This is a genomic window from Arthrobacter sp. P1_B9, assembly GCF_056406495.1.
The window spans coordinates 281920-337270 of sequence record NZ_JBFUAA010000004.1 but is presented as its reverse complement, the minus strand read 5'-3'; the positions used below and the strand labels follow the sequence as shown (position 1 = coordinate 337270).

The 55351-nt window shown below is 66.2% G+C and carries 56 protein-coding genes (2 of these 56 running past the window's edge); 27 read left to right on the top strand and 29 right to left on the bottom strand.

Annotated elements, in window-relative coordinates; genetic code table 11:
* The 7 genes from AC1D1A_RS08790 to AC1D1A_RS08760 form a co-directional block, all read right to left on the bottom strand.
* Window positions 1-231, bottom strand: the 5' portion of a protein-coding gene (locus tag AC1D1A_RS08790) for a cation diffusion facilitator family transporter (RefSeq protein WP_476947540.1). The gene continues 846 nt to the left of window position 1, outside the view; 231 of the gene's 1077 nt are visible here — the first part of the coding sequence; its start codon is at window positions 229-231; its stop codon lies beyond the left edge, outside the window.
* Window positions 228-605 (bottom strand): ArsR/SmtB family transcription factor, encoded by a 378-nt coding sequence (locus AC1D1A_RS08785; RefSeq protein WP_223914797.1) that lies wholly within the window; start codon window positions 603-605, stop codon window positions 228-230. The genes AC1D1A_RS08790 and AC1D1A_RS08785 overlap by 4 nt, the downstream gene beginning before the upstream one ends.
* A gap of 69 nt (window positions 606-674) precedes the next feature.
* The gene (locus AC1D1A_RS08780; RefSeq protein ID WP_476947548.1) at window positions 675-1217 is read right to left on the bottom strand and encodes a DinB family protein; all 543 of its coding nucleotides are present in this window, start codon (window positions 1215-1217) and stop codon (window positions 675-677) included.
* Window positions 1218-1245: 28 nt separating this feature from the next.
* Window positions 1246-1668 (bottom strand): arsenate-mycothiol transferase ArsC, encoded by a 423-nt coding sequence (locus tag AC1D1A_RS08775; protein WP_476856052.1) that lies wholly within the window; start codon window positions 1666-1668, stop codon window positions 1246-1248.
* Complete coding sequence (locus AC1D1A_RS08770; RefSeq protein WP_476849995.1) at window positions 1665-3095, bottom strand: FAD-dependent oxidoreductase; 1431 nt, start codon at window positions 3093-3095, stop codon at window positions 1665-1667. Before AC1D1A_RS08770 ends, AC1D1A_RS08775 begins: the two co-directional genes overlap by 4 nt.
* A 195-nt stretch (window positions 3096-3290) precedes the next feature.
* Window positions 3291-3713, bottom strand: coding sequence for an arsenate reductase ArsC (locus AC1D1A_RS08765; RefSeq protein WP_476849994.1), 423 nt, complete (start codon window positions 3711-3713; stop codon window positions 3291-3293).
* Between the two features lie 163 nt (window positions 3714-3876).
* A complete protein-coding gene (locus tag AC1D1A_RS08760) occupies window positions 3877-4551 on the bottom strand; it encodes an arsenate reductase/protein-tyrosine-phosphatase family protein (protein ID WP_476947539.1) in 675 nt (224 codons plus the stop codon).
* 45 nt (window positions 4552-4596) lie between these two features.
* Between AC1D1A_RS08760 and AC1D1A_RS08755 the strand changes: the two genes are divergently transcribed.
* The 3 genes from AC1D1A_RS08755 to AC1D1A_RS08745 all read left to right on the top strand — a co-directional run bounded on the left by AC1D1A_RS08755 (window position 4597) and on the right by AC1D1A_RS08745 (window position 6324).
* Window positions 4597-5337, top strand: coding sequence for an aquaporin (locus AC1D1A_RS08755; RefSeq protein ID WP_476947538.1), 741 nt, complete (start codon window positions 4597-4599; stop codon window positions 5335-5337).
* A gap of 118 nt (window positions 5338-5455) precedes the next feature.
* Complete coding sequence (locus tag AC1D1A_RS08750; RefSeq protein ID WP_459383543.1) at window positions 5456-5806, top strand: ArsR/SmtB family transcription factor; 351 nt, start codon at window positions 5456-5458, stop codon at window positions 5804-5806.
* Window positions 5807-5838: 32 nt separating this feature from the next.
* Window positions 5839-6324, top strand: a complete 486-nt coding sequence (locus AC1D1A_RS08745; RefSeq protein ID WP_476932389.1) for an N-acetyltransferase family protein — start codon at window positions 5839-5841, stop codon at window positions 6322-6324.
* Here AC1D1A_RS08745 and AC1D1A_RS08740 read toward each other — a convergent pair.
* On the bottom strand, window positions 6321-6938 hold the full coding sequence (locus AC1D1A_RS08740; RefSeq protein WP_476947537.1) for a MerR family transcriptional regulator: 618 nt from the start codon (window positions 6936-6938) through the stop codon (window positions 6321-6323). The two genes, AC1D1A_RS08745 and AC1D1A_RS08740, sit on opposite strands and share 4 nt — an antisense overlap.
* A 71-nt stretch (window positions 6939-7009) precedes the next feature.
* On the opposite strand from AC1D1A_RS08740, the gene AC1D1A_RS08735 reads away from it, so the two are divergent.
* Window positions 7010-7486 (top strand): DUF4188 domain-containing protein, encoded by a 477-nt coding sequence (locus AC1D1A_RS08735; RefSeq protein WP_476947536.1) that lies wholly within the window; start codon window positions 7010-7012, stop codon window positions 7484-7486.
* Window positions 7487-7507: 21 nt separating this feature from the next.
* Here the strand turns inward: AC1D1A_RS08735 and AC1D1A_RS08730 are convergent, their stop codons facing one another.
* Entirely contained in the window at window positions 7508-8221 is a 714-nt protein-coding gene (locus tag AC1D1A_RS08730) for a TetR/AcrR family transcriptional regulator C-terminal domain-containing protein (RefSeq protein WP_476849988.1), read from the bottom strand.
* 274 nt (window positions 8222-8495) lie between these two features.
* Between AC1D1A_RS08730 and AC1D1A_RS08725 the strand changes: the two genes are divergently transcribed.
* The 5 genes from AC1D1A_RS08725 to AC1D1A_RS08705 all read left to right on the top strand — a co-directional run bounded on the left by AC1D1A_RS08725 (window position 8496) and on the right by AC1D1A_RS08705 (window position 14712).
* A complete protein-coding gene (locus AC1D1A_RS08725; RefSeq protein ID WP_230010808.1) occupies window positions 8496-8753 on the top strand; it encodes a hypothetical protein in 258 nt (85 codons plus the stop codon).
* A gap of 744 nt (window positions 8754-9497) precedes the next feature.
* Window positions 9498-10562 (top strand): iron-containing redox enzyme family protein, encoded by a 1065-nt coding sequence (locus tag AC1D1A_RS08720; RefSeq protein ID WP_476859570.1) that lies wholly within the window; start codon window positions 9498-9500, stop codon window positions 10560-10562.
* Between the two features lie 30 nt (window positions 10563-10592).
* Window positions 10593-10841 carry a CDGSH iron-sulfur domain-containing protein gene (locus tag AC1D1A_RS08715; protein ID WP_476849986.1) on the top strand — a complete coding sequence of 83 codons (249 nt, stop codon included), beginning with the start codon at window positions 10593-10595 and terminating at the stop codon, window positions 10839-10841.
* 519 nt (window positions 10842-11360) lie between these two features.
* Entirely contained in the window at window positions 11361-12959 is a 1599-nt protein-coding gene (locus AC1D1A_RS08710; protein WP_476856058.1) for a glycoside hydrolase family 68 protein, read from the top strand.
* A gap of 139 nt (window positions 12960-13098) precedes the next feature.
* Entirely contained in the window at window positions 13099-14712 is a 1614-nt protein-coding gene (locus tag AC1D1A_RS08705; protein WP_476947535.1) for a glycoside hydrolase family 32 protein, read from the top strand.
* On the opposite strand, the gene AC1D1A_RS08700 is transcribed toward AC1D1A_RS08705, so the two are convergent.
* Window positions 14713-15588 carry a PhzF family phenazine biosynthesis protein gene (locus tag AC1D1A_RS08700; RefSeq protein WP_476947534.1) on the bottom strand — a complete coding sequence of 292 codons (876 nt, stop codon included), beginning with the start codon at window positions 15586-15588 and terminating at the stop codon, window positions 14713-14715.
* A gap of 147 nt (window positions 15589-15735) precedes the next feature.
* Between AC1D1A_RS08700 and AC1D1A_RS08695 the strand changes: the two genes are divergently transcribed.
* A complete protein-coding gene (locus tag AC1D1A_RS08695) occupies window positions 15736-16536 on the top strand; it encodes a glycoside hydrolase family 25 domain-containing protein (RefSeq protein WP_476856060.1) in 801 nt (266 codons plus the stop codon).
* 41 nt (window positions 16537-16577) lie between these two features.
* Here AC1D1A_RS08695 and AC1D1A_RS08690 read toward each other — a convergent pair whose 3' ends face one another.
* A complete protein-coding gene (locus AC1D1A_RS08690; protein ID WP_476947533.1) occupies window positions 16578-17039 on the bottom strand; it encodes a hypothetical protein in 462 nt (153 codons plus the stop codon).
* A gap of 489 nt (window positions 17040-17528) precedes the next feature.
* Here AC1D1A_RS08690 and AC1D1A_RS08685 point away from each other — a divergent pair, with 489 nt between their 5' ends.
* Complete coding sequence (locus AC1D1A_RS08685) at window positions 17529-18347, top strand: GAF domain-containing protein (protein WP_476947532.1); 819 nt, start codon at window positions 17529-17531, stop codon at window positions 18345-18347.
* A gap of 56 nt (window positions 18348-18403) precedes the next feature.
* Here AC1D1A_RS08685 and AC1D1A_RS08680 read toward each other — a convergent pair whose 3' ends face one another.
* The 9 genes from AC1D1A_RS08680 to glyA form a co-directional block, all read right to left on the bottom strand.
* The gene (locus AC1D1A_RS08680; protein ID WP_476947531.1) at window positions 18404-18997 is read right to left on the bottom strand and encodes an NADPH-dependent FMN reductase; all 594 of its coding nucleotides are present in this window, start codon (window positions 18995-18997) and stop codon (window positions 18404-18406) included.
* A 100-nt stretch (window positions 18998-19097) separates the two neighbouring features.
* Entirely contained in the window at window positions 19098-20363 is a 1266-nt protein-coding gene (locus tag AC1D1A_RS08675) for an N-acetylglucosamine-6-phosphate deacetylase (RefSeq protein ID WP_476947530.1), read from the bottom strand.
* Window positions 20364-20373: 10 nt separating this feature from the next.
* The gene (gene purU / locus AC1D1A_RS08670; RefSeq protein WP_223914772.1) at window positions 20374-21249 is read right to left on the bottom strand and encodes a formyltetrahydrofolate deformylase; all 876 of its coding nucleotides are present in this window, start codon (window positions 21247-21249) and stop codon (window positions 20374-20376) included.
* Between the two features lie 2 nt (window positions 21250-21251).
* Complete coding sequence (locus tag AC1D1A_RS08665; RefSeq protein ID WP_476932379.1) at window positions 21252-22667, bottom strand: L-serine ammonia-lyase; 1416 nt, start codon at window positions 22665-22667, stop codon at window positions 21252-21254.
* The gene (locus AC1D1A_RS08660; protein WP_476947529.1) at window positions 22667-23302 is read right to left on the bottom strand and encodes a sarcosine oxidase subunit gamma; all 636 of its coding nucleotides are present in this window, start codon (window positions 23300-23302) and stop codon (window positions 22667-22669) included. The genes AC1D1A_RS08665 and AC1D1A_RS08660 overlap by 1 nt, the downstream gene beginning before the upstream one ends.
* A complete protein-coding gene (locus tag AC1D1A_RS08655; RefSeq protein WP_476947528.1) occupies window positions 23295-26249 on the bottom strand; it encodes a sarcosine oxidase subunit alpha family protein in 2955 nt (984 codons plus the stop codon). Before AC1D1A_RS08655 ends, AC1D1A_RS08660 begins: the two co-directional genes overlap by 8 nt.
* The gene (locus AC1D1A_RS08650; RefSeq protein WP_476947527.1) at window positions 26246-26590 is read right to left on the bottom strand and encodes a sarcosine oxidase subunit delta; all 345 of its coding nucleotides are present in this window, start codon (window positions 26588-26590) and stop codon (window positions 26246-26248) included. Before AC1D1A_RS08650 ends, AC1D1A_RS08655 begins: the two co-directional genes overlap by 4 nt.
* A gap of 14 nt (window positions 26591-26604) precedes the next feature.
* The gene (locus AC1D1A_RS08645; protein ID WP_026539064.1) at window positions 26605-27825 is read right to left on the bottom strand and encodes a sarcosine oxidase subunit beta family protein; all 1221 of its coding nucleotides are present in this window, start codon (window positions 27823-27825) and stop codon (window positions 26605-26607) included.
* Entirely contained in the window at window positions 27822-29162 is a 1341-nt protein-coding gene (glyA, locus tag AC1D1A_RS08640) for a serine hydroxymethyltransferase (RefSeq protein WP_476859559.1), read from the bottom strand. The genes AC1D1A_RS08645 and glyA overlap by 4 nt, the downstream gene beginning before the upstream one ends.
* 143 nt (window positions 29163-29305) lie before the next feature.
* Between glyA and AC1D1A_RS08635 the strand changes: the two genes are divergently transcribed.
* Window positions 29306-29977, top strand: coding sequence for a GntR family transcriptional regulator (locus AC1D1A_RS08635; RefSeq protein ID WP_476870245.1), 672 nt, complete (start codon window positions 29306-29308; stop codon window positions 29975-29977).
* A 142-nt stretch (window positions 29978-30119) separates the two neighbouring features.
* Here AC1D1A_RS08635 and AC1D1A_RS08630 read toward each other — a convergent pair whose 3' ends face one another.
* Window positions 30120-30266: a hypothetical protein gene (locus AC1D1A_RS08630; RefSeq protein ID WP_476947526.1), complete on the bottom strand. Its 147-nt coding sequence runs from the start codon at window positions 30264-30266 to the stop codon at window positions 30120-30122.
* Window positions 30267-30607: 341 nt separating this feature from the next.
* Here AC1D1A_RS08630 and AC1D1A_RS08625 point away from each other — a divergent pair, with 341 nt between their 5' ends.
* The 3 genes from AC1D1A_RS08625 (at window position 30608) to AC1D1A_RS08615 (ending at window position 34241) form a co-directional block, all read left to right on the top strand.
* Window positions 30608-32017 carry an MFS transporter gene (locus AC1D1A_RS08625; RefSeq protein WP_476873350.1) on the top strand — a complete coding sequence of 470 codons (1410 nt, stop codon included), beginning with the start codon at window positions 30608-30610 and terminating at the stop codon, window positions 32015-32017.
* 63 nt (window positions 32018-32080) lie between these two features.
* Window positions 32081-33337, top strand: coding sequence for an aminopeptidase P family protein (locus AC1D1A_RS08620; RefSeq protein WP_476888068.1), 1257 nt, complete (start codon window positions 32081-32083; stop codon window positions 33335-33337).
* 94 nt (window positions 33338-33431) lie between these two features.
* On the top strand, window positions 33432-34241 hold the full coding sequence (locus AC1D1A_RS08615; protein WP_243178252.1) for an IclR family transcriptional regulator: 810 nt from the start codon (window positions 33432-33434) through the stop codon (window positions 34239-34241).
* A 36-nt stretch (window positions 34242-34277) separates the two neighbouring features.
* Here the strand turns inward: AC1D1A_RS08615 and AC1D1A_RS08610 are convergent, their stop codons facing one another.
* Window positions 34278-35822 carry a PucR family transcriptional regulator gene (locus AC1D1A_RS08610; RefSeq protein ID WP_476870243.1) on the bottom strand — a complete coding sequence of 515 codons (1545 nt, stop codon included), beginning with the start codon at window positions 35820-35822 and terminating at the stop codon, window positions 34278-34280.
* Between the two features lie 107 nt (window positions 35823-35929).
* Here AC1D1A_RS08610 and AC1D1A_RS08605 point away from each other — a divergent pair, with 107 nt between their 5' ends.
* Together AC1D1A_RS08605 and AC1D1A_RS08600 are read left to right on the top strand one after the other, a co-directional pair.
* Window positions 35930-37459 (top strand): purine-cytosine permease family protein, encoded by a 1530-nt coding sequence (locus tag AC1D1A_RS08605; protein ID WP_476947525.1) that lies wholly within the window; start codon window positions 35930-35932, stop codon window positions 37457-37459.
* A gap of 15 nt (window positions 37460-37474) precedes the next feature.
* Complete coding sequence (locus AC1D1A_RS08600; RefSeq protein ID WP_476947524.1) at window positions 37475-38446, top strand: polysaccharide deacetylase family protein; 972 nt, start codon at window positions 37475-37477, stop codon at window positions 38444-38446.
* A gap of 113 nt (window positions 38447-38559) precedes the next feature.
* On the opposite strand, the gene AC1D1A_RS08595 is transcribed toward AC1D1A_RS08600, so the two are convergent.
* The 4 genes from AC1D1A_RS08595 to uriH all read right to left on the bottom strand — a co-directional run bounded on the left by AC1D1A_RS08595 (window position 38560) and on the right by uriH (window position 43409).
* Window positions 38560-39720 (bottom strand): M20/M25/M40 family metallo-hydrolase, encoded by a 1161-nt coding sequence (locus AC1D1A_RS08595; protein ID WP_476947523.1) that lies wholly within the window; start codon window positions 39718-39720, stop codon window positions 38560-38562.
* Between the two features lie 301 nt (window positions 39721-40021).
* Window positions 40022-40978 carry a ribokinase gene (locus AC1D1A_RS08590; protein ID WP_476849966.1) on the bottom strand — a complete coding sequence of 319 codons (957 nt, stop codon included), beginning with the start codon at window positions 40976-40978 and terminating at the stop codon, window positions 40022-40024.
* Window positions 40975-42399 (bottom strand): uridine transporter UriT, encoded by a 1425-nt coding sequence (uriT, locus tag AC1D1A_RS08585; RefSeq protein ID WP_476947522.1) that lies wholly within the window; start codon window positions 42397-42399, stop codon window positions 40975-40977. The genes AC1D1A_RS08590 and uriT overlap by 4 nt, the downstream gene beginning before the upstream one ends.
* Window positions 42396-43409: a uridine-preferring nucleoside hydrolase UriH gene (uriH, locus tag AC1D1A_RS08580; protein WP_243178259.1), complete on the bottom strand. Its 1014-nt coding sequence runs from the start codon at window positions 43407-43409 to the stop codon at window positions 42396-42398. The genes uriT and uriH overlap by 4 nt, the downstream gene beginning before the upstream one ends.
* 166 nt (window positions 43410-43575) lie before the next feature.
* Between uriH and AC1D1A_RS08575 the strand changes: the two genes are divergently transcribed.
* The 6 genes from AC1D1A_RS08575 to AC1D1A_RS08550 all read left to right on the top strand — a co-directional run bounded on the left by AC1D1A_RS08575 (window position 43576) and on the right by AC1D1A_RS08550 (window position 50133).
* Entirely contained in the window at window positions 43576-44625 is a 1050-nt protein-coding gene (locus AC1D1A_RS08575) for a LacI family DNA-binding transcriptional regulator (RefSeq protein ID WP_476947521.1), read from the top strand.
* A 50-nt stretch (window positions 44626-44675) separates the two neighbouring features.
* A complete protein-coding gene (locus AC1D1A_RS08570) occupies window positions 44676-45875 on the top strand; it encodes a metal-dependent hydrolase family protein (RefSeq protein ID WP_476947520.1) in 1200 nt (399 codons plus the stop codon).
* A gap of 329 nt (window positions 45876-46204) precedes the next feature.
* Complete coding sequence (locus AC1D1A_RS08565) at window positions 46205-47299, top strand: extracellular solute-binding protein (RefSeq protein WP_018775012.1); 1095 nt, start codon at window positions 46205-46207, stop codon at window positions 47297-47299.
* Window position 47300: 1 nt separating this feature from the next.
* Window positions 47301-48188 carry an ABC transporter permease gene (locus AC1D1A_RS08560; protein ID WP_476849964.1) on the top strand — a complete coding sequence of 296 codons (888 nt, stop codon included), beginning with the start codon at window positions 47301-47303 and terminating at the stop codon, window positions 48186-48188.
* Window positions 48175-49002, top strand: coding sequence for an ABC transporter permease (locus AC1D1A_RS08555; RefSeq protein WP_026539571.1), 828 nt, complete (start codon window positions 48175-48177; stop codon window positions 49000-49002). Before AC1D1A_RS08560 ends, AC1D1A_RS08555 begins: the two co-directional genes overlap by 14 nt.
* A gap of 9 nt (window positions 49003-49011) precedes the next feature.
* Window positions 49012-50133 carry an ABC transporter ATP-binding protein gene (locus tag AC1D1A_RS08550; RefSeq protein WP_476947519.1) on the top strand — a complete coding sequence of 374 codons (1122 nt, stop codon included), beginning with the start codon at window positions 49012-49014 and terminating at the stop codon, window positions 50131-50133.
* A 210-nt stretch (window positions 50134-50343) separates the two neighbouring features.
* Here the strand turns inward: AC1D1A_RS08550 and AC1D1A_RS08545 are convergent, their stop codons facing one another.
* Complete coding sequence (locus AC1D1A_RS08545; RefSeq protein ID WP_476947518.1) at window positions 50344-51186, bottom strand: alpha/beta hydrolase; 843 nt, start codon at window positions 51184-51186, stop codon at window positions 50344-50346.
* Window positions 51187-51443: 257 nt separating this feature from the next.
* Between AC1D1A_RS08545 and AC1D1A_RS08540 the strand changes: the two genes are divergently transcribed.
* A complete protein-coding gene (locus tag AC1D1A_RS08540; RefSeq protein WP_476849960.1) occupies window positions 51444-51860 on the top strand; it encodes a DUF7793 family protein in 417 nt (138 codons plus the stop codon).
* Window positions 51861-51879: 19 nt separating this feature from the next.
* Here AC1D1A_RS08540 and AC1D1A_RS08535 read toward each other — a convergent pair whose 3' ends face one another.
* Complete coding sequence (locus tag AC1D1A_RS08535) at window positions 51880-52773, bottom strand: helix-turn-helix transcriptional regulator (protein WP_476947517.1); 894 nt, start codon at window positions 52771-52773, stop codon at window positions 51880-51882.
* Between the two features lie 144 nt (window positions 52774-52917).
* Between AC1D1A_RS08535 and AC1D1A_RS08530 the strand changes: the two genes are divergently transcribed.
* Together AC1D1A_RS08530 and AC1D1A_RS08525 are read left to right on the top strand one after the other, a co-directional pair.
* Window positions 52918-53961: an NAD(P)-dependent alcohol dehydrogenase gene (locus tag AC1D1A_RS08530; RefSeq protein ID WP_476849958.1), complete on the top strand. Its 1044-nt coding sequence runs from the start codon at window positions 52918-52920 to the stop codon at window positions 53959-53961.
* Between the two features lie 87 nt (window positions 53962-54048).
* The gene (locus AC1D1A_RS08525; protein ID WP_476856078.1) at window positions 54049-54456 is read left to right on the top strand and encodes a (R)-mandelonitrile lyase; all 408 of its coding nucleotides are present in this window, start codon (window positions 54049-54051) and stop codon (window positions 54454-54456) included.
* Between the two features lie 106 nt (window positions 54457-54562).
* Here the strand turns inward: AC1D1A_RS08525 and AC1D1A_RS08520 are convergent, their stop codons facing one another.
* Complete coding sequence (locus AC1D1A_RS08520; RefSeq protein ID WP_028275942.1) at window positions 54563-54883, bottom strand: GYD domain-containing protein; 321 nt, start codon at window positions 54881-54883, stop codon at window positions 54563-54565.
* Window positions 54884-55111: 228 nt separating this feature from the next.
* Between AC1D1A_RS08520 and AC1D1A_RS08515 the strand changes: the two genes are divergently transcribed.
* On the top strand, window positions 55112-55351 hold the 5' portion of the coding sequence (locus AC1D1A_RS08515; protein WP_028275943.1) for an antibiotic biosynthesis monooxygenase family protein. Its footprint extends 90 nt past the window's final position; 240 of the gene's 330 nt are visible here — the first part of the coding sequence; its start codon is at window positions 55112-55114; its stop codon lies off the right edge, out of view.

Below are 55351 nucleotides of genomic sequence, written 5' to 3'. Positions count from 1 at the left end.
GAGCAGGGAGACCTTGACGGCGCGAATGCCCTGGGAACTTGTCTCCAGGACGGAGTCGATCGAGTCGGCCGAGTCATGGGAGTGGGGCACGAAGAGCTCCTGCAGCCACCCCTTGAAACCGGTCGCGTGGACATGGCCGTGCGGGCCGTGGTCGTGGTGATGGCCGTCGTCGTGGGCATGTCCGTGCGCGTGCGGGTGGACATCGTGGCCGGGGTGCGGGGGCCGGTTCATGCGCCGGCCTCCCTTGTGGGGCTGTGCGGGGCTGTGCTGTGATGCGGGGCCGTGCCGAGGGTGTGTTCGGCCTGGTGGATGGCGTCGGCCACGAGCTGCCAGGCGTGCCCGTCCTGCAGGCGGTAGTAGACCTTGGTGCCTTCCTGGCGGGTGGCGACCATGCGCGCCAGCCGCATCTTGGCCAGATGCTGGGAGACCGCAGCCGCCGATTTCCCGGCCTTTTCGGCCAGTACGTTGACGGGCAGTTCACCGTGGCGCAGGGCCAGGATGAGCCTGACCCGGGTGGCGTCGGCCAGCATGGCAAACACCTCCACGGCCAGCTCGACGTACTGGCTGTCCGCGGTGAGCGCGCAAGCCTTATTATCTGCATTCATACGCAGATACTTACATATAACCCCGCTCCACTCAAGACGATCGAATCAACGGGATACCGTTAGTGGCCATCAGGACGATTCCGGCGCGTCCGGATGCCGAAGGCTCAACTGCTTGGCGTGGAAGTCGAAATGAAGCGTGGGGTAGGCGTAAACATCGTTGAGCGTCATCAGCGGCGTGAAGAAGGGGTCCCACCTGTCGGGGAACGGCATCGACCTGGCGAGGGACTGCGGGTTCTCATGTTCGAGCCGGCGGGAGAGCGCGGCGATGGTTTTATCCAGTTTCCGGCTCATCCTGCGCCTGTTGTAGACGAGGGCGGCGGCCCGGGAGCCCCAGTAGTTCACCACATCAAAAGGACCGGTGCCCGCGTTGAGGACAGCAGCGAATGCCCGGCCCGCCGGGCGGGGGAGCCGGCTGACGACGTGGACCAGCGGAAGCAAGGCGCGGACCACCATGTAGCCGAAGACCATGTGGAAGAGCAGTTCCTCGTTGGTCCAGCGGGTGCCCGCACTTTTGCGGCCGAGGTCCTTGGGCGCCGCGTCCTGCAGCAGGGCGTCGAGGTGGCGGCGGGCGCGGCTGTACCCGGCCAGGATTTCGTCCATCGTCGGCTCCACAATGTGCCCTCCGGTGTCGCGGGCCCGGTCAGTTTCCAGCCAGCTCCGCATGCAGTTTCCGGACCCGGGCCATGATGTCGTCCCGGACCAGGCGCATGCGCTCCATGCCTTCGATGCCGCGTTCGGAGGGCTCGTCCGTATCCCAGAACTCGAGCCGCTGGCCCTCGCGGGGCTCGACCTTAGCCTGGTTGCCCAAGACGATGACGACGTCGGCCGCGTCCAGGACCTCGTCGGTGACGGGCTTGGGGTATTCGCCGGTGATGCCGATGCCGAGTTCATTCAGAGACTCCACGGCCTGGGGGTTCAGCGACTGACCGGGCTTGGTCCCGGCGGAGTGCACCGTGACGCTCCCATCGGCCAGATGGTTCATCAAACCTGCGGCGAGCTGGGACTTTCCGCCGTTCTTGCTGCAAACGAACAGGACGGTGGGCGTTTTCGTGGTCTCGGTCATGCGTTTGATTCTTCCTTCTCTGAGCTGGGTTCGTGGAGCAGTGATGCGGCCGGTCGGTCTTCGCCGGAGCGTCCGTGGGACAGTCCGGTGGGGAAGCCGACGAGCACCGGCTCGGGAGCGGCGCAGCACGAGGACTCTGATGCGGTGGCGGCGGCCGCCGGAACGTCGCAGCTGGTGCCGGCGTCGGAGGAGCAGACGCCGGTTTCGGGGAGTTCGAGCTGGACGGTGTCCGCGGCCTCGCGGTCGCCGGCCAGGGCCGCGGCGACGGAGCGGACCTGTTCGTAGCCGGTGGCGAGCAGGAATGTTGGCGCACGGCCGTAGGACTTCATGCCGACGATGTAGAAGTCCTTGTCCGGGTGGGCCAGGAGCCTGGCGCCGTGCGGTGCAACAGTGCCGCAGGAGTGGAACTCCGGATCGATGAGCGGGCCGAGCTCCACGGGTGCTTCGACGGCCGGGTCGAGGTTCAGGCGGAGTTCGCGCAGGATGTCCAGGTCCGGGCGGAAGCCGGTGCAGGGGACGACGACGTCGGCCTCGAGGGTGCGTCCGTCAACGGATTCCACGGTCACGCCGGAATCCAGGGCTTTGAGGGAAGCAATGCCGAAACCGCTGTGCAGTTCGATGGTCCCGGCCTCGACGAGGCGGCGCAGGCGGGCACCGAGCTGGCCGCGGGCGGGCAGCCCGTCAGCGTCGCCGCCGCCGTAGACTTTCTCGGCGGACGCGCCGCGGACCGCCCAGAGGATCCGGGTGCCCGGTTCGTCCTTGGCCAGGTCCGCGAGGCTGATCAGGGTGTTGGCGGCGGAGTGGCCGGCGCCGACGACCAGGACACGGCGTCCGGCGAAAGCGCCACGGTCACGGCCCGTCACGTCAGGGAGCGGCGAGGAGATCCGGTCCGCGGCGGAGTCCTCGCCGATGGCGGTAAGCCCGGAGGTCCCCAGCGGGTTGCGGGTGGACCAGGTGCCCGAGGCGTCAATGACCCCGGCCACGGTGTGGTCGCGGGTTCCCCCGTCCTGGTGCTGGACGCGGACGACGAACGGTGTGATCTCGCGGTTACGGGTGTGGGTCTTGTCCATGCCTGTGCGGGTGACGGCGATGACTCTGGCGCCGGTCTGCAGCCGGGAGCTGATGGCCGGGAGCGCGGCCAGCGGGGCCAGGTACCGATCGATGAGTTCCCCGCCGTAGGGCAGCGCGGTGGGCCGGGGCGCCTCCCAGCCAGCGGCTTCGAGCAGGCGAACGGCGGCGGCATCGATGTTGAACCGCCACGGTGAGAACAGCCGGATGTGGCGCCACTGCTCGATCGCGGCGCCGGCGGAGGGGCCGGCTTCGAAGATCAGCGGTTCGAGTCCGCGTTCGATCAGGTGGGCCGCGGCGGCCAGTCCCACGGGGCCGGCGCCGATCACGGCAACGGGAAGGTTCTTCGTCAAATCCATGGGTGTCCTCTTTCATCCGTTGTGGTGTTGCGGTTGTTTTCGGTTGGCCCTGCCGGCCGGGGTTGGGCCGGCAGGCGCCGGTGTTGGGTTAGCAGCAGTCCTGATCCTCGTCGTCGCAGCATCCGTCGCTGCAGCATCCGGTGTTCATTCAGCTCACCCCCTCTCCGTCCTCTGTCAGACGTGTGGTGCTGGCCCTTACTTGGCGGCAGGGGTCAGGGACTCGATCAGGTCCTCGATGCGGGTCTTGATCTCGTCGCGGATCGGGCGTACGGCTTCCACGCCCTGGCCTGCCGGATCCTCCAGGACCCAGTCCTCGTAGCGCTTGCCGGGGAAGTAGGGGCATTCGTCGCCGCAGCCCATCGTGATCACGACGTCGGATTCCTTCACGGCCTCCGTGGTGAGGATCTTCGGGATTTCGGCGGACATGTCGATGCCGAGCTCCGCCATGGCCTCCACGGCTGCCGGGTTGACCTTGTCCGCGGGCTGGGATCCGGCGGAGCGGACCTCGATCCGGCCCTCCCCGAGGGTGGTGAGGAAGGCGGCGGCCATCTGGGAGCGGCCGGCGTTGTGGACGCAGACGAAGAGGACGGAGGGCTTCTTGGCGGTTTCTGTGCTCACGGGGTTTCTCCTGGAATCAATGAGGTGAGTGGGCGATACAGTCTGGAGTCTTGCGCCCGGTTTGAAACTCTCAACCGAACATTGATGATGATCGATATAGAGAGTATCGGGCTATAGATTGATGAATGTCAATATTTGTTCCCGGCGGATTTCTGCGACGGACCTAGGCGGCGGTTACGCGGGGTGCAAGGTCATTGATGCGGCGGGTGATGTCGTTGAACGCCATGTCGAAAGCTTCTTTGGTGCCCGGGCGCAGCGGGTCCGGCACCGACCAGTGGATTCCAGCCAATCCGGGCAGTTCCTCGTGGGCCTTGTCGCAGACGGTCACGATGAAGTCGCCCTCGTCTGCCACCTGGATCAGGGTGCGCGGGGGAAGGTCCGCAAGGTCCAGGCCATGACGGCGGGCGACGTCGATAGCGCCTTGGGCGATGCGGTCTGCGGGATGCGTTCCCGCCGACGTCGAGGGAATTTCACTGACCTGCTGCCAGAGAGCGGCGGCCAGTTGGGACCTGGCGCTGTTTCGTGTGCAGACAAACAGGACGCGGCGCGCCCCGTGTTCGGCCCCCGGCACCAGGCCCTCCAGAGCGCCGGCAGCAAGCCGGATATAGCTGCGGCGCCGGTCGGCTTCGGAGCGGTGGCGGGTTGCCAGTCCGGCATCTTCCAGCGTGCGCAGATGGTGGGACAGCAGATTCGACGGCATCCCCAGCTCGGCCTGCAGCTCCGTCGGGGAGAAGTCCCCGAGGGTCAGCAGATCAACGATGCGCAGCCGCGCAGGATCGCCGAGGGCTGCGTGCCTGGCTGCCCGCGCCCGAAAGTCCTCTGCTGCCTCAATATTCATTGATTCAATTTTGACTGAATTAGTTCCTTGGATCAAGCTGTTGCCATGACTTCAAACCAGCCGCCGCTGTGGCGCCGCGCCATCGCCGAACTGCTCGGTACCAGCCTGCTCGTGGCCATCGTCGTCGGCTCCGGGATCGCCGCGCAGCAGCTCTCACCCAGTGACGTTGGCCTGCAGCTGCTGCAGAACAGCACCGCCACAGTGCTGGGCCTGACGGTGCTGATCCTGGTGCTCGGGCCTGTGAGCGGCGCGCATTTCAACCCCGTGGTCTCCCTCGCCGACTGGATCCTGGGCCGACGCGCCGGTACCGGCCTGACCCTGCCGGAGCTGGGCACCTATGTGGTTGCCCAGACCGTGGGTGCGGTCAGCGGCAGTATGGTCGCGAACGCCATGTTTGAGGTGGGCACCTCCATCTCGTCCAAGGAGCGGGCAACACCGGGGCATCTCCTGGGTGAAGTTGTCGCCACTGCGGGACTGGTCCTGCTGATCTTCGCCTTGGCTGCCACCTCCCGCGGCGCCCTTGCCGCGCCGGCGGTGGGCGCCTACATCGGAGCCGCGTACTGGTTCACGTCCTCGACCTCGTTCGCGAATCCGGCAGTGACGGTGGGCCGCATCTTCAGCGACACCTTCGCCGGCATCGCACCGGCCTCAGTTCCAGGCTACGTTCTGGCGCAGCTGATCGGCGCAGCAATAGGAATTGGCCTTCTCCTCATCCTGTTCCCGGCCGCGGCCCGCATCGCGGACGGCGTCGTCCTGGCGCACAGTGCCGAAACCGCCCGCTCCTAGCCTTGGCCGGCAGCCGAACAATGCCGCCCCCACCCAAAGCGGATCTGCGCCGGGTCGACCGACCCGAGCTCCCGCGCCCATACATTGATGATTGTCAATATCAGGGCATAATGGGTACATGAAGTTGTTGCCTGTACTCGAGCCGGCCACGGATGAATCCTGCTGCACCCCGGCAGGGCCCCCTGCCCTGGGTGCCGAGGAAGCCCAGCAGAGGGCCCTGGTTTTCAAGGCGCTGGCCGACCCGAACCGGCTCCGGCTGCTCTCCATCGTCAAAGCTGGCGAGTCAGGGGAGGCATGCGTCTGCGACCTCACCGAGCCGCTGGACCTGGGCCAGCCCACGGTCTCCCACCACCTGAAGGTCCTGGTCGAGGCCGGGCTGCTGCACCGTGAAAAGCGCGGCACCTGGGCCTACTACTCCCTGGTGCCCGGCGCGCTCGAGCAGACGGCCGGGCTCCTGGCGACGCTGTGACCGCGCAACAGTCCGCGGTGACGATCCGCTCCATGCACGAGGACGATTGGGCGGCCGTCCGGGGAATCTACCGCGAAGGAATCGCCACCGGCCACGCCACCTTTGAGGCGGAAGTGCCGGACTGGGAACGCTTCACCAGTTCCCGGCTTCCCGCGCACCGCCTCGTCGCCGAGGCTCCCGAGGGCGGGATCCTTGGCTGGGCGGCTGTCGCCGCGGTGTCAGCGCGGCCCGTTTATGCCGGCGTGGTCGAACACTCCGTCTACGTCGCCGCGGAAGCCCGCGGCAAGGGAGTCGGGGCCGCGCTGCTTCAGGCCTTGGCCGCATCGACCGAACGATGCGGGATCTGGACGATCCAGGCCAGTGTCTTCCCCGAAAACGAAGCAAGCCTGAAGCTCCACCTCGCGAACGGATTTGCCGTCGTCGGCCGGCGGAACCGCATTGCCCGCATGAGCTACGGCCCCAGCGAAGGGCAATGGCGGGACACGGTGCTGATCGAGCGGCGCTCCCCGGTCGTCTAGGACCCCGCCCCGCCGAACCGCTGGAAGGATGCGCTTTGCTGGGCAAGCCGGCGCATGGCCAGGAGTACCGGTTCCATCAGCAGTGTCCCAAGAACCACGTGCCTCATTGCGGCCTCGGCCGAATCGGTGGGGACACTTTCGAGGTCGGCCGCGGCGATGTCCCGCATTGCCGCGGCGTAGCGGTCCAAGAGCGCAGCCGACGCATCGAACCCGGCATCTGAGAGCCCGCGCAGGGCCTCCACCAGGGCGGCCTGCGTATCGCGGTCGCATGTCTCCGCGCCCCATCCCCAGCGGTCCAGGAGCCGCTGTGCCGAGGAAAGGTCGACGTCGTCCGGTGCGGTCCGGGTGACCGCGTGGTGCGCAATTCCGAGCAGATCGTGGCCTGACTCCGGCGGGCTCTCCAGGCCAAGCAGCACCTGGCGGGTGGCGCTGATGCTGAGCCCGGCGGTCCCAATGAGTGCCCGGATGAGCTTCAGCCGCCGAACATGCGAGTCGTCGTAGCGGGCCTGCGTCGCGGACGTCAGCACGCCCTCGTGAAGCAATTTCTCCCGAAGGTAGTACTTGATGGTGGCCACCGGAATCTCAGTAGCGGCGGCCAGCTGTGAGATGCGCAAAGATTCTCCTTGACTTGGATAGTCGCACTCGCCAATATTGGGGAGTAGTGGTATCCAGTTAGGAGAATAGTATGGCACGCATCAATGCTGGACGTTTCACTCACCGCCATTCCGGTGATTTGGTGGTCTTCCTCATCGGCATGCGCATCAACAGTCCCTGGCGTCCGGATCTCTGGCTGCCGGTGTTCCTTGCGATGCCCCGGATGCTGACCGAACTCTTCCGGGAGCCGGGGTCCGGCCTCCTTGGTTGCCGGTTTGCCCTCGGAGCCGGCGGGCCGGTCATTGTGCAGTACTGGGACTCGGTGGACAAGCTGTATGCCTACGCAAGTGCGCCCCAATCCGAGCACAGGCCCGCGTGGGCTGCCTTCAACCGCCAGGCAAGGAAGGTCCCAAAAGCTGTCGGCATCTGGCATGAGACCTTCCAGGTAAGCAGGGCCGAGAGCATGTATGTCTCTATGCCTACCGAGGGTCTCGCGCAGGCCACAGAGCTTCTGCCCGTGGGGCCCGGAAGCCAGCAGGCGAAGGACCGGCTGTCCAACCCGGGCTGAGATGACCGATGCCTTTCCGGATCATGGTTTGGTCGGGGAATCCGGCATACGGCAGCGGGCCGCGAGCCCCGAGAGCAGGATGGTGATTCCCTCATCCAGTTCGGCCATCCCGTCGTAGTCGGCGAGGACCGGGGCGAGGGCGCGGAGGCGGGGGAATTCCTTCGGTGGCAGGCGGTGCAGCCCCAGCCGGAGAAGGGCCTCATTTTCCTCGGGGTCGACGACGAATTCCTGCAGTTCGTTGAGGATGTGCCCGTAGAGGTATCCGTAGTAGGCGCGGTAGACGTGCAATGCGTCAACGGGGGCGAATCCGGCGTCGATCAGCAGGGACAGGATCTGCTCCAGCGGACGCAATGTTCCCAGCGGCCGCAGGCCCAGGGGCGTTGACAGGGGGCGGGTCACGAGGAGGGGCACGACGTTGGGGTGCCGGAGCGCCAGGAGCCGCAGGTCGTGGGCAATGCGCCGGAGCTGCGACTGCCAGTCGGGATCATCGGGAATGATGGCCAGTTCGTTCAGCACGAGTTCTGAGACGCCGTCCAGCAGGGCTGCGCGGTTGGCGGCGTAGCGGTACAGGCTCATGGGATCCCGCCCGAGTTCCTGCCCGAGCCTGCGCATGGTGAGGGCGTCGAGTCCCTCGGCGTCCACCAGTGCCAGTGCCGTCGACAGGACAATCTCCCGGCTGAGGCGAGCCTTCTTGCCGGGAGCCGCAGGGGGCGCCGGGTGCTCTTCGGGCGACATGGTTTTCCGTTCGGGTCGGTAGAGAGTGGTTACAGTTCCGGGATGAAAAGCCGGTTGCTTAATGTGTAGTCTACGCCTACAGTCTACATCGTAGAGAAGTTGCATTGGCTGGTTTCCGCAGGATGTGGACCGCCAGCCCAGCAACGCTTTATTCCCGGATCTGCGGTGACGCAGCAGTGCGGGATCTTGCTTCATCGCCCCGTGCATGGCCTTGACGCTCAGCTGCTGTAGCCACACGGCGGCACACAATGCACCGCGAAGAAACGAGCCACTCATGGCAACTTCCCAATACGACCAATTCCTGCAGGAAGCCACCACCCGGGACCCTGCATCCGACCACGCACTGGGCCGGGACTGCCTCTACGGGCTCTACACCAGCTGGTGCTTCCTGAGCCAGACCGCGCCCCGCCCCGAAGATGCCTTCTGGGCGGCCATGAAAGAAAAGCAGATCCATCCCAAGCGCAACGGCCTCCGCATGAAAGGACCAGCCGCGGCGGACTACATCCTGGCCAGCTACCCGGGCCTGGTCTGACCCGGATGACAATCACGTCAAGCACGTACTTGCCCCGGGATGCCCACCAGCCCCGAGGGCGGCGGCCTTGGTGTGCGACATGTGAGACCGACCGGCACCTGCTCCTGGACTCTGTCGCCACCTTGAATCCGCAGCAGGAAACCCTCGCGGCCGCCATCAGCTGCACCAACTGCGGCAGCTCGCACGTGGTAGCTACGACTGCGGCGTTTCTCGCAATCATCCCGGCGCGGAACGGGAACAGCGGCGGTGCCATGCACCGGGAGGACGCCTACCGCCACTGCCAGGAGCCGATGTCCGCAGTGGACCCCGAGCGGCGAAGTGCCCACCGGGCGGTTTCCACACACGCCGGGAGCCCGGATGTTCTGGGCGACTATCTCCGGACGCGTGTTCTCCGGTGCCGGTGCGGGTTCCAGATGGAAATACCCCGCCCGTGACAGTCAGCACCCTCCGGGGTCTGTATCCAACAAAGTATTAGGGGCACACCGTTTTCAACCACAGCACTGCCACCACCGGAGCCTCCGCGGCCCACAATCAACGACCCGCGCTGATGGACATGGATCTGTCCCCGCAGGGACTCGCGGATGCCCCGGCGAACGAAGTCGACCCGGACAGCCTCGTCTACACCGGCAACAGCTAAGGGGCTGCACCCTTGGGGCCCCTCCGGCCGTAACCCCGGGGCGGGCTCACTTCGACGCACTTTCACCGGCCGCAGCCAAAACCGCTGAGGCCCACGTAGGAGAAAACATGAAGATCCCTGACGCGCGCGGACCCATAAGCCGTGGCCTTTTCCGGCTTCTGGCCGACGGGACCGGAGATGATTCCGCAGCCCAGGGCACGCTGCGCGATCTCACCGAGCTCATCAACGGGCAGCTGGCACTCGCCGACGACATCATCGACGACGGCGATGTGCAATTGACCCTGTTCTGCCTCTACGAGCTGCACTACGGCGGCTTGGATGGGGTGGACGACCGCTGGGAATGGAACCCCGGGCTGATCGCACTCCGGCAGCTGCTGGAGGGACCGTTCGAGCTGGAGCTGCGGTCCGTGGCCCGCTCGTCCGCCGGATCAGTCCAGCCTGCTCCTGCCGCCGGCCTGGACAGCGACGCGGTGGCGGACATTTTGTTCGGGCTCGCGGGCCAGGACGGTGGACCGGGCATGTCCCGCCATGTGGCGAAGCTGGCCACCCTCGGGCAGCTCCGTGAATTCCTGGTCCACAAATCGATCTATCAGCTCAAGGAAGCCGATCCGCACACCTGGGCGATCCCGAGGCTGACCGGGCGGGCCAAGGCTGCGCTGGTGGAGATACAGGCTGACGAGTACGGCGGAGGCCGCCCGGACCGCATGCACAGCGCACTTTTCGCCCGGACCATGCGAGGGCTGGGGCTGAACGATGTCTACGGCGGCTATGTGGATGCCGTCCCGGCCATCTCTCTCGCCGCGGTCAACATGATGTCCCTTTTCGGCCTGAACCGCAGACTGCGGGGAGCCATCGCAGGGCATCTGGCGATCTATGAGATGACGTCCTCCCGGCCGAATCAGCTGTACGGCAACGGTTTCCGGCGTCTCGGATTCGGGGCCGATGTGACCGCGTACTTCGATGAGCACGTCGAAGCGGACGCCGTCCACGAACAGATCGCGGGCCGGGATCTCGCCGGAGGGCTCGTGGAGGCAGAACCGGATCTCCTTCCGGACGTCCTGTTCGGCGCGACGGCGGTGCTCGCCATCGACGCCCGACTCACCGCGCACATCATGGGGGCGTGGGAGAGCGGCACGTCGTCGCTGAAGCCGCCTGTCCCCGCCGGGGTCTGACCCGGGCACGAACCCAGTCAGGGAGCATCTATGAACCAGAACCCGCAGGAATCGTCCAACGACGCCGCCATTGTTATTTGTCCCGATGGACCGATCCTGGTCCGCGGCGAGTTTGAGATCGTCACCCCGTCCGGGGGAGCAGTGCCGCGGTCGCGCAAAACAGTCGCCCTGTGCCGCTGCGGCGCGTCCGCGATCAAACCCTACTGCGACGGCACCCACAAATTGATCGGGTTCCGAACCGAATTCCCTGCCACCCCGGGGACGAGAGAAGCGACGTGAGGCACCCCGGGAATGGTTGGGGATCTGTGGCACTTATCGCCGGATTCGTGGCCTCCGGTGACCGGAGTACGAACGCTTTGGACACCCGGCGCCTCACTCAAGGCGCCGGCGTCGTGCTCCGCAGTGTGGGCTGGGTGAGGGCGGCCGCGGCGCAACGAACAGGTAAACAGCGGGCGACTTGAAAAAGAAAGCATATTTTTTAGGAAATATTTGACTCACTCTTTGAGTCGTGGCACGCGCGCGGAGAGTTTGTGTAAGCGCTTACATCGACCGGGGTATGAGCCGTTTTGGTGTCTGAAATGTGGTTTTGAATCCTCGCCGGCACTGTCTACGGTGATGAACGTCCAGGAGGTCAGCACCCTCCCGGGCCACCGACGGGGCCCTACCGAGGTCCCGTCCCCTCGACACGATGGCGTCCTCGATGACGCCTGCGGTGTCATCGGGGCTGCCGGAGTTTCGGGGAATGAGGGCATACGCCCGTCTTCCACGAATGGTCTCAACTCCGCGAGAAGAGCAAAAATGCACGAGCACCCCAATACACACCGGAAGCTGCGGTGGCGTTCTGTCGCCGCTGCACTGGCGGCGGCCGTGGCGGCCTCCGTCTTCCTTGCCGTTCCGTCAGCCCAGGCAAACACGCCCTCGGATCCGCCGAGCGGCGGGCAGATGCCGGCTCCGACACCCGGCTTCCCCCTGCCCACGAAGCACACCCAGCAGGCGTTCGATCCAGCCGCGGCCTTCACCTCCAAGTGGACGCGTGCCGATGCCAAGCAGATCATGGCCCAAAGCAGCACAAGCGTAACCCCGGGCCAGAACTCCATGAGCCCGAACGTCACCATGCCGGAAATCCCCCAGGACTTCCCGGCCATGAACGACGACGTCTGGGTTTGGGACACGTGGTCCCTGACCGACGAGAACGCAAACCAGATCAGCTACAAGGGCTGGGACGTGATCTTCTCACTCGTTGCCGACCGCCACGCCGGCTACGGCTTCGACCAGCGGCACTGGAACGCCCGGATCGGCTATTTCTTCCGCAAGACCAACGCCGATCCGGCCAAGGACAAGTGGAACTACGGCGGACACCTGTTCCTGGACAACACCTCCGTCGGCAACACCGAATGGTCCGGTTCCACCCGCCTCATGCAGGGGAACCACGTCAACGTCTTCTACACCGCAACGACGTTCTACGACGTTGCCGAGCGCAACGCCGGCGGCGGCGGAATCGCCCCGGATGCCGTGATCGCCAAGGCACTGGGCAACATCCACGCTGACAAGAACGGCGTGAGCTTCGACGGCTTCGAGCACACCAAACTCCTTGAGCCGGACGGCGTCATGTACCAGAACAAGGCCCAGAACCCAGGGTTCGCCTTCCGGGACCCCTACACGTTCGTAGACCCGGCGCACCCGGGCAAGACCTTCATGGTCTTCGAAGGCAACACCGGCGGCCAGCGGGGCGACTACAAGTGCACGGAGCAGGACCTGGGCTACCAGCCCGGGGACCCCCGCGCCGAATCCGCGAACACCGTCAACGCCACCACCGGTGCATGGTTCCAGACGGCCAACGTGGGCCTGGCCGTGGCGGACAACAAAGACCTGACCAAATGGCACTTCCTGCCGCCGATCCTGTCCGCCAACTGCGTCAACGACCAGACCGAGCGTCCGCAGATCTTCATCCAGAGCGAGGGCGGCAAGAACAAGTACTACCTGTTCACCATCAGCCACCAGTTCACCTATGCAGATGGAATGCGCGGCCCCGACGGAGTTTACGGCTTTGTGGGCGACGGCGTCCGTTCCGACTACCAGCCCATGAACAACAGCGGCCTGACGCTGGCATCCCCCACGGACCTGAATATGCCAGCCAACGCGCCCGAAGGGCCGGATCCCCGCCAGAACGGCCGCCAGTTCCAGGCCTACTCGCACTACGTGCAGCCGGGCGGGCTGGTGCAGTCCTTTATCGACAACGTGGACGGCGTCCGCGGCGGGTCCCTCTCGCCCACCGTGAAGATCAACTTCCGCAACGGAGTTTCGGCCGTTGACCGCACCTTCGGCCAGAACGGCCTGGGCCCGTTCGGGTACCTGCCCACGAACCTCAACGTCGGCGGTGCCGGGCTGTACAAGTAGTGCAGTAGGCAGTCATGAGACGGAAGCACCCGGATTTCCGGGTGCTTCCGTCCCCCCGCAGGCCCTGGACCGACAGGGCCTAGACCGACGGGCCATAGATGGGCGGGATGGCTTCCACCAAAACCAGGAATGTTAAATCATGAAAAACCATTGGACGATCTGGATGGTGGCCGCCGTGGCCGCCGCCGCTGCCGTTCTGATCGCGGTGGCGCTGGTCCCTTCGCCGGGATCCAGCCCGGGTTCCCAGAGCCACGCCGGGCAGGCGCAGCCAGCTTTCGACCGGCCCGAGGGGGCATCCGAGTTCCGGCCGAGCTATCACATAACGCCCGGGAAGAACTGGATGAATGATCCGCAGCGTCCCATCCTGCTCGACGGCGTGTGGCACTACTACTACCTCTACAACGCCGGGTACCCGAAGGAGAACGGCACCGAGTGGTACCACCTGACCAGCACGGACCTTGTGCACTGGAAGGAGGAGGGAGTGGCGATCACCAAGTACAAAAACGGGCTGGGCGACATCGAAACCGGAAGCGCCGTGGTGGACCAGGACAATTCGGCCGGCTTTGGCAAGGGGGCTGTCATTGCGGTCATGACGCAGCAGGACCAGAGAATCCAGCGGCAGTCCCTGTTCTATTCCACTGACCACGGATACTCCTTCACCGCCTATGCGCAGAACCCGGTCATGGAAAACCCAGGCGAACCGGACTGGCGGGATCCCAAAATCATCCGGGATGCGGCCCACGGCCAATGGGTGATGGCCCTGGCCGAAGGCGACAAGATCGGCATGTATACGTCGTCGAACCTGTTGGACTGGCACTACGCCTCAGGCATCGAACGCAAAGGTCTGGGCGTCCTGGAGTGCCCGGACCTTTTCCAGTTGGATCTCGACGGTGATCCATCCAAACGGACCTGGGTCCTGGCCGCCAGCGCCAACGGGAGCGAAGAGGGCTTCACCACGGGCGTTGCCTACTGGACTGGCGAATGGGACGGAACCCGATTCACCCCGTCTGACGGGCCGCACCAGTGGCTCGACGCCGGCTCCGACTTCTACGCCGCCGTGACGTGGGATGATCCCAGGCTCACCGAAAGCCAGCGGATGTCCTCGCGGCACGCCATCGGGTGGATGAACAACTGGCAGTACGCCCGGCAGCTGCCCACTCAGGACTGGCACGGCGGCGCCGACTCCATAGTGAGGGACATACGGCTGCAAACAATCGACGGAAAGCCAACGCTGGTGTCGAGCCCCACGACTGCCATGAAATCCCTTGAAGGCCCCGCGGCAACCACCGGGGAACGTCGACTGACACCGGATGGCGCAGGACAACTGCCGGTCCCGGAAGGCGGGGCGTACCGGCTCGATGTAACTCTAGAGCGGACAGCGCAGGACGACGGTTCCGTTGCCAGGATCAAACTCGAAAGCGGCGGGGGCACGTTTGCCACCGTCGGATACGACTTCGCCACCGAGTCAGCATTCATCTCCCGGGAGTCCGATGTTGCCGCCACCGGCAAGGCAGAACTCAGCCCCGACTATCGGGCATCGCGGCGCGCAGCCAGCCCAGCGCGGAACGGGACGGTGGAGCTAACGATTTTCGTCGACTATTGCTCGGTGGAGGTTTTCATCAACGGCGGGGAAAAGACCATGACGTCACTCGTTTTCCCCGCTGCGGGGACGCCGGGGGTCAAAGCCGTCACGGCAGGGGGCATGCTGACGCTGAAGTCCTTCAGCTACCGGCGCTTGGCCTCCACCCGGTGATCAGCTGTTGCCCGCAGCGGCGGGGATCCGGACGGCCCTGCCGCTGACCACTATTCCGCCGGCAGCGGGAATGTCCACGGTGAGCAGGCCCGGACGGCCGACGTGCCGTCCCTGGTGGATGAGGACTCTCGACGGGGGAGCGACCAGGCCCAGGATGCGCAGGTAGGCGCCGACGGCCGCCGCGGCCGCCCCGGTGGCGGGGTCCTCCGTGATGGCACCCACGGGGAACAGGTTCCGGGCTTCGAATTCGCCATCTGCAATCGGGTGCAGGACGGTCACTGTCGCGGCCCAGCCCTGTGCGTCCATCAGCCGGCGCACGGCCTCCGGATCGAAGGAAAAGGAGTCGAAAAGATAGCGGTCCGCGACGACCAGCACCGGATGCCAGTTCCCCGAATACGCGATCCGCGGCGGATAGGCCGGATCGAGATCGTCCAGGCCGAAACCGAGCAATCCAAGAAGTTCAGCCAGGACGTCGTCGTCGAAGGCGGCCAGCTGTGGTTCAACGCCCGTGAAGGATGCCGTGATCTCGGCACCATCTCCCGCCGTTTCTATGCGGACGGGGCCGACGGGGGTCTCGAAGGTGAAGGCGCCCGCCCCGTCGCGTGCGCTCAGCGCAACGGCCAGCGCAATCGTCGCATGCCCGCAGAATGGCACCTCGGCGATCGGCGAGAAGTACCGAACCCGGCTCCGGCGCGGGTCGCCGTCGATGCCCGGCTCCGTCACGAAAGCCGTCTCTGCGTACCCGACGGCGGCCGCCACCGCCAGCATCCCGGCATCATCCAGATCACGGGCATCCAGCACCAGGCCTGCAGGATTTCCGCCGTTGGGCGTCGTGGAAAAGGCCGCATAGCGCAGGACCTCCGGGGTGGTTTCCATACACCGATCCTCCCATGCCGGGCCACCGCGTCTGTGGGAGCCGCCGGCGGACCGGCCCATGAACTCACTACCGAAAGCCTTGACCGGGCAAACCTGCGGCGTCCATGCTGTGCTAACTGCTCAGCAGCATCGACGGGAAGGCCCACCATGTCCCTTGCACCCTTTTCCTCGCGTTGCCGGGTGATCCTTGCGGCCGCCGCAAGCTTCGCGCTGATGCTGGCCGGAACGCCGGCCCACGCAGCCGGGGCTGCGGGCCCGGGCAACGATGTGTCGTGGCCCCAATGCGGCAAAACGCTGCCCCGGGGCCAGACGTTCGCCGTCGTCGGCGTGAACAATGGGCTGGCCAACACCACCAACCCGTGTCTGGCGACGCAGCTGTCCTGGGCCGGGACGTCCACCGGCGGGACTGGCCAGCCCCTGGTCGCGCTCTACGTGAACACCGCCAACCCCGGTACTTCAGGATCCTGGTGGCCTACCAGCAACAACTACGGAGGAACCACCGTCGCCAACCCCTACGGACAGTGCACCGAGGGTTCAGTCGAGGAAGCCTGCTCCTACATGTACGGCTATGCCAAGGCCTACGACGATGCCAACATCCGGGGGATAAGCAACGCGGCGGCCTACACGTGGTGGCTCGATGTCGAGACCGGCAACAGCTGGTCAACCCGCCCGGCGGCGAACCGTGCCGATCTGGAGGGGATGGCGGCCTACTTCGCGAGTGTCGGAGCCCGAACGGGCCTTTACTCCGCCAAGACGCAGTGGACCCAAATTGTGGGAACGGTGCCGTCCTCGAGCAACCTTTACACGCTGCCCAGCTGGCTGGCCGGGGCGAAGTCACTCGCCGTGGCAAAACGCAAATGCTCCGAGGCGCCACTGACGGCCGGCGGGAAAGTCACCATTGCCCAGTACGTGTCGGGAGGATTCGACTACGACCATTCCTGTATCTGAGGGCCCAACGGGCACCGATTGGGACAAGACATGTCAGACCGCTAACACTTGACCTCAGTCCGGAGGTCGCGGATCGCGGCCTCGACGTTGGAGGCTTCGTCCCGGAGGGAATCAGCTGCTTGAGTCAACGTGGCATTGTCAGGCACCGCGGCGACTGCGGCATTGAACTTGGCTTCGGCGGCCATAACCGCCTCCGCCCGTTGCTGGGCGAGGTTCTCGCTTGCCTTGGCCAGCTCTTCATAGGTCTTGGAGACTTGGTCTTGGGCCGCGCGCACCTGCTCGATGGTGGCGTCCGGCTTGAGCGTGGCCTTGAAATTCGCCAGGGCCGCGGCATGGGCATCGGCAGCAGCGCAGATTTCCGACACGCTCGCGGGCGGGCTCGAGATGGCCGCGGTGGGGTTTGGGGTGGCAGCCGGCGGACTCGTGGGGCTGCATCCGGTGAGCAGTACGACGGCGGTCGCAAGCGCGATGGATCCCACGGTGATTGCGTGCGGTCTTGACATTTGGAGGCTCCTCTCCCAGCTGGGATCGCCCCCGAGCAGTGGGGCATCGAAGGGCATATCCATCGTCTGCCCGGACGCGCGTGCGGACCTCATCCGCCGGGGGTGAAATGGGCGGTAGTGCGCTGCCGGCCGGCACGGGCCCAAAGGCCCTTTTGGGACCTGCGGAACGCGGGTATTAATGGTTGTGCCACGGCGGGACGGGTCCTCCGCGACTGGTGTTGAAGCCGGGGCGGGCGGTCCAGGGCGGATGTTAAAAGCCTCCCTGGGCCGCCGCGGCGCTGAAGCAGATTTCCCGCTGTCTCGGGAACAGCTCAGCGGAACAGCTGAGGAACAGTTCATCGAAACAGGTCGCCGGGACAGCCCGGAACCATACCAAAACGACAGAGGCCCTGGCTCTGACAAATGGGAGGCGCGGCGGTGTCCGCCCGGACGTATGCTGTTTTCATCGGTTCAGCAGTGAGCTGCGTGCTTTGATCTCGAGCGTGGAACATGACCCAAGGAATTGCAGGAGACGGCCGGCAGGATCGTTATGCCTCCTTCTGGGAGCTGCACTTCAACGACCCGGATGTCGGTGCCTTCCTCAGCGAAGCCGTGAGCGAGTTTGTCGACGACATCGGTGGTCCCGGCCGTGGGATCAGCTGGGCAGTGACACTGGTCGGGTCCGCGGAGGCCCTCACGCTGACTGCGGGCAGCGCACCGGCGCGGGCCGCCGACGAGGCGCAGCGTTCCTTCGATGACGGGCCCGCCCGCACGGCGGTCCGAACCGGCGAATATGTGTTCGTGGGCGACACTTCCCTGGAGCGGCGCTGGCCCGGGTACGCCAGCGCTGCCGCAGCCTTCGGGGTCCGGTCCCTCGTATCCGTTCCACTGGCACCACAAGCGGTCTTCCATGCCGCCGTGAACCTGTACGCCGCGTGGCCGCACGTCTTCACCAGCGCAGACATCATCGCAGCGGCTCGGCTGGCCCGCTACATCTCCCGTGCACTGCGTTTGGTCCAGGAGTTGGCGCTGAGGTCCGGGGGCGGCGCAGATCTCTCTTCGGCGCAGCTCTCCCGGGCACTGGCAGGGCTGGCGCTGCGGACGCTGGTGCGGGAGTACGGGTTCAGCGAAGAAGGGGCGCTTGACTACCTGCGCAGCGTCGCGGGCGGAGCCGCGCGGGAATCATCCGGCGCCACGGTCCACGTCCTGGTCCCCGATTCCGTTCCGGACCAGAACGTGCCCCTGCCCAGTCCCTATGCCGCGGCGCCACACGGCGGAGACACGCCCCCCGTCCGGCGGCGGCGGCGCAGGACGGGGACTCCGGCGTAGGCGGACACCGGCACGCGGCCCGCGGGACGGCAAACCGGGCCCAGCCAGGGCAGGGGTCACGCCGCGCTGGCGTCTTCTGTTCCGTGGGCATGACCTGGCCGGAGGACCTTCAGCGCGCCGGCCCACGCGATCACCTGGTCAAACAGGATCTGCAGGCTCTTTTCCGCGGCCGCCGTCGGGATGAAAGTGCGGTAATTCGCGAACTCCGTGGCCAGGGGCAGCGCCACCTGGGCCCGGACGTCGGCCATCTGCAGCTCCGCGGACACTCCGCGGAAGTGTTCGACGGCGCGGATGCCGCCGCTGCTTCCGTAGCTGACAAACCCGGCCGCCTTGTTGTTCCACTCCTTGTAGAGGTAGTCCACAGCGTTTTTCAGTGCGCCGGGAATCGAGTGGTTGTACTCGCCCGTGACGAAGATGTAGCCGTCGAATCCGTCGACAGCTTCGGACCAGGCCTTGGTGTAGGGCTGGCTGTACCGGCCGAGGGAGGGTGGCAGCGGCTCGTCCAGCAGCGGAAGATCAAAATCGGCGACGTCGAGGACGTCAAAGGTGGCATCGCCGCGTTCTGATGCCCGGGCACTTACCCAGTCGGCGACGGCCTTTCCGAGGCGACCGGGCCGGGTGCTCCCGAGCACGATAGCGATGCGGATCATGGCGGGCTCCTTTCCGGAAGTAATGTTTGCCCACACTCAGAACAACAAAACAAAGGGCTCGAAACTTCCGCAACCGCCGTGGGCCCCGCGGGTTCAGGGGCTAACGCGCGGCACGTCGATGGTCCGGCAGGATCCGTCCGCCGCGCAGCACGGCCACGAGGTCGAAGCCCGGGTCAACGGCGATGATATCGGCGCGCATTCCAGCCCGGAGGGCGCCGATCTCGGTCTCCAGGCCCAGGACCCGGGCCGGACCCAGGGTGGCCGCCGCGACAGCGTCGGCCGGACTCACCCCCGCCGCGATGGCCATGCGGACAACCTCCAACAGGGTCGCCGTGCCCCCGGCAAGGGCGCCGTTGCTCCGCAGGGTGGCTACGCCGTCGTGCACCACCACTTCCGCGGGGCCGAGTTCGTAGTCGCCGTCGGGCAGCCCGGTTGCCGCCATGGAGTCCGTCACCAGCGCGATGCCCCCGGCTCCGACCAGGTCAAAGACCATCCGGACCGTCTCCGGGTCGAGGTGGACGCCGTCGCCGACGAGCTCGACCACGACCGTGCCGGCGGCCGCCAGCCGCAGGCACGCGGCCGCCGGTCCGGGACTCCGGTGATGCAGGGGAGGCATGCCGTTGAACAGATGGGTCACCGTGGGCCGGGCCCGCGGCCCGAAGACCCCGGAAGCCGCGCCCCCGCGGATGAGGTCCGCGGCCTCCGCCAGTGAGGCCGCGGCCACGGGGGCAGCGGCATCGGTATGGCCCAGCGAGGGGATCACCCCGTGGTCCGTGAGGATCCGGAGGAGCTCACCCGCGCCGGGCAGTTCGGGGGCGTACGTCATGGTCCGCAGGGCTCCGCCGGCCGCCGCCACCAGCCGCCGGAGCAGCGCAGGGTCGGGGGCGCGGAGCCAGCGCGGGTCCTGCGCGCCGCACCGGGCGGCGGAGAGGAAGGGCCCCTCGGAGTGCACGCCGGCGATCAGTCCCTCGGCCGCCAGGACGTTGAGTACGCCGAGCGACCCCACCAGCTCATCTTCCGGGGCGGTGACGAGGCTCGCCAGGAGGGTGGTGGTCCCGTTGCGGTGCAGGAAGTCCACGGCCGCCCGGCAGCCCCGGTCATTGCCGGCCGGGAATCCGCCGCCCGCGGCGCCGTGGCAATGGAGGTCGACAAGCCCGGGAAGCAGGGAGCTGCCGGGCGGCAGCGGGAGCTCCTCCGCATCCGGGAAATGTGCGGCGTCAAAGCCGTCGCCGGGTCCCGCGTAGGCGATCCGGCCGCCTTTCACCGCCACCACGCAGCCCGGTGTGCAGGCGCCGTCCGTGATGAGGGCACCCCGCAGGATGTAGGCAGGGGCGGCGGCTTCGCGGTCCTCGAGGGGCAGGATCATGGTGCCAAACCTAGCGCAGCACGACGGTCCTGTTGCCCTGGAGGATGACGCGTCCCTCGCAGTGCCAGCGGACGGCGTTGGAGAGTGCCCTGCATTCGGTGTCGCGCCCGGCGGCCACGAGATCGTCCGGACTGAAAGTATGGTCCACCTCCACCACTTGCTGGGAGATGATGGGCCCTTCGTCCAGTTCCGCGTTGACGTAGTGGGCGGTGGCGCCGACCGTCTTCACGCCCCGGGCGTGCGCCTGGTGGTAGGGCTTCGCGCCCTTGAAGCTGGGCAGGAAGGAGTGGTGGATGTTGATGGCGCGGCCATCCAGCTGGCGGGTGAGGTTGTCGCTGAGGACCTGCATGTAACGGGCCAGGACCACCAGTTCGACGTCCATCCGGTCGATCAGTTCCAGAAGCCGCTGTTCAGCGGCGGGCTTGGTGTCCGGCGTGATCGGCACATGGAAGAACGGGATTCCGTGCCATTCGACGGTCCGCCGGTGGTCGGGGTGGTTGGAGACGACGCCGACGATCTCGATGGGCAGTTCTCCGGTGCGTGCCCGGTACAGCAGATCGTTGAGGCAGTGCTCGAATTTCGAGACCATGATCAGCACGCGCCGTTTGGTCCCGTGCCGCCGAAGCTCCCAGCGCATGCCGAATTTTTCGGCGACCGGCACAAATGCGTCCCGCAGCAAAGCCAGGGTGGTTTGGTCTCCGGCCGACGCGAAATGGACCCGCATGAAGAAGTGGCCGTCGAGCTGTGAGTCGAACTGCTTGCTTTCCAGGATGTCGCAGCCCTGGTCCAGCAGGAAACCGGACACGGCGTGGACTATCCCGCGCGTTTCCGGGCAGTCCAGTGTCAGGACGTGCTCAACGGTGTCGGGTGTCTGGTCCGGGGCCATGGTCAGCACTCCACGACGTTCACGGCGAGGCCCCCGCGGGAGGTTTCCTTGTACTTGGTTTTCATGTCTGCTCCTGTTTCGCGCATGGTCTTGATTGCTTTGTCCAGCGAGACTTTGTGGCTGCCGTCGCCGTGGAGGCACAGGCGGGCGGCGTTGATGGCTTTGACGCTGGCGATCGCGTTGCGTTCGATGCAGGGGATCTGCACGAGCCCGCCGACGGGGTCGCAGGTCAGCCCGAGGTTGTGCTCGATCCCGACTTCGGCGGCGTTTTCCACCTGCTCCGGGGTCCCGCCCAGCACTTCGCAGAGTCCCGCCGCCGCCATGGAGCAGGCGGATCCGACTTCGCCCTGGCAGCCGACCTCTGCCCCGGAGATGGAAGCGTTGATCTTGAACAGGATCCCGACGGCGGCCGCCGCCAGCAGGAAGCGGATGACGCCGTCGTCGTTGGCGCCGGGGACGAACTTGACGTAATAGTGCAGCACGGCCGGCACAATGCCGGCGGCACCGTTGGTGGGCGCGGTGACGATCCGGCCCCCCGCGGCGTTTTCCTCGTTGACGGCCAGCGCGAAGAGGTTCACCCATTCCATGGCGAGCAGCGGGTCGGCCGGGACCTGGACCGGCGATGGGTTCCGGGCGTCCGCCTCGGCGCTGACGGCGGATGCTGCCAGCGTCCGAAACAACGACGGGGCGCGCCGTTTGACGTTCAACCCGCCGGGCAGGATGCCCTCGGCAGCGCAGCCGTTGTCCACGCACTGGCGCATGACCGCCCACAGGGCCAAGAGCTTCTCCCGGAGGTCGGCTTCGGTACGCCAGACGAGTTCGTTGGCCAGCATCACGTCGGAGACGGACATATTCTCTCGGTGGCATATTTCAAGGAGTTCGTCAGCTGTTGTGAACGGGTAGGGCAGAACCGTGTCGTCGGCCACCACGTGGTCGGCGCCTAGTGCATTGCCATCGACGACGAAGCCGCCCCCAACCGAATAGAAGCTCCGTTCGCTGAGGACGTCGCCGGCGTGGTCGAGGGCCCGGAAGGTCATGCCGTTCGGATGGGCGGGCAGCGACTTGCGGCGGTGCAGGACCACGTCCTCGTCCCAGTTGAAATCCACCCGGTGATGGCCGGCGAGCTGCAGCTCCGCATCCAGGGCAGCGGCAGCCACCTGGTCATCGGCAGTGCCCGTGTCCACGGTCTCGGGGTCCTGGCCCTGGAGGCCCAGGACGACGGCCTTGTCCGAACCGTGGCCCCGGCCGGTGGCGCCGAGGGAACCGAACAGCTCGGCCTGCACCCTCGCCGTGGAACTCAGCTGTCCGTCGCTCTTGAGCCCGTCGGCGAACCGCTTGGCCGCCCGCATCGGGCCGACCGTGTGGGAGGAGGACGGCCCGATGCCAACAGAAAACAGGTCAAGGACGCTGAGCGCCATCAGGGGACCTCGGTGGAGGCATATTCGCGCATGGCGTCGAGGAGCCAGCGGCCGAGGAACTCCGCGAAGGATGCACGCGGGAAGATCCGGTAGGTCTCGTCCCCGGTCTTCCACAGAACGACGGGGATGCCGCCGATTTCCGTGGACAGGGCCGTTCCGGGCTGGAAGACGCGGGGGTGCAGGTCCAGGGCGCAGCCCTTCTCCAGCACAGCACTGGCCCGGGGTCCGGAGAGCTCGAGTGTGGTGCGGTTGGCGGAGAGATCCACCACCTGGCCCTGGCCGTCGCCCAGTGCTGCGATGAGCGCCCGGGGGAGCTCACCGCCCAGGCTTTCGTGGGATTCGGCGGGGGCCACGAGCAGGAATTCTGCCGGGCCCAGCCACAGCACTGCGGTGTCGCCGCTGCCGCGGACTTCCCCGGAAGCGGAGGGCAGACCACCCGTGAGGGCGCCCAGCCGCTGCCCTGCGTCGCCGGCAGGATCGACCCGGAGCCCTGCCATGGTCAGAAACGGCACCTCGCGCAGCTCCACGGTGCTCGCAACGGATCCCGCTTCAAAAGCCGTTCTCAGGAGCGACGCCGGACTCTTCCTGAGGGTCTGGATCTTCTTGGAATTTTCGAGTGCTGCGGTGTCAGCCATCTTTGCGGGCCCCTTCAGAGTCAAATAGTACGGTTTCTGCGACGATTACGTCCACGAGTTGGTCGCCGGCGGCGGCCACCAGGGTCTCGCCAATGCGGTTGCGGCCGTTCTTGATCAGGGCCAGGGCAAACGACCTGCCCAGCGCCGCACTGTGGTAGCTCGAGGTCACGAATCCCTGCATGGGCACGGGGCCGTAGGCGGGGTTGACGGTGATGCCCTGTTCCACCAGTTGGGTGCCTTCGGGGAGCCGGATGGTGCCGTCCACGGGGAGGACGCTGACCAGGTGTTTCCGGTCGGTGCGGCCGGCGTCCTTGCGGGTGTAGGAGCGTTTGCCGATGAAGTCCTTGACCTTGGACACGACCCATTCCATGCCGGCGTCCTGCGGTGTCACGGTCCCGTCAGTGTCCTGGCCGACGATCGGATACCCCTTCTCCGCACGCAGCACGTGCATGGTCTCGGTACCGTACGGGGTGATGTTGAACTCCGCGCCGGCCGCCGCCACGGCTTCCCAGGTGCTCAGCCCGTACCAGGACGGGATGTTGATTTCGTAGGCCAGTTCGCCGGAGAACGAGATCCGGCAGACCCGGGCCTGGACACCGGATGCCAGGGTGGTTTCCTTGAACGTCATGAACGGAAAGGCCTCGGCGTCCAGGCCGCCGTCGGCTGCCAGTTCCGGAGCCACTTTGGCGAGAACGGCGCGGGATTTCGGACCGACGACGGCGATGGTGGACCACTGCTCCGTGACGGAGGTGCAGTGCACATCCAGTTCCGGCCATTCGGTCTGCAGCCATTCCTCCAGCCAGTCCAGCACCTTGGCCGCGCCGCCGGTGGTGGTGGTCATGAAGAACCGGTCCTCGTCCAGGCGCAGGGTGACGCCGTCGTCGAAGATCATTCCGTCCGGGGTGCACATGACGCCGTAGCGGGCCGAACCCGGAGCGAGTTTCTTGAACGCGTTGGTGTAGATGCGGTTCAGGAACTCGCCGGCGTCCTTGCCGCGGATCTCGATCTTGCCCAGGGTGGTGGCGTCCATGAAACCCACGGATTCCCGGACGGCGGCGCATTCACGGAGCACCGCGGTGTCCATGTCCTCGCCGTCCTGCGGGTAGTACCAGGGGCGCTTCCACTGGCCGACGTCTTCGAAGAGGGCTCCCTGGGCGACATGCCAGGGGTGGATGGAAGTGAGGCGTGCGGGGTCGAAGAGTTCGCCGCGCTGGCGTCCGGCCAGAGCGGCAAACGCCACGGGCGTGAAGGGGGCGCGGTAGGTGGTGGTGCCAATGTCGCCGATCCCGCGGGACGCTTCGCCGGCTGTCCGGAGCGCGGCGGCGATGACGCCGATCGCATTCACCCCGGAGGTCTTGCCCTGGTCGTTGGCGGTGCTGATCGAGGTGTAGCGCTTGATGTGCTCCACGGACCGCATGCCGGCACCGGTGGAGCGGAGGACATCGGCCACGGACTGGTCGCGCTGGAAATCCACGAAGTGGTGGTGCCAGTCATCCGGGCCGCCGTCCTGCCCGGGTACCAGCCAGAGCTGGCGGGTGGGGGCGGCGGCGCGCGGCGGCGTCGGCGCAGACGGTTCAGCATCGGACTCAAAGCCCGCGGCGATGACCGCCGCGGCCCCGGCGGAGATGCCTTCGGCCACGCAGTCGTCGAGGTCGAAGCTGCCGCGTCCGGAGCCGGCCACCTGCTGGTTGGGGACCACGCTGTTGGGGACGAAGGCGGCGAGGTCTTCGTCCCAGCGGAGCCTGCCCTGGCGCTGGGAGTGCAGGTGCACCACCGGTGACCAGCCGCCGGAGACGGCCAGCAGGTCGCAGGCGAGGTGTTCGATGCCCGAGGTGAGTTCGCCGGCGTCGTTGATGCTCCGGACGGTGACGCCGAGGAGCCGACCGTCGCCGGTCACAGCGGCGGTGGTGTTGGCGACGGCGCTGCCGATCAGCACCCGCGTTCCCGCGGCCGCAGCTACCGCGGCGGTTTCGCTCAGCTGTGGGCGGGCGTCCACGACGGCCTCGACCTTGATGCCGGCGGCGCGGAGGTCGGCGGCCAGGGCGTAGGCGCTGTCGTTGGTGGTGCTGATGACCACCCGGGAACCGGCGGCGACGGCGTATCGGTTGAGGTAGCTGCGCACCGCGGAGGCCAGCATGATGCCGGGGCGGTCGTTGTTTTCGAAAACGAGCGGGCGTTCGTGGGCGCCCGGGGCCAGGATGACCTGGGCGGCGCGGATGTGCCAGATCCGCTGGCGGGACACGCCGGGCGCGGCCGGGGTGAGGAGGTGGTCCGTCCGGTTCTGGGCCGCGATGATGTAGTTGGAGTCGTAGGAGCCGAAGGCCGTGGTGCGGTTCAGTACCGTGCACTCGGCCGCGGAGATCAGTTCGGCTTCAACATTGGCCACCCATTCCAGGGCGGGCTGCCCTTCGATGCTCTCGACGAGGGCCGGATCCGTGGAGCCGGACAACAGCGAGCCGCCCAGTTCGGGCTGGTCGTCGATAAGGATGACCCGGGCGCCGGAGCGGACGGCCTCGCGGGCCGCGGCCAGGCCTGCCGGGCCGCCACCGACCACCAGGACGTCGGTGTGGACATACTTCTTGTCGTATTCGGCGTGGTCCTCGGCCGGGTCCAGCTTGCCCAGTCCGCTGAGCAGTTCAGTGCTGAGGCCGTCCACGAGGGACACCGTGGTGGCCGGGAGCATGGATTCGGCCACGTGGCCCGGGAACCGGGCCGCGACCTTGACCAGGGCGTTGGATTCCTCGACGCCGGCGGACATGATGCCGCGGGGCCGGCCCTCATACAGGGAGTCACCCGCGCGGAGCCGGCCGTTGGCCAGCAGGGCGGAGGCGAGGGTGTCGCCGGGGTGGCCAGTGTACTCACGGCCGTCCAGGGTGAAGCGCCACGTGACGCTGCGGTCGATGCGTCCGCCGGTGCTAAGACGCGCGGGCTGCGGCTGAGCGGTCATTTGACTGCTCCTTCCGGGGAGACGGGGCTGGTGACGGTGGGGGCTGTGGGGCCCGTGGCTGCGTTTTCCTTGTCAGGGCGCGGCTGGCCCATCGGATATACGGCCTGGATGTCGTACGTGAGCGTGTCGCGGAGCATGTTGAACCATTGCCGGCAGCCGGTGCTGTGCAGCCAGCGTTCGGCGAAGGCGCCCTTAGTGTTGTCGCGGTAGAACAGGTACTCGGCCCATTCGCGGTCCGTGAGCTCTGCCGGGTTTTCGGGGTAGGCCACGTGGGCCTGTCCGCCGTAGTGGAATTCGGTCTCGTCGCGGGGACCGCAGTTGGGGCAGGGAATCAGGAGCATGTCCTTACCTCTTTCTAATGGGCCACGGCGGCGGCGCCGTGTTCGTCGATCAGGGCGCCGGTTTCGAAGCGCTCGAGTGCAAAGGGCTTGTTGAGTTTGTGCGGTTCTCCGGTGGCGATCGTGTGGGCGAACGTCAGCCCGGCCGCCGGTGTGCCCTTGAATCCGCCGGTGCCCCAGCCGCAGTTGACGAACATGTTTTCCACCGGGGTGGTGCCTACGATCGGGGAGGCGTCCAGGGTGGTGTCCACGATCCCGCCCCACGTCCGGAGCACGTGGGCCCTGGCGAAGATCGGGAAGAGTTCGACGGCGGCTGCCATCTGGTGCTCGATCACGTGGAAGGATCCGCGCTGGCCGTAGCCGTTGTAGGAGTCCACGCCGGCGCCCATGACCAGTTCGCCCTTGTGCGCCTGGGAGACGTAGACGTGGACGTGGTTGGACATGACGACGGTGGGGTGGACGGGTTCGTGCAGTTCGGACACGAGTGCCTGGAGCGGGTGGGACTGGATGGGGAGCCGGAATCCGGCCATTTCGGCAAGCACCGAGCTGTGCCCGGCGGCGCAGAGTCCGACCTTTTCGGTGTTGATGGTGCCGCGGGTGGTCTTGACCCCGGTGACGCGGTTGCCGTCCTTGATGAAGCCGGTGACCTCGCAGTTCTGGATGATGTCCACGCCGAGCTCGTCGCATTTGCGGGCGAACGCCCAGGCGACGTGGTCGTGCTTGGCAATGCCGGCGCGCGGCTGGTAGGTGGCGCCCATGACCGGGTAGCGGATGTTGTCGTTGATGTTCAGGATGGGGCAGAGTTCCTTGACCTGCTGCGGGTCCAGCCACTCGGCGTCGACGCCGTTGAGTTTGTTGGCCCCGACGCGGCGGACGCTTTCGCGGACGTCGCCCAGGGTGTGGGCCAGGTTCATGACCCCGCGCTGGCTGAACAGGAAGTCGTATTCGAGTTCTTCGGGCAGGATCTCCCAGAGCTTCAGGGCGTGCTCGTAGATCGCCGCACTCTCGTCCCAGAGGTAGTTGGAACGGATGATGGTGGTGTTCCGGGCCATGTTCCCGCCGGCCAGCCACCCTTTTTCCAGGATGGCGATGTTGGTCATCCCGTGGTTCTTGGCCAGGTAATACGCCGTCGCCAGTCCATGTCCGCCGCCGCCCACAATCACGGCGTCGTAGGAGGACTTGGGGTCCGGGTTGCGCCAGAGGAAGTCCGGGTGCTCCGGCAGGTGTTCGGTGGTCATTGTGCTGCTCCAATCAGTTCTGCCTCAAGCCCGGTCGCCGTCGTGCCGGTGCCGAGATGCGGGTAAAGGGGGAACCGGTCCGCGAGGGCGCTGACGCGTCCACGCAGTTCAGCGGCGGTTTGGTCGCTGAGTTCGTCCCCGGGCGCCTGCGAGATGAGGGCGGAGGCGATGATGTCCGCCACCTCGGTGAACTCCGCGGCACCGAAGCCGCGGGTGGCCAGGGCGGGGGTGCCGATCCGCAGCCCGGAGGACACCATGGGCGGGCGGGGATCGAAGGGGACGGCGTTGCGGTTGACGGTGATGCCGATCCGGTGGAGCCGGTCTTCGGCCTGCTGCCCGTCCAGTTCCGAGTCCCGCAGGTCCACCAGGACCAGGTGCACATCGGTGCCGCCGTTGACCACGGAGATCCCGGCCGCCGCGACGTCGTCCTTCAGGAGCCGGGACGCGAGGATCCCGGCGCCTTCGAGCGTGCGCTCCTGGCGTTCCTTGAACTCCGGTGACGCCGCGATCTTGAAGGCCACGGCCTTGGCCGCGATCACGTGTTCCAGCGGGCCGCCCTGCTGGCCGGGGAACACGGCGCTGTTGATCTTGCGTGCGTACTCCTCCTTGGCCAGGATCACGCCGCCGCGCGGTCCGCCGAGGGTCTTGTGCGTGGTGGTGGTGACGACGTCGGCGTAGGGGACCGGGTTCGGGTGAAGCCCGGCGGCCACGAGGCCGGCGAAGTGTGCCATGTCCACCATGAGGTAGGCGCCCACGAGGTCGGCGATGCGCCGGAACTCGACGAAGTCCAGCTGCCGGGAGTAGGCGGACCAGCCGGCCACGATCATCTTGGGCCGGTGCTCAAGGGCCAGGGCCTCCACTTCGGCCATATCCACCAGGTGGTTGTGCTCGCTCACGTGGTACGGGACCACGTTGTAGAGCTTGCCGGAGAAATTGATCTTCATCCCGTGGGTGAGGTGGCCGCCGTGGGCCAGGGCCAGTCCCATGATGGTGTCGCCCGGTTCCAGGAGGGCGAACATGGCGGCGGCGTTGGCCTGCGCGCCGGAGTGCGGCTGGACGTTGGCGTACTCGGCGCCGAACAGGGCCTTGACCCGGTCGATCGCGAGCTGTTCGATCACGTCAACGTGCTCGCAGCCGCCGTAGTAGCGCTTGCCCGGGTAGCCCTCGGCGTACTTGTTGGTCAGCACCGAACCCTGTGCCTCCATGACCCCGGCGGGGGCGAAGTTCTCGGACGCAATCATTTCCAGGGTGGACTGCTGGCGCTTCAGTTCGCGCGCCACGGCCTCTTCGACCTCGGGATCGACTACGGAAAGTCGCTCGTTCAACTGCTCAACCACGGTTGCTCCTTTGAAATACCACTATTGCTATGACTGATATATCAGTGTGAGAACAATGGTATGATTGAGATCACACCAGAGTCAATAGCCGGAAGCCAAGTGGAACCAGGCTTCCGGTTGAAATCCAGAAACGGAGCCGAGCTGTGAATGCACTCACCGTCCTGCCGCCCGCAGAGGACGAAGCCATCTCCCAGGCGGAGGCCGCGTACAGGCAGTTGCGCGACAAGCTGATCATGCTCGAAATCCGGCCGGGCGAACCCATCAATGACGGGCAGCTCGCCGCCGAGCTCGGGTTCGGCCGTACTCCCGTGCGCGAGGCGATCAAGCGGCTGGAAGTGGACCACCTGGTGGTTTCATACCCGCGAAGGGGGACCTTTGCCACCACCGTGGACTTCACGGAACTGGCCGACGTCTCGGAAATCCGGGAACTGCTGGAACCTCTGGCGGCGCGGCGGGCGGCAACGCGGGCCAACGCCGCCACGCGCCGCGAACTGCTGGATGTCGCCAAGACCATTGCAGAGCTGGCCCCGAGCCCAGCAGAGTCCCGGGAACTGATGCGCTACGACCTGACGGTGCACCGCCTGATCTACCGGGCCGCGGCCAACCCTCATCTGGAAGACACGCTGATCCGCTACGACAACCTGGCCACGCGCATCTGGTGCCTGGTCCTGGACAAGGTCCCCTCGGTCAGCGGCCACATCACCGAGCACGTGGAGCTGCTCAAGGCGGTGGCCGACGGCGACGCGGACAGGGCCGGCGAGCTCGCCCTGCACCACGTCACCAGCTTCGAGGAGACCATCCGCAAGGTCCTCTAGGCCCGGACGGGGGACCCTCCCGCCGAGGTCGCGGGAAGCGTGCGGGCTCGCCTTAAGCTTCCGGCGAGCCCGCACGTGACCGGCGACTTCGACCACGACGGGCGCCCGAGTCACCGCCGCAGTGGATTAGAGTTCCGGAACTTCAGCCGTCTTTCTTCCAGCGCTTCGGCCACTTCACGTTCATCAGAAGTAGCCCCAGCAGGAGCGAGTCGACGGTCATGATTCCGGCCATGAGATAGGCCCACCCGGCCATCATGGCTCGCCCGCCGTCCGGCGGTCGGAAGTGCACGTGCGTCCCAGAATGCCCAAGACGATCTCCTGACCTGGCCCCCCAGTCGCTCGATAGTTCACCAAGTCTCGCACTGCGGCGCCCCGGAGGGAACCGCGCCGCTGCCCGGCCCAAGCTTTTCACAAGGCAACAGGTCAGGGACGCATTATCCGCAACCCCGTCTCGTTGAATGCAACTGTGGGCGCATAGCTGGGCCGCTCCCAGGGCTGGCGCGCCCGGGCATCTTTATTGACTTAATCCCCAAGCCTGAAACAAAAAGGCATTGACGGTGTCATGCGTCACGCCTATTCTGGTGCAACAGCGTTGCACTGATTGCAACTCCAAAACACTTTGGTGGACACATGAGTAACGAAACTTCCTCCCCCGCCACTCTTGCGGGGCAGACCAGCCCGGAGTCGAATAGCGGGCATGGCAGTACGTCCTCGGGACAGACCACGTTGAGCGGCCATGCGGCCCCTGGCGGCCACGATCCCGCAGTCAGTAAGGAAACCCGACGGCGGGTCGTCGCCGCCAGCTTCATCGGAAACTTCGTCGAATGGTTCGACTACGCCGTCTACGGTTACCTGGCTGCAACCATCGCCGCGGTCTTCTTCCCCGAGTCCAATCCCCAGACCGCGCTTCTACTGACTTTCGCCCTCTTCGCCATCTCGTTCCTGGTGCGGCCACTTGGCGGCTTTGTCTGGGGCCACATCGGTGACCGGGTGGGGCGCCGGACCGCCCTTTCCCTGTCTATCCTGATCATGTCCGGAGCGACCTTCTGCATCGCCCTGATCCCGGGGTACAACTCCATCGGCATCTGGGCCCCGATCCTGCTTCTGGTGGTGCGTGTCGTCCAGGGCTTCTCCGCCTCCGGCGAATACGCCGGTGCGTCCGCCTTCCTGGTCGAGTACGCCCCGGCCAACAAACGCGGCCTGTACGCGGCGGTGGTTCCGGCCAGCACGGCCGCGGGCCTGCTGCTCGGTTCCCTGCTCGCGGGCCTGCTGACCGTCCTGCTCAGCGCCGAGGCGATGCAGAGTTGGGGATGGCGCCTGCCGTTCCTGCTCGCAGCACCGATGGGCCTGATCGGACGCTACATCCGCACCAAGCTCGAAGACACGCCGGTGTTCCGCGAACTGGCAGAGGAGGACCAGGCCATCAAGGCCCCGGTATCCAGCCTCTTCCGGAAGCACTGGCGGTTGCTGCTGAAGGCCGTCGGAGCCGTGCTGCTCAACGCCGTCGGGTTCTACGTGATCCTGAGCTACATGCCCACATATCTGTCCTCGGAGCTCGGTCTCGGCGCGGCCGAATCCTTCCTGGCCACCACCATCGCCCTGGTGACGTACATCGGGTTCATCTTCCTGACCGGTATGCTCTCGGACCGCTACGGCCGCAAAAAGGTGCTGATCGCCGCATCCTTGAGCTTCATCCTGCTGACCGTGCCGGCCTTCGCCCTGCTGGGCACCGGGAACTTCCTGGTGATCGTCCTGGTCCAGATCCTGCTGGGCGGCATGCTGACGCTCAACGACGGTACGCTCCCGAGCTTCCTGGCGGAGATGTTCCCCACCCGCGTCCGCTACAGCGGCTTCGCCGTCAGCTTCAATCTCTCCAACGCGCTCTTCGGCGGCACGGCGCCGTTCGTGGCGACCCTCCTGATCGCCACGACGGCCAATAGCCTGGCGCCGGCCTGGTACCTGGCCGGCGCCGCGGCCATCTCCCTGATCGCCGTAGCGCTCTCCCGGGAAACCAGCAAAGAACCGCTGCGCCACGAGTAGCCCGCGCCGGCGCCCCCAAATTTTCCCCTCCAAAGAACAGCAATGCAGAAAGGCACCACCACCATGACCATCGCAACGTCCAACAACGCTTCGTCCATCGCCGAACTGGAGCGACTGAAAGTCCTGCACAACGGGCAGAAGGAAAAGCTGACTTTTTCCAACGCCGAATTTGAGCGCCGGCTCGGCGGACTGCGCCGCATCATGGCCGAAAAAGACCTGGACGCCGTCGTCCTGACCAGCTACCACTCCATCAAGTACTACTCGGACTTCCTCTTTACCTACTTCGGCCGGTCCTACGCCATGGTGGTCACGAAGGACGAGACCGTGACCGTCACGGCCAACATCGACGCCGGCATGCCGTGGCGGCGCAGCTATGGCGACAACGTGGTGTACACGGACTGGCGCCGGGACAACTACATCTTCGCCATCCAGGAGGCGCTGCGCACCCGCGGCATCAACCCCCGCCGGCTCGGCGTCGAAGACGATTCGCTCCCGCTGGACAACCGCAACAAGATCCAGGCGGCCTTTGCGGGGGCCACCCTGGTGGACGTGGCCCAGGCCGCGATGCGCCAGCGGATGATCAAATCGGCGGAAGAGATCGAGGTGATCAAGCACGGGGCCCGCATCGGTGACCTGGGCGGCGAAGCCATCCGCAACGCCATCACCGCCGGCATCACCGAATATGAGGTCGCCCTGATCGGCACCGAAGCCATGGTCCACGAAATCGCGCGGACGTTCCCGGACTCGGAAATCCGTGACACCTGGGTCTGGTTCCAGTCCGGCATCAACACCGACGGCGCCCACAACTGGGCCACCACGCGCAAGATCCAGGAACACGACATCCTGTCCCTGAACTGCTTCCCCATGACCTCCGGCTACTACACGGCACTGGAGCGCACCCTGTTCTACGGCGAACCCGACGCCCGCTCCCTCGAACTGTGGAACATCAACGTCGAGGTCCACAAGCGCGGCCTCGAGCTCATCAAGCCCGGAGCTGTCTGCAAGGACATCGCCGCCGAGCTGAACGAGATCTACGTGGGCCACGGGCTTCTCGCCAACCGGACGTTCGGCTACGGACACTCCTTCGGCGTCCTGAGCCACTACTACGGCCGCGAAGCCGGACTGGAACTCCGCGAGGACATCGACACGGTGCTCGAGCCCGGCATGGTGGTCTCCATGGAACCCATGATCACCGTCCTGGACGGCCAGCCCGGCGCAGGCGGCTACCGCGAGCACGACATCCTGGTGGTCGGCGAAGACGGAGCCGAGAACATCACGAAGTTCCCGTTCGGCCCCGAATACAACATCATCGGAGCCTGAGGCGCCCAGACCCCCTGAAGGCAGGACCCAGAAGCGGCGCCACGTCCACCGTGGCGCCGCTTTTGGGCCCTCATGCGGAATGATGGTAGACACCATGACCCCAGCAGAATCTCCCGGGACCACCGGAAACGGCGACACCAAGGGCACCTCCGTCATCGTCAACGCCATCGCCGTGCTGCGAACCTTCACGGCGGACGAACCGTTGCTCGGAGTCACCGAGATCGCCAACCGGGTGGGCCTGCACAAGAGCACGGTTTCCCGGATCCTGGCCACGTTCGAACAGGAACACCTGGTGGAACGCGATCCGGAAACCCGCCGCTTCCGGCTGGGGCTGGGACTGATCGCCGTCGCCGGGCCGTTGCTGGCCGAACTGGAAGAACGGCGGGTGGCGTATCCCGTCCTGCGTGAACTCACCGAACAGACCGGCGAAACCAGCGCCCTCATGGTGTGGAACGGCGCAGAGTCAATGTGCGTGGAGCAGATCGCCAGCCACCACCAGATCAAGCACACCACCCCGCTGGGAGCCCGGTACACCGACGCCATGAGCGCCTCCGTGCAGGTCTTCCTGGCCGCAGCGCCCGTCGAACGCGTCCGTGTGCTCCTGCGCAGCGGAGCGATCAGCTACCCGGGGCTCGATGATGCGGGTCTGGATGGCTACCAGATCAAGCTCAAGGACGTGACGGCCCGGGGCTGGGCCATCAACTACGGCGAATCCTCCATCGATGAAGTGGGCGTGGCCGCTCCCGTCCACGACCACCGCGGCGACATCGTGGCGGCCGTCCTGATCTCGGCGCCCCGGTTCCGCGTCTCACGCGAGGCTCTGCAGAGCCTGGGCGAAGCGTGCGCCGCTGCGGCCGACAAAATCACCAGCCGGCTGGGCGGGCGCGCGTCCAGCAACGGCTAGCGCGGCCCGCGCCCGGACTAAGGCGCCGAGCGCACGTCAGCTGAGCCGGGCCAGCCGCGCGGCCAAATGCAACGCTGCGAGCCGGCCCGTCCGCCGGGGGTCGCCGCCGCACAGCTCGAAGATCCGCTGCAGCCGTTGATGCATCGATTGCCGCTCCACGTGCAGTTCCCTCGCCGCCTGGGCCGTGTTGCAGCCGGAATCCAGCCACATGGCCAGGGTGCCAAGCAGCCGGGAATTGCGTTGCGCATCATAATCCAAGAGAGCCCCCAACTGCTGGCGCACGAAGTTCCGCCGTTGGCCAGGGTCCAGGCTTCCCACGGCAAGGCGTTCGACGGCGAATGCCTCGCAATCGATCACGGGACTGTGCGGACCTTGGGTTCCCGTATGTGGTTGCCCCAGCGCGCCCGCCAATTCCAGGGTCAGCCTGGCCTCCGACAAGGACCATGGGGCTTCCGAAATCCCGACGGCCACCGGGCCGACGGCAACCAGCGTGTCTGATGGGGCCGGTAGCGCCCGCAGGCCAGCCAGAAGTGCGTCCCTGCTGTCCAGCGGACTATCGCCCGGGAGGACCACCACCGCCAGCAGCTCGGCATTATCGACATAGGTTGCGCTGGGCTGCGCCCGCCGGGCCAAGAGCTGCTCCACAGAAGCGCGGAGGTGTTGGAGCATGCCGGAGCGGACCATGATGGCCACGATTGTGGCACCCGGCGGAATCCCGGCCGCGGAAGCCAATTGCTGGAGCCGCCAGGCCTGGCTGCCGGAATCAATCGCGCGAAGCAGGGCCGCCCCGGCGACTTCCTTGAGCCCGGGGGACATTCGCTGCAGCAACGCCAGGGCCAGGATGTCGACAGAACGATTTCCGGCCGTCCGGGCCAGGTTCTGGTCCTCGTCCGCCGGGACCCGCAGCAACAGCTGAGCCGCAAGGATGCCGCGGATCGGCACGTCGATGTGAATCAGGCGTGCCTGCTCCTGCGGCCCAACGGTGGAGGCATCGACGTCGGCGGCCTCGGCCCGCCCCGGGTTTGCGCTGGCCAGGGTCGCGCCGGCTATGGATGTCAGTGTCACCTCGGCATTGATGATGCCGGCCAGCACGGCGAGGATCCGGTCCAGGCCACCGCCGTGCGCCAGTTCGACGGCCATCGCGTGACTGGCCTCATCGGCCCGCCGCAACTGCGATACCGAGTCGCTGACCAGCATCGAATTGATGGCCTGCGTGATTCCGACGAACGGCACCACCCCGCGAAGTTCAATCAGGGGCAGTCCGGCCGCCTCGGCGGCCGCCACCATAGACGATGGCAGGGACGGAAGGGCGGCCCCGGTTTCGATAGCTACGGCGGCAACGCCCCGCTCCGCCAGTTGGCGGATGTAGTTGACCTGCCGCTCCTCCGAGGCGAGGGCCAGGGCTTCTCCGCCCGTTAGCAGAAGTTCCCCGCCGGCCAGCAGGGGCGCGATATCAATGATTTCACTGGAGTGGATCCACCGGAGCTGCGCCCGGGCGGCGGCCCTGGCCGCGGCGCGGACAATGGGGTCGGCGGCCGCCATGGTCGGGTGGTTCAGGACGTCTTGAAGAAGGATGGACATTACACTCCGTCGCGTTGCTCTGGGTATATTTAGACACATTGTATATAGTCGTATGTGGCCTGCGACACATAATCTTGAGGAATCCCACACATCCTCGGAGGCTCCACATGCGTCAAAAATCCCCAGCGGCCCCTGCCGGCACCGCGCCGGAAGCGAGCGTAGACCACGAAGCGTGGCTCCAGCCCATCCCCGAATCACAACGGACCCGCAAGGTCTCGGGCCAGTTCTGGATCTGGGCCGGCGCCAATCTCGCCCCGATCAACTGGGTGCTCGGAGCGCTCGGCATCCAGCTTGGCCTGGGATTCGCGGACACCGTCACGGTTCTTGTCCTCGGAAACCTCATCGGGATGCTGCTCTTCGGCTGCTTCGTCCTGCTGGGCCAGAAGACCGGGGCGACCGGCATGGTGCTGGCCCGCGCCGCCTTCGGCCGGCGCGGCAACTACCTGCCCGCCGGCATCCAGGCTCTCCTGGTGATCGGCTGGTGTGCGGTCAACACCTGGATCATCCTGGATCTGGTCATGGCCTTGTTCGGAACGCTTGGCTGGGTTGACCCGGAGGCCAAGAACTACGCCTGGAAGATTGGCATCGCCACCTTCATCATGGCTGTACAGGTAGCCATCGCCTGGTTCGGCTATAAAGCCATTGCTGCCTTCGAGAAGTGGACCGTGCCGCCCACAATCATCATCTTGACCGTAATGTCGGCAGTGGCCTGGTTCGGCATGAAGATCAACTGGACCTACGCCGGCCCGGCCGGCCACATCCTGGAAGGCTCGGAACGCATCGCCGCGATGAGCGCAGTCATGACGGCCATCGGCATCGGCTGGGGCATCACCTGGTTCACCTACGCCGCGGATTACTCCCGCTTTGTCAGCACCTCGGTGCCCAAGCGCAAGGTCTACCTCGCCTCGGTGCTGGGCCAGTTCATCCCGGTCGTCTGGCTGGGCATCCTGGGGGCCAGCCTGGCGACCAACACGGGTGAAATTGATCCCGGCAAACTCATCGTCCAGAACTTCGGCGCGCTGGCCCTCCCGGTGCTGCTCATGGTCCTGCACGGCCCGATCGCGACCAACATCTTGAACATTTACACCTTTTCCGTCGCCACGCAGGCCCTGGACATCTCCATCAGCCGGCGCAAGTTGAACCTGTTCGTCGGCGTCTTCTCCCTCGCGGCCGTGATCTTCTTCATCTTCCAGGAGGATTTCGCCTCCGTGCTGGATGCCTGGCTGATTGGGCTGGTCGCCTGGGTGGCTGCCTGGGGCGGAGTCATGCTGGTCCATTACTTCTGGATCGAGAAGCGCTGGCCCGGCGACCCGTCCCGGCTCTTTGACGCCGTCGGCACCAAACGCCTGCCGGGCGTGAATCCGGCCGGTGTCGCTTCCCTGCTCATCGGCATCTTCGCCACCTGGCTGTTCATGTACGGACTGGTGCCGGCCATGCAGGGGCCCATCGCCGTCGCCCTGGGCGGATGGGACCTGTCCTGGCTCGCCGGGGGACTGGCCAGTGCCGCGGCTTACGCCGTCCTCGGTCCGCGGTTCCACAGGAAGTTCCTGGATGTCCCCACCCCCAGCGAACAGACCGCAGATTCACCTGAGGCAACCGGCCTTCCGGTCACATCAACCACGCCCGCCGCCCTCTAGCAGGAGATCAACCCCGTGAACTTCCCCGCTTTCGCCGACACCGCCCATCCCATTACCTGGCCCGAAGGTCACCGTGCCGCGGCGTCCTTCACCTTCGACGTCGACGCCGAATCCTGCACCATCGCCCATGACCCGCAGAGCACCAGGCGCATGTCCCTCATGACGCACCAGTCCTACGGGCCCAAGGTCGCCGTCCCGCGGATTCTGCAGATTCTCGAGCGCCAGCAGATCCAGGCGACGTTCTTCGTCCCGGGATTCACCGCCGAATGCTACCCGGACGTGGTCCGCCGGATAGCCGACGGCGGCCACGAGATTGCACACCACGGGTACCTGCACGAACCCATGCAAGGCATCGACGCCGCCACGGAGGCGCGGTACCTGGACCGGGGCCTGGATGCCCTGGCCAAGGCCGCCGGCGTCCGGCCGACCGGCTACAGGGCACCGTGGTGGGAGCTCAACTGGCATTCCCCGGCCCTCCTTGCCGACCGCGGGTTCCTGTATGACTCAAGCCTGCTCGACGGCGACGCGCCGTACCGCTTCAGCGTTGCCGAGGCAGACCCCCGCGATCTCGTGGAAATCCCTGTCGACTGGGCTTTGGACGACTGGGAGCAGTATGCCTTCTACCCGGGCGTCACCGGAAGCGGCGTCATCGAAAGCCCGGCCAAGGTCCTCGAAATGTGGACGCTGGAGGCCGAGGCCCACCACGCTGCCGGGAGCTGCTTCGTCCTGACCAACCACCCCTTCATTTCCGGCCGGCCGTCCAAGGCCGTGGCCCTGGAACAGCTGATGGACCGGGTCAAGTCGATGGACGGCATGTGGGTCACCACCATGGAGAAGATCGCGCAGCACACGCGCGACTCCGTCGAGGAGATCCACACCCACGCGCGCATTGCCGTGCCCGGATTCCCGGACACCGGCGCACAGTTCACAGCGGCCGGCGTGCGGCAGCCCCAGGGAGCCACGGCGCGGCGCGGGGTCGGAATCTAGGGCACAAATTCGGCCCTGGCAAGCACAGGTCCCCGGCACGGCCCCTCGTGAGAAGGTGGCTGGGCCGGGGATCTTCCTGCGGGGCGGCCCGGAGCCGGCGGCGAAGCTGGTGTTTAGCCGGTCTTGGCCATCGCGTAGGCCACGGTGCCGTAGGCCAGGGCGCCGGACATTTCGGTGAGCAGTTCCGGGTTGGTGTTGGCGATCGTGTCGCAGGCCTCGTGGTAGCAGGGATCGAGGTCTTTGCCCGCCACCCCGCCATAGGCCTGCGCCTGGGCCTGGGTCTTCCTCTTCTCATCCCCGGTGAACAGCCCGCCGCCGGGAATGCCGGCCGAGAGGAAGGCGTCGTAGTCCGAGCCCCCGTCAAAGGGCGTGGTCTCGGCCGGCAGCGCGTTCTCCTGGAAGTAGCGGAAGAAGACGTCCTCGATCGCCTTGGACCCGGCCGGGCCGGCGTGGCCAAAGTCCGTGCCGTCCCCGTCATGGACCGAGCGGACCCCGTTGGGCGAGGCCACCATGTCCACGTTCAGGTTCGCCGCGGTCTGGCCGATCTCGGCCGCACTCAGTTCGTCGACGTAGTGCTGGGACCCGTACAGCCCGTCCTCCTCGCCGCCCCAGAACGCGAACCGGACCCGGTTGGCCGGGGTGATCCCGGCCTCCTTCATCCACCGCGCGGTCTCCAGGACGGCCGCGACCCCGCTGCCGTTGTCATCAATGCCCGGTCCCTCCTGCACGGAGTCCAGGTGCGCGCCCACCACCACGGTGTGCCCGGCACTGCCCCCGGTGTCGGCGAGGATGTTGAAGGACTCCACCGTCTTGCCGCGGCGGCCGTCCTCTTTGAACGTGAAGCTCTGCCGCACCGGTTCATACCCGGCGGCGCGCAGCTGTTCCTCGACGTAGCGGGCCGACTCCTCATACCCCGAGGTGCCCGAGGCCCGGTTCCCGCCGTTGGCATCGGCCACCCGCTGCAGCGCCTGCAGGTGCCCCACCATGTCCCGGGACTTGAACGCCGCCAGCACCGTGCGCGCATCCACCGTGCTCGCCGGGGTTAGCTGCGGGACCGCAGCACTCGGGCTGGCGGACTCGGCGGGTGCGGCGGATTGGCTCGTCCCGCCGCCGGATTTGCCCGGTGTGCCACCTGAGGGTGTGCCAGATGGTGTGCCACCGGACGGAACGCCGGCCGACGGGATGCCAGCCGCGACACCGGAGGTACAGGCCGACGTCGAGAGCAGGACCAGGGCGAGGAGCGAGGGAAGTACGTGCTTGCGGAGAGTGATCATGCCGGGAGCCCATCACTAGTCGGTACAAGTTCGCTTGCTCCGGCTCGATTGGTCAGGACGCTCGCCACTGACGCTCCAGTAAGTCGCGGCCACCATCGCCCGGCAAATACTCCTATCAGGTCGAACCATTGTCGGCCCCGCGGCTGTAACTTCAATAGCGCCTCGCTGTGAATCTGCTGTGCAATTGGGTTGCATCAACCAAGGACCACCAGACCGGTCCGGCGCTTAACCGGGAGGGGGCGCCGCAGACAGGCTCTGCGGCGCCCCCTCCCGTGGCGGCCCTAACTGGCGGGGGTGGCCGTTAAGCGAGCAGTCCCTCCACATCCGCCGCTTTCGGGTACGCCGTTTGCGTCCCCTTCCTGGTCGCTGCCAAGGCCGCGGCAACGGACGCGAAGGCGGCAGCGGCCGGAAGTGAATCGCCGGCGGCAAGGCGCGCAGCCACGGCCCCGGTGAATGCATCGCCTGCACCGGTGGTGTCCTTGGCGTCGACCCTGGTGGGTTCAATGCGGGTGATGCGGCCCTCGGCGCCGGCTCCGGAGTCCAGGACGACGGAGCCGTTCGCCCCCAAAGTGACCACAACGCGGTGCAGTCCGCGATCGGCGAACTTGTCCCGGACCGGCGCCCACGCCGCGGTGTCAGCCCCGGCGTCGGGCACGGCGGCGCCGCCCAGGAACAGCGACGCCTCATGCGCGTTCACCAGCAGGATGTCGCAGAGTGCGGCCAAGCTCGCCGGGATCTCGGCGTAGGGCGACAGGTTGAGCAGAACTGTCGCCCCGGCGTCGTGGCCCAAGCGGGCCGCGGCCTCAACGGTGTCCAGACCGACCTCGAGGCACAGGCACATCACGGACGCGCCCTCGAACAATTCGGCGGAAGCGGCAACATCCCCGGGCGCCAGTGTGCCGTTGGCTCCGGCCGAGATGATGATGTTGTTCTCACCGTGGGCGTCGACGGAAATGACGGCGACGCCGGTCGCAGCATCAGGCGTGCGGCGGACGCGGGAAATGTCCACCCCGGCCCCGGCGGTGGAGGCCAGAAGCATGGTCCCGTTGGTGTCGTCGCCCACCGCACCGATCAGCGCGACCCGGCTTCCGAGTTTGGCCGCCGCGACCGCCTGGTTGGCGCTCTTGCCGCCGGGATTGACCGCAAAGCCATTCCCGTGCACCGTTTCGCCGGGGAGGGGGAGCCTGTCGCAGTAGATGGTCAGGTCCGCATTCAGTGAACCGACGACGACGATCCGGCCAGAGTCCGGGCGGGTCATTTCGCCTCAGCTTCCAAGGGCTTGGGAATCAGGAGTGAAGCGGCGAAAGCCGCCACGGTGATGATCAGGCCCACCGTGATCGCGGTCAAGTAGGATGCCTGGGCATCGCCCAGTGCAGAAGAGGCCACCAGCGCTGCCGGCAGGACCAGGAAGCTCAGGCCGGCGCCCAGGTTGAACGCGCCGGCGTTCATGCCGGGGAGAAAGCCGGGGTTGCCAGCTGGGGAGAGGACAACGCCAAGGCCGTTCAGCATGATGTTGACCGTACCCGCGTACATGATGCCCAGCAACGCTGTTCCGGCAATCATCATGGGCAGGCTGCTGAGGCCGAAGAAGGCGATGATCGCCAGGGCCACGACGCTGCCGGCCATGCCGATCCGCAAAACTTTGGTGTAGCCGAAAACCGGGGCCAAACGGCCGCTGATGGGTCCGACAACCCAGCCCAGGAGGGCGTAGGGAGTCAGGATGATGAGTGACATTTCGGTCGGTCCCACGCCGAAGCCGGGAGTCGTGGCCTGCACGTAGGCGGGAACGATCCCGTTGATGACCGCGAAGACGCCGGTCATGGTCAGGATTGTGGTCAGCAACGGCGCCCAAGTGGAGCGCTGGCGCAGGTGGGCGGTCTCCACCATGGGCTGCCGGGAGCGCTTTTCCACCGTCCAGAACCCGAAGAAGGCGATCACTGCAACGGCGATGAGGGCAGTCGCCAGTGCGAGGGTGCCGGGGGAGAATCCGCTGACCAGTTTGGAGGCCTCGTTGAGGGCTGTGAGCAGGGCGCCGACCGCGATCACGATGAAGAAGACGCCGGGCCAGTCCATCTTGGTGCCCACCGCCGGCTTGCTCTCACCGGCCAGAACGGCGACCAGGCCCGCCGCCACGACGGCCAGCACCACCATGAGCCAGAAGATGCTGCGGAATCCGTAATGCTCGGCGAAGTAACCGCCGACAAAGGAGTCGACGCCGGCAACCCCGCCGTTGACGGCGGTGATGAGGCCCATGAGGGCACCGTACTTCCGCGGGTCACTGACGGCGGAGCGCAGCATGATCAGGCACAGCGGGACCGTGGGGCCGCTGACGCCCTGGATGATGCGTCCGACGAAGAGCCAGGTGATATCGGGAGCCATGGCCGCGATCACCGAGCCGACAGCCATCATCAACATCATGCCCAGCAGGATCTTCTTGCGCCCCACAATGTCGCTCAGGCGCGGCAGGAAGAGGGAAAACAGTGCTGCCGCGGTGAAGAACCAGGTCTGGGACAGGCCGATCACGGCCTGATCGGTGTGGAGTTCGTTGCCCATCGTGACCAGGGCGGGGCTGAGCATCGATGCGTTGAGCTGGAAGGCAATGCAGGCCGTCAACAGGGCCGCCGTGAGTGCAGCGACGCTTCGTCCCGTTGTCTTGGATTCGTAAGTCAGAGTGCTCATGAGTTGGCTCCGTTTCCTGCGCCGATGCTGACGGCGGCGGACGGGTCCACGTCGCCGATGCGCACCAGGGCGTCTGTGACGAGGTTCCAGAACTTCGCGTGATCGAGGTCCACAGCAACAGACGTGTGGCAGTCCTCCGGTGCCGGGGCGCGGAAATCGGCGACGGTCATGCCGAGCGTCAGTTGGCCCTGCAGTTCGATGTTCACGGGGACTTTGCGGGTGGTCATCACCGTGGGATCGATGACGTAGGCCACCGCGCAGGGGTCGTGGACGGGCGGGTAATCGAAGCCCTGGGCGTCCTTGTACGTCTTGGTGAAGAACTCCATCAGCTCCAGCACGAACTGGGCGGGCTTGGTACCCACGGCGGCGATTTTTTCCACGACTTCGGGGGTCGCGAGGGCCTGGTGCGTGAGGTCCAAGCCCACCATGACCACCGGCCACGGCTCGTTGAACACAATATGTGCGGCCTCGGGGTCGATGATGATGTTGAATTCGGAAACGGCGCTCCAGTTGCCTACGTGGTACCCGCCGCCCATGAGCACAACTTCTTTCACGCGCTCCACGATGCGCGGCTCCTTGCGGGCCGCCATGGCAATGTTGGTCAGTCCTGCCGTGGGCACCAGCGTCACAGTGCCAGGCTCGTGCGCCATAACAGTGTCGATGATGAGGTCGACGGCGTGGCGCGGGTCCAGTTCGATGCTGGATTCGGGCTGGGCGGGGCCGTCCATGCCGCTCTCACCGTGGATGTCGGGGGCGGTTTCGATGCTGCGGACCAAGGGCCGATCGCAGCCGGCGGCGAAGGGGACGCCGGTGATGCCGGCAATCGTGCCCACCGACAGGGCGTTGCGGGTGACCCTTTCGAGGGTCTGGTTGCCGACGACCGTTGTGACCGCGAGCAGCTCAATGTACGGATTGCCGTGAGCCAGCAGCATGGCCACGGCGTCGTCATGGCCTGGGTCGCAGTCCAGGATGATCTTCCTGCGTTCCGGTTTCAGGGTGATGGGATCCACGTAAATATCTCCACGTCGTTGGGGGTCCGCCGGGGCGGTGCGATAAAGCGTTCAGAGTGAGTTTGGCACTGTCAAGCGTCAAGCGTCAAGCGCTTAACGTAAGTGACGTCAAGCGCTTGATGTCTTGCGGCAGGTGCGATGCGTCACTCCCGGCTACGATCGAGGTATGGAATCCGGCGAACAAGTAAACGAGCTTCGGGGGCGCACCCCGCGCGTCACTGCGGCGATGGTGGCTGCTCGGGCCGGGGTCTCCACCGCAACGGTCTCCCTTGTGGCCAACGGAAAGACCCAGGGGCGGGTCTCGGAGGACAGCATTTCGCGGGTCCGGGAAGCCATTGCGGAACTCGGCTATGTGGTGGACAGTATTGGCAGTTCGCTAGCCAAGGGCATCAGTTCGATCGTCATTCTCGTGGCGCCGGACATCTCCAACCCTTTCTTCGCCAACGTCATTGCAGGTGTCCGCGGCGCGCTCGGCGCCGAATACCAGCTGCTGCTCTCCGTCACGGACGCCGGGGAGTTCCCGCGCGTCGACGACGTCCGCAGGCTCCTGGCTTTGCGGCCGGCCGGGCTGCTCGTAGATGCGCCCAGCGCGGAGTTCCTGGAGGATCTTTCCGTCGCTGGGCCTCTCGTTCTGCTGGACGCCCCCGGCTTGGAGTCCTTCGCCCCCTCGGTGAATCTCGACGTCGGACACGGCGCCCGCCTGCTGGCCCGGCACCTGGCGGACGCCGGACACAAACAAGCGGCGTACATGGACAGTGTGACCGGCACGGCGACCTTCGATATCCGGCGGGCGGCATTCCTAGAGGAGTCCGCGGCGCTGGGCATCACCGTGGCCACGGACCATGTCATCGGCACCACCATTGACGTCGGCGCCGCCGCCGGCGCGTTCGCCGCGGCGTGGCCGGATTGGCAGCGGGACGGTGTCACCGCCGTCGTCTGCGCCACCGATACCCATGCCTACGGCGTGCTGCAGGAAGCCAGGGTGGCCGGCGTCCGCATTCCGCAGGAACTGGCCGTGGCAGGCTACGATGACCTGCCCTATTCGGCCACGTCCAACCCGGGCCTGACCAGCGTCCACCTTCCGGGCGACGCCCTCGGGGCCAGGGCCGGCGAACAGCTCCGCAGGGTCATGGAGGGCAAGGGCTTGGAACAGCACCAGCTGATCCTCCAGGGTTCACTGATGGTCCGCGGTTCCACGGAACCGGCCAGCACCTAGAAAACCGGACCGAGCCCACCCACGAACATCTCACCCGAGGAGTTGTCAGCATGACCAACGCAGACGCCCTGACCATCCACAATGCCCGGATCTTTGACGGACATTCGCCCGAGCTGGCGAGCGGATCCATCCTGTTCCGGGACGGGATCATCCAGGAGACCGGCGACGTCATCCCCGAAGGTGAGGTGATCGACGCCGGCGGCCGCGTCGTGGTGCCAGGGCTCATCGATGCCCACTTTCACGCGTACGCCGTGGGCTTGGGCGGCCTTGAGGTTGAGCGCTCGCTCCTGAGCTACACCGCACTGGTGGGGGCGCGCCGCTTGGGCGCCGCCGTGCGGCGGGGATTCACGACCGTCCGCGATGTGGCCGGCGGGGACAGCGGGCTGGCCCGCGCCATCCGCAGCGGCCTGGTCACGGCTCCGAGATACTACTACACGGGTCCGGCCCTCAGCCAAACCGGTGGCCATGGCGATCCCCGGTCCGCGGATCTGGATGTCTGCTTCGATCACGGTCACATGTGCGCCGTGGTGGACGGGGTGGACAACCTGCGCCGGGCAGTTCGTGATCGGTTCCGCACGGGAAGCCACGCCATCAAGATCATGACTTCCGGAGGCGTGGTCTCCCTGACAGATCCCATCCGGCTGCCGCAGTATTCAGCGGAAGAAGTCCGGGCGGTGGTGGACGAGGCCACCCGGCGCAAGAGTTACGTGGCGGCCCATGCGTATTCACCCGAGGCAATCAGGCATTCCGTGGAAAACGGGGTACGTTCCATAGAACACGGGAACCTCTTGGACCGGGACGCGGCGCAGATGATGGCCGAGTACGGGAGCTTCCTCGTGCCGACGCTTGCCGCCTACGACGCCATGAGCCGAAGGGGAGCTGCAATGGGCCTGAACCCCGTTTCCCAGGCCAAGAACGCCGAGGTGCTTGAGGCCGGCAAAATTGCTGTGGAACTGGCCCTGCAGGCCGGAGCCAAGGTGGGCTTCGGATCCGACCTGATGGGGGACCTTGAGGATGATCAGCTTATCGGCATTCGGCTGCAGATCGAGGCGGCAGGCGTCTTGGAGACGCTGAGATCCCTTACCTCAGTAAACGCAGAGCTCCTTCAGGACCCAGGCATCGGGAGCATCGGCGCTGGAATGGCGGGCGATGCCGTGATTCTGGACGGCGACCCCTTTGTGGACCCGGCAGTTCTCTGGGACCACAACAGGTCGAGGACTGTTATCCACGACGGGCGCATCATTCGGTGACCCTGGAGATGCCCGGGCGGGCTCAGGAGGGCCGGCGTTAGGGGAGCTCGCGGGGCAGAAATCTCGTTGTTTCTTAAAGCAATACAACTGTTGACTAGTGAGCAACTTCACATTTACAGTTGCGAAACCGAAAAGCCGCCGGAAGGCGGACTCGAGATCTCCAGCTGGAATGGATGGCGCGCGCGAACCGCAGCTGTCACTTCTCCTTCTCTCTTCACTTCTTCTCGCTTCACTGCGTCACACGCAATCACACGCACCGCACCCCGCCACGCCCGCAATCCTGCACGCCCTCTTTTGGCGTGCCCGCGTCCATGAGAGGCACTTCCCCCATGACAGCATTCCGTTCCACTCCCTTTGACCGCAGGCAGCTCCTCAAGGCGGCAGCGCTGACGCCATTTGCGGGTCTGGCGCTCTCCGGCTGCGCGGCGAAGCCCGCCGAAAGTGCCGCTGCCAACAAGACGGTGACCGTCACGTCCTATGGTGGCTCGTACAACGACCAGCTGACCCAGACAATCCTGGACCCGTTCTCCAAGCAGTCGGGGATCCAGACGACGCTGCTGGCCAACACCTCCCTGGCCGCGCTCAAGGCCCAGGTCCAGTCCGGCGACGTGCAGTGGGACCTCGTGGAAATCACGGCGCCGGAGTATGAGGTGGCCGTGGCCGAGGGGCTGCTGGAGAAGTTCGACTACGACATCATCAGCGACAAGGGCCTGCCCGGATACGCGAAGGCTGAATACGGCATCAAGTACCTGAGCTTCCTGTTTGTCATGGCCTGGGACCAGAAGGTCATTTCCGACGCGCAGGCCCCGAAAGACTGGGCCCAATTCTTCGACCAGGGCAAGTACAACACCAAGCGCTCGGTGTACAACCAGCTCTCCGACAGCTCCGTCCTGGAAGCCGCGCTGCTGGCCGACGGTGTCCCCTTCGACAAGATCTACCCGCTCGACGTCGACCGGGCCCTTAGGGTCCTGGGCCAGCACCCGGGCAAGGACCGGCTTCTCTACCACGCCGCCAACCAGGAGCCCATCCAGCAGCTCACCTCCGGCGAGGTCTCGCTCTCCACCAGCTTCAACAACCGCATTAACGCAGCCCGCAACGACGGCGCGAAACTGAACTTCTCCGCCGAAAACGCCGTCCTCGCCGGCGACTATTTCGTGGTTCCGAAGGGCGCCAAGAACAAGGAAGCGGCCTTCAAACTGATGAACTTCATGTCCAACGACGCCGAGGCCGGCGCGGCGTTCGACAAGGTCACCAACCTGACCCTGGCCAACACCCCGGCGCTGTCCAAGCTGCCGAAGGAAATCGCCGACACGCTTCCCACCAGCCCCCGGCTCGCGGACAAGATCCTGGTCCGCGACGACAAGTGGTGGTCGCAGAACCTGAAGAAGACCGAGCAGCAGTTCAAGCTCTGGCAGGCCAGCTGACATGAGCAACGCAACCCTCGAACGGCCCCGGCCGCGGGGCCGCGGCGAGCCTGCCTCCGCCGAGGCAGCACCCCGACGGCGGCGCAGCGGCTGGTGGCTGCTGCTGGCTCCGATCCTTGCCTTCGACGTCGTGCTGTTCCTGACGCCGCTGGGCAAACTGGTCGGCGCAAGCTTCGCCGACAACGCCTACCAGCGGGTCCTCGAGGACCCGCTGGTGATGCGCGCCCTGGTCAACACCCTGACCATCAGCCTGGCCAGCACCATTGTCACCGTGGTGCTGGGCTACATCATCGCCATGGTCCTGTGGCGGGCCGGCAACGTCACCCGGGTGATCCTGTTCGCCGTCGTACTCCTGCCGTTCTGGACCGGCATCCTGGTGAAGAACTTCGCCTGGGCGGTCCTGCTCCAGGACAACGGCATTGTGAACGCCTTCCTGCAGGGAATCGGGCTGACCGGTGCGCCGATCCCGTTGCTGCACAACCGGTTCGCCGTGATTGTCGGCATGGTGCACTGCCTCCTGCCGTACGCGGTGTTCCCGATCTTCTCCTCGCTGACATCGATCGATGACCGGCTCGGGCTCGCGGCCCGCTCCCTTGGCGCGCGGGAAGGATCCGTCTTCCGCAGGATCACGCTGCCGCTGAGCATGCCCGGCATTTCCGCGGCCGGGCTGCTGGTCTTCATCATCAGCACAGGCTTCTTCATCACCCCGGTGGTGATGGGCGGGCCCGGCGACATGATGATCGCCAACCAGATCGACTACTACGCCCGACAGCTCACGGACTTCTCCGGGGCCGCTGCGCTGGCCGTCATCCTGACGGTCATGGTCAGCATCCTCGTGGCCGTCTACCAGCGCGTCCTCAAGGCAGGAGGCCAACATGAAGACAACTAATCCACAGCACCGGCTGCTGGCGCTTCTTTCCATCCCGGCCTTCCTGTTCCTCGTCATTCCGACGGCGATTGTGGTGCCGGTCGCGCTGAACGACAGCCGCTACATCACCTTCCCGCCGGAGGGAATCTCCTTCGCCGCCGTGGCCGGATTCTTCGCCGACCGGGCCTGGACCTCCGCCCTGACGGCCAGCCTGCAGTCGGCGGCGATCGCCGTCGTGATCGGCGTGCTGCTGGGCGCCACCGCGGCGATCGGCCTGCACGGGCGCAAGTTTCCCGGCCAGCCCGCCGTGGTGGGTCTGATCCTCGCGCCGATGATCGTGCCGACCGTGGTGCTGGCGCTGGCGTTCTACCAGTTCTTCATCTCGATCGGCATGGTGGGCAGCATCGTCCCCATCGGCCTTGCGCACGCCGTGATCGCGACCCCCTATGTGTACCTGACCACCCGCGCCAGCCTCGCCGGGCTCAACCCGGCCCTGGTCCGGTCGGCGCAGAGCCTCGGGGCCGGACCGCTCTCCGTCCTGCGGCACGTGTATCTGCCCATCATCCTGCCCGGCCTGATCTCCGGGGCGCTCTTCGCGTTCTCGGTCTCCATCGATGAGACGGTCATGTCCCTGTTCATGCAGTCCCCGGGGGCCACCACCTTGCCGGTGAAGATGTTCACGGATATCCAGTTCAACCTGACCCCGAAGATCGCGGTGTCCTCCGCCCTGCTGGTCAGCGTCGCCACCATCGGGCTGCTGCTCCAGGTCTTGTTTGTCCTCAAGCGCCGCTCTTCAACCCGGATGCTGCCGCTGGCCGTGTCCGCACAAACGTAAGGAAAGTCGATGACCGCATCAGTGATTTCCGCGGGGCCTATTCCCGGCACGGGCAGGGCCGCCCAGGGCGCCATTGAGCTCCGTCAGGTCAGCAAGCACTACGGCGACGTCGTTGCCGTGGACGAAGTGGACCTGACGGTCCAGCCTGGGGAGTTCGTGACCCTTCTGGGCCCCAGCGGCTCCGGCAAGACGACCACCATGATGATGGTGGCGGGGTTTGAAGAACACACCGCCGGAGCCATCCTCATTGACGGCAAACCCGTGGACACGCTGCCGCCCCGGGACCGCAATCTCGGTGTCGTGTTTCAGAACTACGCCCTGTTCCCGCACATGAGCGCGCTGGAAAACGTGGAGTTTGCGCTGCGCATGAGGAAGGTGCCGCGCGCGGAACGCCGCCAGCGCGCCGAGGAAGCTCTCGACCGTGTGGGACTGGGCAAGATGGGCGGGCGCAAGCCGCGCCAGCTCTCGGGCGGACAGCAGCAGCGGGTGGCGCTGGCCCGGGCACTGGTCTTCAACCCGGCGGCCCTGCTGCTGGATGAGCCGATGGCAGCCCTGGACAAGCGCCTTCGCGAGCAGATGCAGGAGGAGATCAAGACCCTGCAGAAGGGCCTGGGCATCTCCGTGCTGTTCGTGACACACGACCAGGACGAGGCCATGGCCATGTCGGACCGGATCGTGGTGATGCGGGACGGGCAGATCGTGCAGTCCGGCCCGCCGGAGGAGGTGTACAACCACCCCATGACCGACTGGGTGGCCAGCTTCCTGGGCGACACCAACCTCATCCCGTGCACCATCGTGGAGCGCAACGGCGAGGAAGCCGTGGTGGACCTCGGCGGACTGGGTATGGCAAAGGTCCGGGACCGCGGGGCAAGCGGTGAGAACTACGCCGTCTCCATCCGCCCGGAGCACCTCAAATTCAGGACACGGGCCGCGGCGGGCAACGGATGCGCCGCGACCCTGCTGTCCTCCACGAATCTTGGCGCCACGGTCCGCCACCGCCTCACTGCCGGCGGCCACGACCTCCAGCTCCGTGAGCTGAGCTCCGACAGTGTCGCCCGGATCCGGCCGGATGAGGAGCTGTGGGTGGGCTGGGACGCGGACAAGGCCCAGCTGCTGGTCCTGGAGTCCTGACCGCCGGATGCTGTGACGGCCGGGCCGGTTCCGGCACCCCTCCGCGGGACATGCCCTCCTCCGGCGCCCAGGGATGGACATATGCCCACTATGTCCATCCCTGGGCCGCGCCGGGGGACGTGTCCATTCCTGAGAGAGGGACATGTCCACTGCTGAGCGCCGGCAGGGGGCATGCCCTCGGCCGGACACGGGAACTCTGGCCGGCAGTACTCAGCCGAACTCTCTGATGAAGTCCAGGGCGGTTTGGGCGACCTCAGGCCAGCCGTGATCGATCGTGAGAGAGTGGCCGCGGTCCGGCAACTCCTTGATTGCCGTGTGCGCCGAATTTCTTTTTTGACGCTTGTAGGACGCATTGGCGATGGCCCACGGCACTGTGTGGTCTTTCTCCCCGGAGATGATCAGCAACGGCCCCCGATCCGGATTCTTCGTGTCGACCTTGGCCTCGGTGAACGGGTTGAGGTTTGCGGTTGCAGCCTGGAACAGAGGCACACCAGAGGCCGCGACATGAAAGGTGTCAAACAATTGGCGGGCTTCGTCCTCGTCCAGGGCATTGGCCCAGCCGAAACGGAATTCGTCAAAAGTCAAAGACACTGCACGCTTGGCGTTGGCGGGATTCGCGATCACAGGCGCTGCTGACTTTAAGGCGGAGGCCGGCAGCGGCAGGACTCCCCGGAACGGTGCGGGGTCGATCGCCACCGTGACTGCGGCGGCTCCGGTTCCGGCGATCCTCTGGGCGATGAGTCCGCCGAAGGAATGCCCCACGACGGCGGGCTTGATGGTGAGCTGGCCAATCGCGTCGAGGTAGTGGTCCGTGACTTGCCTGACCATCTTCTTGGCAAAGACCTCCGGGTCGCGTCTGGCCTCATCGACGCTTTCGGGATCATCGGGCCAGGTAGGGGCGAGCGTGGTGTAGCCGTTCTCCTCATACAGGGCCCGCCACCGGTCCCAACTGCTGGACAGGAGCCACAGTCCGTGGACGAAGACGACGGGTTTGAGGCCGGAAGCATTCGCCCGGTCCACCTGCTGTTGCTCGAGGTTCGTCATATCAGCCATGGCGCTCATCCGTTCGCGTGTGCATCGCGGGTCGTCGGTGGGGGACGCGGGGACGTCCTACCGCAGGCACGAGTATGCCTGCGGGGCATGGCGAAGGCAATGCCTTTGCTGAATACCGGCACGGTCTGCGGGCCACGTGGCACCCGGGGTACGCCTTGCCGGTCAGCGACGCGGAGTGCAGCCGCGGGTTTGCGGTCCGCCACGCGCACCGGGCCCCAAACCCGTGGCTTGTCAGGACCGGCCCTAGAATGGTCTCGATGATGCCAGGACATATAGCAGCTGCTGACGGAAAGAACGTGCTGAGCATCAGTGCGGGCATCATCACATCCGTCTGGCAGCCGGGCACGTTTGTTGATGTCGACGATGCCAGGGACGCGATGCTGGCCGTAGCGCAGATCAGCGGCGGAATACCGATGCCGATGCTCTCCGAAATGACGGACGTGGAGATCAGCGCGGCCGCCAGGTACGAGTTTGCGCAGACAACAGGGGTTCTGGCGATTGCCGTGCTTGGATCCAGCACAGTGGATCGTGTGATCGCGGCGGCCATGAGCCGGCACACCCGCTACCCCCACGAATTCTTCACGTCCCGGGACGAGGCCATGGCCTGGCTGAACAACTTCACCTCCAGCGGCCAGTCCGGTGGATACACGGACGGCATATCCGCCCTGGCGTGACAGTGCCGGCCTGCCCCGGTTAGGCCTTGTCCACCGTAAAAGCCGCCCCGGCCTCCTTGACTTGCTGGTTGGTCGCGGCCCAGCTGGCCAGCAGCCGCAGCGCATCTTCCGACGCGGAGCCGGGCTCGGCGTTGTAGACCAGCAGGGACAGCCCGGCGTCGGCGGAGAGGTCCATTGCCTCGTACATCAGGTGGAGATCCCCGACCACCGGGTGGTGCAAGTGCTTGAGCCCGGTGTAGTGCTGGCGCACGTTATGCGCCGCCCACAAGGTGCGGAATTCCTCGCTCCGCGTCGATAGTTCCCCGACCAGGTCGGTCAGCCCGCGGTCGTAGGGGTCCCGGCCGGCCTCGGTGCGCAGGATCGCGACGGTGTCGCTCGCCGCACGGTCCCAGTCCGGGTAGAAGCTGCGCGATCGTGCGTCCAGGAAGATGAACCGGGCATGGTTGGCCGGGCGGGCCGGACCCGCGTACATGTCCGAATACAGGGCATGGCCCAGCGGGTTGGCCGCAAGGATGTCCATGCGTCCGTTCCGCACAAAGGCGGGCGCGTTGGCGATGGCGTTCAGCGTCAGCTGAACGCTGCGCCGGACGGACTCCGCGGGACGGGGACGACGGCGGGTCCGGCTGCCCGGGGCCGCTGCCCGGGCCAGATCGAAGAGGTGGGCCCGTTCGGCGTCGTCGAGTTGCAGGGCCCTGGCCACAGCGTCCAGCACCCCCTCCGAAACGCCGGACAGGTTTCCCCGCTCCAGCCTCGTGTAGTACTCGACGCTGACGCCGGCCAGCATGGCGACTTCCCCGCGGCGGAGTCCGGGGACCCGGCGTTTCGCGCCGTAGATCGGCAATCCCGACTCTTCGGGGGTGATCTTGGCCCGGCGCGAGGCAAGGAACTCGCGGGTCGCCTCTCGATTATCCATGCCATCAACGTTAGGCCTTTGGGCTCTCTGAGGGAGGCCCTGCCAGTACCCCTATCAGCAGGGACTCCCTCACGGCCGCGTTACCGGGTTTGATGGATGGTGTTCCGTTGAACAACCCCCAACGATCAACAAGCAGGAGATTCATTGCCTACCGTCAACGCCTACGCATCACCGTCCGCGACCGAGCCGCTCGCCCTCACCACCATCGAGCGCCGCGACGTTGGACCGCACGATGTCCTGATCGAGATCAAGTACGCCGGGATCTGCCATTCCGATATCCACACTGTCCGCGGCGACTGGGGCCCGCAGACCTATCCGCTGGTTCCCGGCCATGAAATTGCCGGCATTGTCACCGAGGTGGGCACGGCCGTGACCAAGCACGCCGTCGGTGACCGGGTCGGCGTCGGCTGCATGGTCAACTCCTGCGGCGAGTGCGTCAACTGCCAGGCCGGCGAGGAGCAGTACTGCCTCGCCGGGAACACCGGCACCTATGGCGCCGTCGACCGTGACGGCACCATCACCCAGGGCGGCTACTCCACCCACGTCGTTGTGACCGAAGATTTCGTGGTCACCATTCCCGAGGGCATCGAGCTCGACGTCGCCGCGCCGCTGCTGTGCGCCGGCATCACCACCTACTCGCCGCTGAACCACTGGGGCGCGGGTCCCGGCAAGAAGGTCGCGATCGTCGGCCTCGGCGGACTCGGCCACATGGCCGTCAAGATCGCGCACGCCATGGGCGCCGAGGTCACGGTCCTGTCGCAGTCGCTGAAGAAGCAGGAAGACGGGCTGAAGCTGGGCGCGGACCATTACTACGCCACGAGCGACGAGAACACTTTCACGGACCTTGCCGGCACTTTTGACCTGATCATCAACACGGTCAGTGCCGCGATCGACATCAGCTCCTACCTGCAGCTGCTGACCCTCGACGGCGCACTGGTCAACGTCGGCGCCCCCGCGGAACCGCTCCCGGTGAACGCGTTCGCCCTGATCATGGGCCGCCGTTCCTTCGCCGGTTCGATGATCGGCGGCATCCGCGAAACCCAGGAAATGCTCAACTTCTGCGCCGAGCACGGCCTGGGCGCCGAAATCGAGGTCATCCCGGCCGCGAAGATCAACGACGCCTACGAGCGCGTCCTGGCCTCCGACGTCCGCTACCGCTTCGTGATCGACACCGCGACCCTGAACTAGGACGCAGCAGCGCACGAAGAACCCCGGGAGTGGGCGGACGCGGCCTCCGGTCGCGCCCGCCACCCGACAAAAACACCCTGTGAGGAAATGACAGTGGAAATCCAAGCCAGGAAGCCAAGCGTCAAGGGACCGGCGCAGATGTTCACCGGCGACGTCTGGTTTGACGTCGTCGCGGCCCCGCAGCCCGAACCGTCCCGCATGCGCGTCAACGCGGTGCACTTTGCCCCGTGCGCCCGCACGGCCTGGCACTCGCACGCCGTCGGACAGACCCTGCACGTCACCGAAGGTGTCGGCCTGGTCCAGGCCCGCGGCGGCGAAGTGACCGAAATCCGCCCCGGCGACACGATCTACACGCCGCCGGGCGAATGGCACTGGCACGGGGCCGCGCCGGACCATTTCATGACCCACCTCGCGATGTGGGAAGCGCCCGCGGAGGGCGCGGAGTCGGAGTGGGGTGACCTCGTGACCGACGAGGAATACAACGGCGCCAAGTAGCACGACCGCCAGGCAGTTAGCGCGGCTGCGCTAAACATCCGGCGCTGCCGGTGCGGGGCCAGCCCGGGGGACTGGCCCCGCACCGGCACGCCGGGCACCGCGTGGGCTATTGCCCCGGGGCCCGGTACGACGGCGTCTTCTTGGCTGCCGCGTCGAGATCCTCTGCTGACATGAGCGGTTTCATGTGCAAGTTCACGGCGCCGGTGGAATTGATCATCAGTGACAGGGCGACGGCGTCGGCCTGGTCGGGGATATCGAAGACTCCGACGACGTCGGTCTCCCCGAAGGCGTAGTAGAAGCTTTCCAGTGAGCCGTCCACCGATTTGAGGGCTTCGACAACGGCATCACGCCGTTTGGTGCCGCCCTCACGCATGAGTCCCTTGATTCCGTCGCCGACGTAGTTCGCTTCGAACAGATATTTGCTCATCGTTTTTCCTATCCTGTGTTCGCCCGGGACATCGGCATCCGAACGTGTGCCCGCTCCCAACGATGGAAGGTCCGAGGCTGGCCCCAGAGTGGGGGTCTGCCCACATGCTAGGCCTTCCACTTCACCCTTACAACGGTTCATTTGCGGCCACAACCGGGCTCCGGGCGGTCCGGCACTACCGCCGGCCGGAGGACAGGAACATAATCGGCGTATCAACCCGTACGGACAATGGAGGCGATCGACGTGTCTGTTTATACGCTCGGAATCTGGCTGGTGCATCCCGGCCGCGAGAACGATTTTGTGCAGGCCTGGCGGGATCTGGCCAGGAAGACGAAGGAAGACTTTCCCAACGCCAAAGCCGTGCTGATGCACGATCGCGACGTCAAGAACAGGTTCATCAGCACCGGCCCGTGGGAGTCCCTGGAACAGATTGAGCAGTGGCGGGACTCTGCCCTGTTCAAGCAGGGC

Bases quoted from the DNA above. Each gene is read 5' to 3' on its own strand.
- AC1D1A_RS08785 (WP_223914797.1), bottom strand. From the start codon at position 605: ATGAATGCAGATAATAAGGCTTGCGCGCTCACCGCGGACAGCCAGTAC.
- AC1D1A_RS08775 (WP_476856052.1), bottom strand. From the start codon at position 1,668: ATGACCGAGACCACGAAAACGCCCACCGTCCTGTTCGTTTGCAGCAAG.
- AC1D1A_RS08770 (WP_476849995.1), bottom strand. From the start codon at position 3,095: ATGGATTTGACGAAGAACCTTCCCGTTGCCGTGATCGGCGCCGGCCCC.
- AC1D1A_RS08760 (WP_476947539.1), bottom strand. From the start codon at position 4,551: ATGAATATTGAGGCAGCAGAGGACTTTCGGGCGCGGGCAGCCAGGCAC.
- AC1D1A_RS08755 (WP_476947538.1), top strand. From the start codon at position 4,597: ATGACTTCAAACCAGCCGCCGCTGTGGCGCCGCGCCATCGCCGAACTG.
- AC1D1A_RS08750 (WP_459383543.1), top strand. From the start codon at position 5,456: ATGAAGTTGTTGCCTGTACTCGAGCCGGCCACGGATGAATCCTGCTGC.
- AC1D1A_RS08745 (WP_476932389.1), top strand. From the start codon at position 5,839: ATGCACGAGGACGATTGGGCGGCCGTCCGGGGAATCTACCGCGAAGGA.
- AC1D1A_RS08735 (WP_476947536.1), top strand. From the start codon at position 7,010: ATGGCACGCATCAATGCTGGACGTTTCACTCACCGCCATTCCGGTGAT.
- AC1D1A_RS08730 (WP_476849988.1), bottom strand. From the start codon at position 8,221: ATGTCGCCCGAAGAGCACCCGGCGCCCCCTGCGGCTCCCGGCAAGAAG.
- AC1D1A_RS08725 (WP_230010808.1), top strand. From the start codon at position 8,496: ATGGCAACTTCCCAATACGACCAATTCCTGCAGGAAGCCACCACCCGG.
- AC1D1A_RS08720 (WP_476859570.1), top strand. From the start codon at position 9,498: ATGAAGATCCCTGACGCGCGCGGACCCATAAGCCGTGGCCTTTTCCGG.
- AC1D1A_RS08715 (WP_476849986.1), top strand. From the start codon at position 10,593: ATGAACCAGAACCCGCAGGAATCGTCCAACGACGCCGCCATTGTTATT.
- AC1D1A_RS08710 (WP_476856058.1), top strand. From the start codon at position 11,361: ATGCACGAGCACCCCAATACACACCGGAAGCTGCGGTGGCGTTCTGTC.
- AC1D1A_RS08705 (WP_476947535.1), top strand. From the start codon at position 13,099: ATGAAAAACCATTGGACGATCTGGATGGTGGCCGCCGTGGCCGCCGCC.
- AC1D1A_RS08700 (WP_476947534.1), bottom strand. From the start codon at position 15,588: ATGGAAACCACCCCGGAGGTCCTGCGCTATGCGGCCTTTTCCACGACG.
- AC1D1A_RS08695 (WP_476856060.1), top strand. From the start codon at position 15,736: ATGTCCCTTGCACCCTTTTCCTCGCGTTGCCGGGTGATCCTTGCGGCC.
- AC1D1A_RS08690 (WP_476947533.1), bottom strand. From the start codon at position 17,039: ATGTCAAGACCGCACGCAATCACCGTGGGATCCATCGCGCTTGCGACC.
- AC1D1A_RS08685 (WP_476947532.1), top strand. From the start codon at position 17,529: ATGACCCAAGGAATTGCAGGAGACGGCCGGCAGGATCGTTATGCCTCC.
- AC1D1A_RS08680 (WP_476947531.1), bottom strand. From the start codon at position 18,997: ATGATCCGCATCGCTATCGTGCTCGGGAGCACCCGGCCCGGTCGCCTC.
- AC1D1A_RS08675 (WP_476947530.1), bottom strand. From the start codon at position 20,363: ATGATCCTGCCCCTCGAGGACCGCGAAGCCGCCGCCCCTGCCTACATC.
- purU (WP_223914772.1), bottom strand. From the start codon at position 21,249: ATGGCCCCGGACCAGACACCCGACACCGTTGAGCACGTCCTGACACTG.
- AC1D1A_RS08665 (WP_476932379.1), bottom strand. From the start codon at position 22,667: ATGGCGCTCAGCGTCCTTGACCTGTTTTCTGTTGGCATCGGGCCGTCC.
- AC1D1A_RS08660 (WP_476947529.1), bottom strand. From the start codon at position 23,302: ATGGCTGACACCGCAGCACTCGAAAATTCCAAGAAGATCCAGACCCTC.
- AC1D1A_RS08655 (WP_476947528.1), bottom strand. From the start codon at position 26,249: ATGACCGCTCAGCCGCAGCCCGCGCGTCTTAGCACCGGCGGACGCATC.
- AC1D1A_RS08650 (WP_476947527.1), bottom strand. From the start codon at position 26,590: ATGCTCCTGATTCCCTGCCCCAACTGCGGTCCCCGCGACGAGACCGAA.
- AC1D1A_RS08645 (WP_026539064.1), bottom strand. From the start codon at position 27,825: ATGACCACCGAACACCTGCCGGAGCACCCGGACTTCCTCTGGCGCAAC.
- AC1D1A_RS08625 (WP_476873350.1), top strand. From the start codon at position 30,608: ATGAGTAACGAAACTTCCTCCCCCGCCACTCTTGCGGGGCAGACCAGC.
- AC1D1A_RS08620 (WP_476888068.1), top strand. From the start codon at position 32,081: ATGACCATCGCAACGTCCAACAACGCTTCGTCCATCGCCGAACTGGAG.
- AC1D1A_RS08615 (WP_243178252.1), top strand. From the start codon at position 33,432: ATGACCCCAGCAGAATCTCCCGGGACCACCGGAAACGGCGACACCAAG.
- AC1D1A_RS08610 (WP_476870243.1), bottom strand. From the start codon at position 35,822: ATGTCCATCCTTCTTCAAGACGTCCTGAACCACCCGACCATGGCGGCC.
- AC1D1A_RS08605 (WP_476947525.1), top strand. From the start codon at position 35,930: ATGCGTCAAAAATCCCCAGCGGCCCCTGCCGGCACCGCGCCGGAAGCG.
- AC1D1A_RS08595 (WP_476947523.1), bottom strand. From the start codon at position 39,720: ATGATCACTCTCCGCAAGCACGTACTTCCCTCGCTCCTCGCCCTGGTC.
- AC1D1A_RS08590 (WP_476849966.1), bottom strand. From the start codon at position 40,978: ATGACCCGCCCGGACTCTGGCCGGATCGTCGTCGTCGGTTCACTGAAT.
- uriT (WP_476947522.1), bottom strand. From the start codon at position 42,399: ATGAGCACTCTGACTTACGAATCCAAGACAACGGGACGAAGCGTCGCT.
- AC1D1A_RS08575 (WP_476947521.1), top strand. From the start codon at position 43,576: ATGGAATCCGGCGAACAAGTAAACGAGCTTCGGGGGCGCACCCCGCGC.
- AC1D1A_RS08570 (WP_476947520.1), top strand. From the start codon at position 44,676: ATGACCAACGCAGACGCCCTGACCATCCACAATGCCCGGATCTTTGAC.
- AC1D1A_RS08565 (WP_018775012.1), top strand. From the start codon at position 46,205: ATGACAGCATTCCGTTCCACTCCCTTTGACCGCAGGCAGCTCCTCAAG.
- AC1D1A_RS08560 (WP_476849964.1), top strand. From the start codon at position 47,301: ATGAGCAACGCAACCCTCGAACGGCCCCGGCCGCGGGGCCGCGGCGAG.
- AC1D1A_RS08555 (WP_026539571.1), top strand. From the start codon at position 48,175: ATGAAGACAACTAATCCACAGCACCGGCTGCTGGCGCTTCTTTCCATC.
- AC1D1A_RS08550 (WP_476947519.1), top strand. From the start codon at position 49,012: ATGACCGCATCAGTGATTTCCGCGGGGCCTATTCCCGGCACGGGCAGG.
- AC1D1A_RS08545 (WP_476947518.1), bottom strand. From the start codon at position 51,186: ATGGCTGATATGACGAACCTCGAGCAACAGCAGGTGGACCGGGCGAAT.
- AC1D1A_RS08540 (WP_476849960.1), top strand. From the start codon at position 51,444: ATGATGCCAGGACATATAGCAGCTGCTGACGGAAAGAACGTGCTGAGC.
- AC1D1A_RS08535 (WP_476947517.1), bottom strand. From the start codon at position 52,773: ATGGATAATCGAGAGGCGACCCGCGAGTTCCTTGCCTCGCGCCGGGCC.
- AC1D1A_RS08525 (WP_476856078.1), top strand. From the start codon at position 54,049: ATGACAGTGGAAATCCAAGCCAGGAAGCCAAGCGTCAAGGGACCGGCG.
- AC1D1A_RS08520 (WP_028275942.1), bottom strand. From the start codon at position 54,883: ATGAGCAAATATCTGTTCGAAGCGAACTACGTCGGCGACGGAATCAAG.